Below are 57,055 nucleotides of genomic sequence, written 5' to 3'. Positions count from 1 at the left end.
ATGCCCCGTCGGTGACCAGGAAGGACAGGTGCTCGGGGGTGTGGCCGGGGGTGTGCAGGGCCCGGACCGTGATGTTTCCGATCGAGATGGCATCGCCGTCGTGCAGGCGTTCGGCGTCGAACCCGTACTGCCAGTCCGCTCCGCCTTCACCGGAAACGTAAATACTGGCGCCGGTGGCCGCGGCCAGTTCGCGGGTCCCGGAGAGGTAGTCGGCATGGATGTGCGTCTCGGCCACGGCCACAATCTTCATCCCGTTGGCCTTCGCCAGGTCGAGGTAAGCATCGATGTCGCGGCGGGCGTCAATCACCACGGCCTCGCCCTTGCGCTGGCAGCCGATGAAGTAGCCGGCCTGGGCCAGGTCCTCGTCATAGATCCGCTCGAGCAGCATATCGTCTCCTTCGTATCGCTCTTAGTACCCCGGGGGGTATTACTTTCGAGTACAACGATAATACCTACCGGGGTATGCACGCAAGTCGCGTTCCGTTGCTCGATATACCCAAGGGGGTATGTAGAATGGTGGGTGCCGCACGCAAAGCGGCGACGTACCGAGACGTGATGGAGGAATGTGTATGTGCCGGACGGCGACATGCCAGAAGTGTTCAAAGGCGACGTGGGCGGGCTGCGGCAACCATGTCGAGCAGGTGATGCGCAACGTTCCGCAGTCCCGCCGCTGCACCTGTGCCGCCGGGGCCGGCCGGCAGCCGGGCGCCGGGTTCGGCTGGCTCAGGAAGCTGTTCGGCCGTTAGGCCGCAGGCGCATGTAAGGTGACGCGCATGGAAACAACCGATCTGATCCTGCACCTCGCCGGCCCGGGGGCGCAGCCCTTTCCCGACCTTGCCGCAGCCCTGCGCGTCGCGGCCAACGCCCGGGCGGAACTGCCCGGCGTGCGCCTCGAAGTCGTCGTCCAGGGTCCGGTTGTCGCGCAGCTTGCCGGCGACGCGCACAATGCCGCAGAAGCTTCCGCCCTCGCGGCCGAAGACGGCGTGACAATAACCGCTTGCCGCAACAGCCTGCGCTCGGCAGGAATCGACGAAGCCTCCCTGGCGGCCGGAGTTGCCGTCGTTCCCGCAGCCGTCGCCCACCTCGCCCGGCGTCAGTTCAACGGTGCCGCCTACATCCGCATCTAGGCGGGAATTGCACCGGCCCCTGTCCGATCCCGCGGCACGGGAGCCGGTACGCGAAAAGCCCGGCAGGCCGGTGCCGTCCGGCCAGGGCAGCGGCGGCGGCATGAGCGGCGGCCGGTTCGGGGCGAAGCTTGTCCGTTAGCGCGGTGCCCGGGTGCCGAACGTTGTGCTGACGGTGTAGTTCTCGGCCAGTACATAGCTGCGCCGGAACTCCACCGGCACGCCGTTGGAGCAGCCCAGGCGTTCTATGAACAGCAGCGCCGCTCCGGACGGGCAGTTCAACGATGCTGAGAGCTCCGGGGTGGCTGCGACGGCAGTGAGTTTTTCTTCTCCGCCGTCGAGCCTGATCCCGCACCTGGTCTCGAGCTCCTCATACAAGGCGCTGTTGGAAAAATCCGCCGCCAGCAGGGGCCGGCACCGGCTCGCCTGCAGCCACACCTCGTCCACGGCCAGCGGAACGCCCTGGGCGCAGCGCCTGCGGGCCAGGCGGAACAGCGGCTCCCCGGCCGGCAGGCCCAGGCGGGCCGCGGCGGCCGGGTTCTGTTCAATCTCCTGGGCCAGGATGTCGCTGGAATGTTCCAGCCCGGCCTCCTGCAGGGTGGCGAAAAGGCTGTAGACCGGCCCGTAGGCCTGGCTCTTTCCGGCGATCACCGGCGGCAGGGCCACCGGTTTGCGCCCGCGCTCGGCACTGACCAGCCCGGCTTCACGCAGCGGGCGCAACGCGGCGCGGATGCTGCCGCGGCTGGCGTTGTACTCCCTGGCCAGGGAAAGCTCGCCGGGAAATCCGGCAGTGAATTCACCCTCCTGCAGCCGGCGGCGCAGATCCCGGCTGATCGATTCCCACAGCGGGACCCCGGCCCCGGCGGCACCGGATTCTCCCGCAGACGGTTTTACATGGTCCTGCCCGCTCACGTAGCCTCAATCATAATGTCTAGACATTTCGCGGCCCGGTGGGGCCGCAGCGAGGAGTACGCATGCCATCCCAGCGATCCGATCCGGCCGGCACTTCCCGCCGCCGTAACCTTACCGTGGCTGCCACCGTGCTGGGAGTAGCGGTCCTGGTGCTGTTTGTGGGCATCTTCGCCTTTCAAGGCGGCAAATCGCAGCAGGCCGCGCAGGCAGGCCAGGACACGGCGCAGAGCGGGGCGGTGCTGGATATGTCCCGCCGGATCGCTGATGATCCGGCCGCGCTCGGGGCCGTGGACGCGCCGGTGGTCATGGTCGAATATGCCGATTACCGCTGTCCCTTCTGCGGCCTCTTCGCCCGGGATGTCCTGCCCCCGCTGGTGGAGAAGTATGTCGACAGGGGCCGGCTGCGCATTGAATGGCGCGATCTTCCGGTCTTCGGCGAGCAGTCCATGGAAGCGGCCGTGGCCGGGCGCGCGGCCGGCGAGCAGGGCAGGTTCTGGGAGTTCAACAAGGCGGTCTTCGCGGTTGCCCCGGAGCGGGGCCACGCCGAGCTGGACCGGGAGAGGCTGATGGACATCGCCAAGGAAGCCGGCGTCCCCGACCTGAAGAAATTCGAGCAGGACCTGGACTCGCCGGACCTGCGCGAAGCCGTGGGGAAGGACGTGCGCGAAGCGGCATCGCTCGGTGCCTCCGGAACACCCACGTTCCTGGTCAACGAGACCCCGTTCGTCGGTGGCCAGCCCCTGGAAGCCTTCGAAAAGGCCATCGATGAGGCCCTGGCCGAGGCGTCCCGCTGATGGAAATAGGGTATGCCGGGGCGTTCCTGGGCGGGGTGCTGACGCTGCTCAGCCCCTGCTCGGCACTGCTGCTGCCGGCGTTCTTCGCCTATGCTTTCTCCACCAGGACCAGCCTCGTGGCCCGCACGGCGCTGTTCTATGCCGGGCTGGGCTCCACGCTTCTGCCGCTGGGTATCTTCGCCGGCGCAATGGGATCGCTGGTGACCGTGCACCGGAACCTTCTCGTCACGGGCGCGGCGGCGCTGGTCATCCTGCTCGGCGTGCTGCAGATCCTGGGCATCCGGATGCCGGCCCTGCTCCGGAACACAACACAGGCCGGTTCCTCCCGCCTGTCGGTATTCGTCCTCGGCGCGGTGTACGGCGTCGCGGGCGTCTGCACCGGCCCGATCCTGGGATCGGTCCTGACCGTAGCCGCCGTCGGCTCCAGCGCCGTGTACGGTGCCGTCCTGCTGGCCATCTACGCGCTCGGCATGGCCCTGCCGCTCTTCGTGCTCGCCCTGTTCTGGGACCGGATGGGAATCACCCGCCGCCGCTGGCTGCGGCCGCGCCCGGTGAGCATCGGCCGCTGGTCCAACTCCTGGATCATGGTGATCTCCGGAATCCTCTCGGTCGCGATAGGCATCCTGCTGCTGCTCACGGACGGTACCGCCGGCCTGGGCGGCGTACTCAGCGTCGGGGACCAGTTCCGGCTGGAAAGCTCCGTCAGCGCCGGGGCCGCAGGCATGTCCAACACGGTCTTCGCGCTGATCGCTCTGGCAGTGCTCGCCGCTGCCGCCGTGCTTTTCCTGAAGAACCAACGCAACACCAACCAAAGCCGCACTCCTGGCCCCGTTCCGGATCGTGTGCGGCCGAGCGATAAGGATTCCTGATGAGCGCAGACCGCGCCGCCGGACACCAACGGTTCCTCTCCGCCCTGGCGGCCTGGCCGCGACGGCGCTGGCTCGCGGCCGCCGCCGCGGCAGCCGGGGCCTGCCTGTTGATAGCGGTTCCGACCGATCTGATCGATACACCCTTGTTCAGCCGCGAGGTGCCGCCCACCTGGTGGTCCTTCCCCGTCCTGGCCGTCACCGCGGTCCTGGCCGGCCTCGTCACGGCAACCTACGTCTCCCGGATACCCTCACCCGCCGAAAGGAAAACACGCCTGGGCGCCGCCGGAACCATCATGGCCTTCTTCGCCGTCGGCTGCCCCGTCTGCAACAAACTGGTCCTGCTGGCGTTGGGAACCTCGGGAGCGATGCAGTACTTCGAACCCCTCCAGCCGCTGCTCGCCGCACTGTCGATCGGCCTGCTCGGCTGGGCGCTCTATAAGCGCACGACGTCCGAAGACCGCTGCGCAGTACCGGCCAAACCGTCCCACCCTGCCGTACCTGTCCCGCCGGGCGGGTCGCCGGTCCAGGACCCGCCCGTCAACACCACAGACCGCTTCCCGACAGCCGGCCCGTAACCGCACGCCCTCCTGCCGTCTGCCCCCGGGGTCCGGCTCGACCCTGCTAAGCCGCCTGCTCTGATACCGGCGTACGTTGCGTCGTCAGCCGTTGCCCGCCGGCCCGTCGGGTACGGCCAGGGCAAACGTGCTCTGCTTCCGGGTGGGAAACAGGGCCGTGCCGTTCGGGAGGACGGACACCGGAAGCCTGGCATCACCGGTGTCAAGGATGGCCCCGGACTCAACATCGATTCGGGCTGCCACGCCGTTGAGCAGGGCAAAAACCGCGCCGCCGCCGATCGAGGAGACGCGGGCCTCGTCAAAGGATTTCCGCCACAGCAGGCCGGCACCGGGCCTGAAGGCCCGGAGGACGCGGGACCCGTTCCGGGCCTCCGAGGTCAGCAGCACCGTGCCCGTTGCCTCATCCACGGCGGCCGCCGCGGCCGGCTCGCCCGGAACCTGCCCCAGTTCTTCTCCGGAGCGCAGACTGTACGCCACCGGCACTGGTTCCGCGTCCCCTGCGTCCCATTCCAGGACGACGATTCCCCCTGTCGAGGGGCCGTACGCGCCGGTAAAGCGGACCGCGGCTTCCGGATCTGCCCCTGCCGGCCGGCGCAGATCGGCGGACGACCACAGGATGTTGCCGGAACCGGTATCGAGGGCCGAAAATGATGTTTCGCTGCCGGCCAGGGCAGTGCCATGATGCTCATAGAGCGCCGTTCCGGTGCCGACCTCAACGACGGCACCGGTATCGGCATCAAGCAGGACACCCGGGGGCGGGTCGGCCGTGAGCGCCTTGGGGGTATCGGTGAAAATCAGCCCGGATCCAGCAGACGGACCGGGCACCCGGGTCGGCCCCCACAGCACCTCCGCATCATCCGCGGCGAACGCCGTCGCCACGACGACGCTTACCGGCCCCTGTCCGTCCGTCCTGGCATCGGAATCCAAAATGACGACGGCCGGCTCGCCGTTAACCTCGGTCACCACCGTGCCCACGCAGGACGGGTTCGTGTCCACCCGCCAAGCGGTCTTCGCGGCATTGAACCCGTAGAAGCTCAGGTCCGCCCTGCCGTTGCCGGGGAAAACAGAGCCAAGGAAAACCGTTCCGGCCTCCGCCTGGGCGCTGTCGACCGACACACCGGACACGGGACGGAACCCCGGAAAATACTGTGTGTCACCGGAGGGTGCGGAAGACCCCGCAAGCGGTCCGCCTGTTTCAACGCGTTCGGCGCCCGGGGAGCCCGGGACCAGGGTGCAGGAGCTCATACCCAACAGCGCTGCCAGGGAAAGGCCCAGAAATTTCAGCCGGTAATGTTTAGACATTTCGTGTGCCACGTTACCACGCAGACCCAGCCCGTTCCGCGGATAACCCGTCTGACTAATCAATAAGAGAGGAATCCCAAGAGGTGCATGGGCACGGCAACTTCATGCCGACGAGATTTCATATGCGCCGTTATCGGCGGTTCCGCCCTGCCTCAAGTGCCAGCTGCTGTGCCGGTTTCCGTCTTAGGTGTTGGAGAACTCTTCCTTGAGTGGAGTCAGCTTGAACGGCAGCAAGCCGTCGTCCTTTTCTTGGACCAATCCATAGAGCCGCTTCAGCTCCGCCTTATCCGGGATGACGCCCCAGACGACGCTCTCCTGAAATAGCTGCACCGTGTTGAAAGTGGGTATGCCAGCTCTCCTTGCGAGGGCTGCTGCATCTTGGTCATCGATCATTGCCACGACATCACGTCCTTGAGCGCGAAAAACACGAGCGTGGGCAACCAAGACCATTTCGCCGCGATTCTTACTGGATGACAGCATTTCTTGGGGGCAGTTGTTCATGACCCATGTCCAATGAAATTCGTACTCATCATCCTTGTTTCTCGGAGGTGTAGAGAGCGCGACGATGTGCTTGCCCCCTATGACTGTCAGGAGTTTCTTGTGGCAGGTCTTGAACCGGTCGTCCTTATCGGACTTGTGCTCCACCTCGTCGACGACCGCGTCGGGAATAAGGATGCTGTCGGTCATATTCTTGAGCGTCTTCAGGTATAGATCTGTAGTGTCTTTCCGTCCCATGAAGTTTAGGACGGGTCCAGCGTCAAGGATTACTAGCTCGCTATGATCAGATTCATTGGTTTGTTCGACGTTCACTGGCGGCGGCCAAATCTGGTCGGTGGCAGTTCGACGGGCTTTGGTGTGATGCCCACCTCGTCGAGTTCGTCCTTTAAGTCGGCGGGCCTAATTCCGCGAATTCTAGCGACTGCTTCCAAGCCAATTACGTTGTTCTCATAAGCCTTCATAGCCTCAGCCACGATTCGCATTGGAGCTTGGGGTGTCATGGCTTTTTTCTGCGAGGCCCGGTGCTCATCCGACCATCCGTAGCGAGCAGCTAATTTCCCAGCCGAGAGAGATTTCCATGCCTCTTTTTGACCTTGAGCCAGCCACCCTGCATTCTCGAGCTGAATGAGAACCATCATCGGAGAGGCTTCAAAGTACCTGACCAAGTAGGCCAGATCGCCTTCGGAGAGTTGTTGGCGGGCTCTTCCAAGCCCTTCCAAAAACTCCGTGACGCCCTGTTGGGGCACGAGCAGGTGGCGGGCGAACGAATCGGCCCGGATTTCTTCCGCACTTCGAACGCCGCACTGGATTACGCCATCTTCGGCGAAATCTTTCAATTCGAGATGACCCACCTCGTGAGCCAAGGTGGCACGTTGGCGTTCCATGGAAGTCGTACATGCCACTGAAATGATCCGCTGATTAGTCTCGGGATCCTGAAGAACCATGCCATCAAGGCCGTCGTCCATCTCTACGATGGCTACGTCAATGCCTAGCCTGCCCTCGATCAAATCACTGAGGTCGTTGATCGGTGCATTGCCGAGGTTGTAGTCTCGGCGAAAATCAGCGGCGGCCAGGGCAGCTTGTTCCTCATTAGTCAAAGCCATCTCCCACCTGAGTCTTACTGTGCCGTCTGAATCTGTTTGAGCGCCCGGCCGAGGTAGTTGTCCATTTCCAGAAGGTAAAGAAGATGGTCCCTGACCGGCTCAGGATTGGGGTTCTTCCCGTTCGCCGTTCGGGCGGCGAACCGCACACGATCTCGTAGCGGATGGCTTTCCATAAGACTCGATTCTGGGCAGCCTAAAGCCATGGCGATAGCCGAAAGCTCGTAGGGCTTTACCGGCCGCTCCCCAGCTTCGATACGCGTAATGGTGGATTGGGAGAGGTCAATTCTGGCCTCCAAGTCGCGCTGCGACATGTCGTTCTTTATGCGGTATTGCTTGATGCGGTCGCCTGTAGTCATTGCCATCAGACTTGTCTCCTTGAATTAACACTGCGTCTCTGAATCACAGGGAGAGTGGTTGATTCATCATAGCGCTTGCACTTCGTCTCGGCCAACCAGTAAGCAGTGGCCTTTAACTGCTCAAGGGGGACAGATCTATAGAACGATGCGCTTGCCCGACCTGTTGGTCCCTAAAGCGTGGGGCGGAAGATCAGTCGGGATCGCCTTTTTCTTTCGCCGCGCGCTGACGTATGCGCCGTTATCGGCGTTTGAAATCCCGCACCTGCCGTTGGGCCTGCGGTTGGGTTATCGGATGGCTTGTGGCTGTGAGCAGAAGCGCCGTCCGGCCCGGTCGGCGGCCTCATCGGGGTCAGCCGAGCCCGGCAGGTTCCTGGTGTCCGTCGTCGTCGGTGATTTGGCCGGTGACCGGTTTGCGGGACAGGTGGACGTCGCCGGCTTCCGGCCCACGGGCTGTTGCGGCGGCGACGGCATCGCGGTCATCGGCTTTCGTGTAGGCGTGGCGCAGATGGACCGGGTCGATGGGCTTGCCGAGGCGTTTTTCCTGCCGCCGCTTGGCCGCCAGGTTCAGTGCTTCCACGGCGATGGCGAACGCCATTGGGCCGTAGATGAGAGCCTTGTCGATCTTGACCTCGAACCCGTCGGCGATCAGGAACACCCCGATCAGTACCAGGAAGGCCAGGGCGAGCATCTTGACGGTGGGGTGCCGGTTGACGAAGGCGAAGATGTGCTTCGCGGAGAAGAGCATGATGGTGAAGGAGGACAGCACCGCGACGATGATGATCAGCAGGTTGTCCACCATCCCGACGGCGGTGATCACCGAGTCGAAGGAGAAGACCATGTCCAGGATGATGATCTGCCCCAGCACGGCGCCGAACGTGGCGGCCTTCGCGCCACCCAGGCCATGGGATTCGGTTCCCTCGAGCTTCTCGTGGATTTCCCGTACCGCTTTATAGACCAGGAACAAGCCGCCGAACAGCAGGATCAGATCTCGTCCGGAGAACCCCATTCCGAAGAGTTCGAAGAGATCCTCGGTGAGGGAAATGATCCAGGAGGCTGCGAACAACAGGACGACGCGCATCAGCATACCCGAGCGTCAACCCGAGGTTGCGGGCCTTGGCCTGCTGCTCCACCGGAAGTTTGCTCGCCAGGATCGAGATGAAGATGATGTTGTCCACGCCCAGGACGATCTCCAGGATGAACAGGGTCACAAACGCGATGGCCAGATCGGGTGTCAGCTCGAATGCCAGTTCCATCCGGCCAGCATAACCACTCTGCATGGCAAATTTGGTGGGTTTGGCGTTTTCGGGCCTAAGCCCGGGTCATCGACGGCCGGAGCAGTCCCGGGTGCTGACAACGGCACGATCCGTCGGTTAGGACGACGGTGTGGGTTCGGCTATGATTTTCCTATCAAGGGGAGTACTCCCGTCTGTGATCGGCCCGTCAATACGGATGCATTGAAGCGTCTCGGGTCGATTGGTTCCGGTGTCGACCGGGCGGAGGAGACCTTGGCGTATCTGTTCAACGCCTACCCTTTGGAGCACCTCTATGCAGGTCACACCTATGGTCTGGTTCATCACGATCGCCGTGACGATCCTGTTCTTCATCTACGAGTTTTTCGCCCACGTGCGAAAACCCCACGAGCCGTCCATCGCGGAGTCGGCGCGCTGGTCCGCGTTCTACATCGGACTGGCACTGCTGTTCGGGGTGGGGATCGGTACGGTGTCGGGATGGACGTTCGGCGGCGAGTATTTCGCCGGTTACCTCACCGAGAAGGCACTGTCGATCGACAACCTGTTCGTCTTCCTCATCGTGATGGCCGGATTCGCGGTACCGAAGAAGTACCAGCAGAAGGTGCTGATGATCGGGATCATCATCGCCCTGATCCTGCGCGGCGGGTTCATCGCCATCGGAGCGACCCTGATCGAGAACTTCTCCTGGGTTTTCTACATCTTCGGTGCCCTGCTGCTTGTCCTGGCCTACCGGCAGGCGTTCAGCAGCCACGAGGCCAATCCGGCTAACGGTAAGTTCATGACACTCGTGCGCCGGGTCCTGCCCGTCACCAATGAGTATCACCAGGACAAGCTCACCGTGCGGCAGGGCGGGAAGCGCTTCGTCACCCCGATGCTGCTCACAATCATCGCGATCGGCTTTGTGGACCTCATCTTCGCCGTCGACTCGATCCCCGCGATCTACGGCCTGACCAACGAGGCGTACATTGTCTTCACCGCCAACGCGTTCGCGCTGATGGGTCTGCGCCAGTTGTTCTTCCTCATCGGAGGACTGCTCGAACGTCTGGTCTACCTCGCCCAGGGACTGGCCGTCATCCTCGGCTTCATCGGCGTGAAACTCGTCTTCCACGCCCTGCACGTCAACGAGCTCCCCTTCATCAACGGCGGGGAACCGCTCCTCTGGGTACCCGAGATTCCCATCTGGTTCTCGCTGCTCTTCATCGGTGCAACCATCGTCGTCGCAACTGTTGCGAGCCTGCTCAAGACCCGCAGCGACGAGAAGAAGGACGACCGCGGACTGGTCCACGGCGAACCCGTGATCACCACCCACCCGCACGACCGGGATGAGAATCCCGGGGTCGATGAGAAGACGATGTCCACTGCAGACACGTCCAGGTAGTTATCCCATAGGCAGCTGTGAAAAGGGGAGCCCTAAGGCTCCCGCCGGGAAGTACACCGTGTCCGGGCCGGTTACGTCCTCGGACTCCCACCCCATCGAGGGCACGTTCGGATCCTCGGCCGGAGCGGCGGTCAGGGACCCCAACTGTCGCCCATCGGACGAACACCAGGTTCCGGAGCTGTGCAGGAGTCGAGGCCGTTGTGGCCGAAGCTGACAGTCGGGGAGGGCGGCTGAATGTTCGCGGGCTGTCCTAAGGCGCAGCTCCCTCAATGGTTTTGGCGAAAACTGGGGGAGCTGCACCTTTTCCGCGACCGCTGCCCCGGGAACTGGTCATGTGGAGTGTTGCTTGGCGTTTTGCCTTGGGCCGGCAGTTGAAAGCGGAACAGGGGTACCTGACCTCGGACAGTGCTTTCCGCCTCGGCCTGCTCTTTGCGTCGGTGGGACACGCAATGGCAAAATTATGTTGTCCACGGCAATCAGGCCGCGGACGTTTTCTGTCTTTTGATCTTTGAGAGGATCTGATGTCCACTCCCGGTGACAGTCCGGGGCATAGTCCATGCCCCCTGCTGATGCTCGAATGTGCTCCGAGAACCGCGGCAGGGGGTGTTTCTAAATGGAATTAGTCTCGATCCTGGGTGGTCTGCTGCTGATCGCCGGCTGCGGTTTGTTCGTCGCGGCCGAGTTTTCCCTGATTACGGTGAACCGCAACGCGGTCAGGGATGCCGCCGACGCCGGCGACAAGAAGTCCGTCGGCGTTTTGAAGGCGATGAACACGCTGTCCACCCAGCTCTCGGGTGCCCAGTTGGGTATCACGTTGACGAACCTGGGTATCGGCTTCCTGGCTGAGCCTGCGATCGCAGCCCTGGTGCTGGGGCCTTTGATGGATGCCGGTCTTGCCGAGGGTGCTGCCCGGTCCGTGTCCGTCATTATCGCGTTGGTTTTGGCGACCGTGCTGACCATGGTCTTTGGCGAGCTCGTGCCGAAGAATCTGGCGATCGCGAAGCCGCTGGCCACCGCGCGCGCCGTGTCCGGCTTTCAGCGTGGATTCAGCGCTGCGACCAAGCCGCTGCTGGTGTTCTTCAACGGAACGGCCAATAAGCTGGTCCGGGCGATAGGCATCGAGCCGCAGGAGGAACTTGCCTCGGCCCGCTCCGCGGAGGAACTGACCGTCCTTGTGCGGCACTCTGCCCGCCAGGGAGTACTGCCCGAGGAGACAGCCGAACTGGTCCGCCGGTCATTTGCGTTCGGTGCCCGCCGCGGCCACGACGCGATGACACCGCGGACGAGGATCGTGGCCGTCGCCCCGGATCAGAGCGTCCAGGAGATGCTGGACATCGCAGCGGCCACCGGCCACTCCCGCTTCCCGGTGATGGAGCCCGGTTCCCACCATGTGCGCGGGATCGTGCACATCCGTCGCGGTCTTGCCGTCCCTTTCGGCTATCGCGGCGACCTCGCGGTCGGCGAAATCATGGACGGGCCAACGCTCATCCCGGACACCGTGGAACTTGATGACCTGATGGACACGCTGCGGGCCGGCGGCTTGCAGATGGCGGTCCTGATCGACGAAACCGGTGACGTCGCCGGGCTGATCACGCTGGAGGACTTGGTTGAGGAACTTGTCGGCGAAGTCACGGACGAACACGACCCCGACGACGACACGAGCGAGCGGCTGCCCTTCGGGGTGTGGCGGCTCGACGGCGCCCTGCGCCCGGATGAGGCCACCGGAATCCTGGGCCACACCATTCCCGAGGGCACCGAGTACGACACGCTCGCCGGCCTGTTCACGCTTCATCTGGGCCGGATCGCCGAGACCGGAGACACCGTCGAGCTGGTGACCGAAGGCTCGCACGGCCACCCTCCGGCCAGGATCGGGCTGTGCGTGGAGGAGATGGACGGGGCCCGGATCGCGAAGATCCTCGCCACCACCGAACCCACAGCCATCGAGGGAGAGGAGCGCTAAATGGACGCTACCGGAATCATCCTGACCATCGTCCTGCTCGTGGCGAACTTCTTCTTCGTCGGAGCCGAGTTCTCCCTGATCGCCGCACGGCGCAGCATTGTCGAGCCCCGGGCCGAACAAGGCGGCCGGGCCGCCAAAATGACCTTGTGGGCCATAGAGAACGTTTCGCTCATGATGGCCGGCGCGCAGTTGGGCATCACCGTCTGTTCCCTGGCCCTGGGCTATGTCACCAAACCGATGGTCGTCCACGCCCTGGAGGGTCCCTTCACTACCTGGGGGGTCCCGGCAGGGCTGATCGACCCGATCGCCTACGCCATCGCCTTGAGCGTGGTGACGTTCCTGCACGTGGTGCTCGGCGAGATGGTGCCGAAAAACATTGCGCTGGCCGGGCCCGAGCGGATGGCTTTCATCCTGGGACCGGTCCTGGTCGTCGTGGTGCGGATGCTGCAGCCGTTGCTGTGGTGCATGAACGCCATCGGCAACGGCATCCTGCGGCTGTTCAACGTCGAGCCCAAGAACGAAGTCGCCAGCACGTTCACCCGTGACGAGGTCGCCGGGCTGGTCGAGGAATCACGTGAAGGCGGGCTCCTCGACAAGCAGGACGAACGGCTCCTGCTCGGCGCGCTGACCTTCGAAGAACGCTCGGTCGAGAGCATCGTGATCCCGCTGAGCAAGGTCACCACCCTGCCCGCAGGGTGCACCCCGGAGCAGATTGAACAGGTTGCTGCCAACGGTTTCTCCCGGTTCCCTGTCCAGGCACCCTCCGGCGCCTTGGACGGCTACGTGCACGTCAAAGACCTGCTCGGACTGGACGCCGCGGACAGGAACAAGCCGCTGCCGGCCAGACTGGTCCGTGACCTGCCGCGGGTGAACCTGAACGACGCGCTGCGGTCCTCGCTGCACCGCATGCAGCGTGAAGGGGCGCACCTGGCACTGGCCATCGACGAAACAGGACACCCGTACGGCATCGTGACCCTCGAAGACATGCTCGAAGAACTCGTTGGCCAGATCCGCGACGATAGCCGAAGCACCAGCCGCACCTAAAGCCACAGCAGCAGGCTGCCATGGCCGAAGTACCGGAGCCAGCACCGCGGCCGCACCTGAAGCGGCCGCGGTGTAACCGTGATGCAGGCCCGGCGGTTGTGGCCGGACCGGTTCCGGAAACCGGCTAAACCCGATCCCTGCGGATCTTTCCGACCCCGATCCAGCCAGGCGGCGACATGTGCGCCGTTATCGGAGCTTGCCGGTGGCCTGACTCTTGAAGAAGCCCGGCATGTTCCTCCGGTTCCACGGGATTACGTGTCCTCGCATTGGGTTTCGACACGGCCGCGGCTTCGGCGGCCGCGTGGAAGCCGGACTTTTAGGTGCGCGGCATGGCCGGTGCCGGGAGGTAGACCTTGCCGCCGGATTCCAGGAATTCGACGGACTTGGCGTTCATGCCCGCGATGGCTTCCTGCTCGCTGGCGCTGCCAAACTGGTCGCGGATGTCCTGGGAGATCCTCATGGAACAGAACTTCGGCCCGCACATGGAGCAGAAATGGGCGGTCTTGGCCGGTTCGGCGGGCAGGGTTTCGTCGTGGAACGCTTCGGCTGTGACCGGGTCCAGGGACAGGGCGAACTGGTCACGCCACCGGAATTCGAAGCGTGCCTTGGACAGTGCGTCATCGCGCTCCCGGGCGCCGGGGTGCCCTTTGGCGAGGTCCGCGGCGTGGGCGGCGATCTTGTAGGTGATGACGCCGGTCTTGACGTCGTCTTTGTTGGGTAGGCCAAGGTGTTCCTTGGGAGTGACGTAGCAGAGCATCGCCGTGCCGTAGCGGGCGATTTCGGTGGCGCCGATGGCTGATGTGATGTGGTCGTAGCCGGGAGCGACGTCGGTGACCAGCGGGCCGAGGGTGTAGAAGGGAGCTCCGTTGCACAGTTCCTGTTGGCGTTCCACATTCTCGCGGACCTGGTGGAGCGGGATGTGGCCGGGGCCTTCCACCATGACCTGCACGTCGTACTGCCAGGCGCGCTTGGTCAGTTCGGCGAGGGTGTCCAGCTCCGCGAACTGGGCGGCGTCGTTGGCGTCGGCTACCGAACCGGGACGGAGTCCGTCGCCCAGGGAGAAGGCGACGTCGTAGCGGGCGAAGATTTCGCAGAGTTCGTCGAAGTGGGTGTAGAGGAAGTTCTCCCGGTGGTGCGCCAGGCACCAGCCGGCCATGATGGAGCCGCCGCGGGAGACGATGCCGGTGACCCGCTCGGCTGTCAGCGGTACGTAGCGCAGCAGCACTCCGGCGTGGATGGTCATGTAGTCAACGCCTTGCTCGCATTGTTCGATCACGGTGTCGCGGTAGATCTCCCAGGTCAGGGCGTTGGCCTCGCCGTTGACCTTCTCCAGCGCCTGGTAGATCGGGACGGTCCCGATGGGCACGGGGGAGTTGCGGATGATCCATTCCCGCGTGGTGTGGATGTCGTCGCCGGTGGATAGGTCCATCACCGTGTCGGCGCCCCACCGGGTCGCCCACTGCAGTTTGTCCACCTCCTCGGCGATCGAGCTGGTCACGGCCGAGTTGCCGATGTTCGCGTTGATTTTGACCAGGAAGGCCTTGCCGATGATCATCGGTTCGGACTCGGGGTGGTTGATGTTGGCCGGAATGATCGCCCGTCCCGCTGCGAGCTCCGAGCGGACAAGTTCGACGTCGCAGTTCTCGCGCAGGGCGACGAACCTCATCTCCTCGGTGATGATGCCGTGGCGTGCGTAGTGCATCTGGGTCACGGTCCGGCTGCCGGCGGCGCGGCGCGGCTTGGGTTTTGCACCTCGCCATTCGGCCGAAGCGGCTCCGCGGCGGGCCGCGGCGCGGCCGTCGTCGAGCAAGTCGCGGCCCCGCCCGCCGTAGCTTTCGGTATCGGCCCGTCCGGCAATCCAGCCTTCCCGGAGCGGCGGGAGGCCGACCACTGGATCGCTGCCGGGGCCGGTGGTGCGGTAGACCTGCAGGGACGGATTCGGCTGCCCGCCGGGGGAGTCGTCCAGCGCGATCGCGGTCACCGGAACCCGGATTTCCGGGTCCGCTCCCGAGACGTACTGAAGCGAGTGGGCAGGGTGGAACGAATCGTTCATGATTGATCTTCACTTCCTTCGCCGGCATTACCCGGACAGGTTCGACGGTCGCAGGCTGCATCAGCCTGATCTCAGCCCCTGCAACAGGGCTCCCGTGTGGATACACACGAGGATAGCAGCGGCAGGCCTACCGACAGAAACAAGGCCCGTGCCTAGGCCGTGGGAGACCGCACCGAGACCGCTGCTTCTGTCCGGGCGGCTGCCTGATTCCGGACGGTCACGTCGGGACAACAGTGCGCGCCTGAACCGGCTCTTGAACGGCTGCCGGGCGGCATGCCGGGGTTGTGATGATTCCCCCCAGACGTCCGTACAGCGGCGCTGCATGCTTTCATGGGCGCTGAGGATCTGCGTAATGATTAAGCGGGGACAACTATTCGCACTATTTAGGAGTCCATCCGGCATGGCGCAGCAGATCAAGATCGTTCTGGTATCGGACTTGGATGGCGGGCCGGCCGACGAAACCGTGCAATTCGGACTTAACGGCATTAACTACGAAATCGACCTGTCAACCGATGAGGCCGCCGCCGTACGCAACGTGTTGCACCAGTACATCAGCGCCGGGCGCAAGGCCACTGCGGCTGCTTCCAGACAGCGCACTTCCCGTTCCGCGCCGGCAGCAAACGGGCGGGATGAGGCCCGGAAGATCCGTGAAGGGGCGAAAGGTAAGGGCTTTCAGGTTCCCGGGCGGGGCCGGATATCAGCCGAAATCGTCGACGCCTACCAAAGGGCCGTGGCCTGAGCCTGGATGACTGCTCTTGCAGGTCATCCAGGATTTCCACCGGCCTATGAATCCAAGCAGACGGAGAGCCCGCGGACATCAGTACACCGGTTACCTATCCCGAACAGTGCGGGGCGAAGCCGACAGACGACGTCAGCGATGACTTCCTCCAAGGCCCGATGGCGACCGTACCGGGTTCTCTTCGAAACTGGTTTCGGGCGGGGGAGCAATTGCCGGAGTCATGACACGCAGCTGCCTTGGCGCCACTTCCTAGGCCGACTTATGCGCCGTTATCGGCGTTCACGAAATATCGCGGACCCGGAGCCTAACACCACACCCGACAGCGTTCCGGCCGGAGGCGTGCCCCGCGCCGATCCGGTGCTGCGGAGGCCGACGCGTCAGCGGTGATGGTGCCCGTCGTTGGCCTACTGCGCCTGTCGTGTGATGAAGCCGAGCGACTCACTTGCGGCGCGCGCTGCCTGCGCTACAACTGGTCCAAGCCGTTCGGCGTCGGCAGGGCCTATCCGCTGGGTGGGGAAGCCAAGTCCGAGCGCGCCGGCGAGCTGGCCGGCATGGTCGAAGACGGGCGCGCTGATGGAACCGACGTCGCTGTGACGCTCGCCGAAGGCTGCGGCGAAACCCAGCTTCCGGGTCTGCGCGACCTGAAGGTCCAGTTTCTCGAGACTGTCCGGCGTAGCGGGGGTGAACTTGGCGAGCACGGAGCCGGCGATGGCGTTTCGCGCGTCCGGGTCGTAGGCGAGGAAGATTTTCCCGGCGGCGCCGGCGTGGATGGGCATGACCTGCCCGACCATGAACGGCCGCATGACAACGTGGCGGGTTTCGGCGACCGCCACGATGGTGCGGTAGACGCCGTCGCGGATGTAGAAGGAGGCGCTTTCGCCGGTCTCGTCGCGCAGCTTCTGCAGGATGGGCTTGACCAAACGTACGACGTCGAGGCCTAGCGTTCCGGGGGTGGCCCAGCGTACCAGCCCGATTCCGATCCGGTACCGGTCGCCGTCGCGGTCCAGGAATCCCTCGTGGAGCATACTCTGCACCAGGCGCTGGCAGGTACTTGAAGGCAGCCCGGTCTTCCGGATGATCTCCTGCAGAGTTGGTTCGGGGGATTCGATAGAGAAGCAGTCGAGGATCTGCGTCACTTTGTGGAGGACCAGGATCGGAGATGATCCGGCGTTACTCTCCGTTGCCAATCCCTTGTCCTTGCCTCTGGTGTCCGCTGTCTGCTGCCTCGCCATCTTATCGCTCCTTCGTTTGCAGACCGCCGGTGGGAACGGCCTGCCCCCCCCCCCTCGCTGAATGTGATCCAGTTGACATTCTACGGCAGTAACCCGCATGATGGGTTGCGATCCCGCGAAGTGGGTTTTTGAGAGTCCTAGCACTGTGGAGAAATTCGTGAGTACCCCTGACATCACCTGTGAAACCGTTCCCGCGCCGAAGCAGGCCGGCCTGTCCCGCATCGGCCTGATCGTTCCCAGCTCGAACACCACAATGGAGACCGAACTGCCGGAGCTGTTCCGCCGCCAGTCCGAGGCCACCGGGCAGAAGTACACCTTCCATTCGGCCCGTGCGGGCATGAAGAACGTCAACAAGGAAGAGCTGCTGGCCATGGTGGGCAAGGCCGCCGGCTGTGCCGCGGCAGTGTCCGATGCCGACGTCGATGCAATCGCCTATGCCTGTCTGGTGGCCGTGATGGCCCAGGGGCCCAACGCGCATGTCGGTTCCGAGGAAACAATCGCCAAGGCTGCCGAGGACAACGGCCACCCCGCCGCCGTTACCAGTAGCGCCGGTGCTTTGGTCCGGACGCTGCAGGAGATGGGCGCCCGGAAGGTTGCCATGGTCACCCCGTACATGAAGCCGCTGACCCAGATGGTCCGTGAGTACATCGAGGGAGCGGGTATTGAGGTCCTCGACGCCGTCAGCCTCGAAGTCGCCGATAACCTCGCTGTCGGTTGCCTGGACCCGCAGAACCTGCCGGAGATCGCCCGCAACCTCAAGCGCGAAGGCGCGGACGCCATCGTCCTCTCGGCCTGTGTGCAGATGCCGTCGCTTCCTGCCGTCCAGGCCGTCGAGGACGAGCTGGGTCTGCCGGTCATTACCGCTGCCACGGCAACCGCCTATGAGATCCTGAAGGCACTGGGCCACGAGCCTTCGATCAGCGGCGCCGGCAGCCTGCTGTCCGGCGTCCCCCTCAAGCTGCCTGCGCGAGTCTAAAGGATACCGCCATGTCACTGTCGCTCATCGCCTTCGCCGTACTTATCGCGGCGTTCGCCATCGGCTCCTTCACCCGGTTGAATGCTGGCCTCATCGCCATCGTGGCTGCCTTCGGCGTCGGCACCATCGTGGCCGGGCTGTCAATCAAGGACGTGATCGCGCAGTTCCCCTCCGGGCTGTTCTTCATCCTGGTCGGGGCGACCCTGCTCTTCGCGATCGTGCGAATCAACGGCACGATTGACTTGCTGGCCTACTGGGCCGAACTGCTCGCAGGCAACCGCCGGTTCCTGGTTCCGGTGCTGATGTTCCTGCTCACCGCCGCCCTGGCTTCAGCCGGCGCGTTCACCCCGGCCGCCATCGCCATTGTCGCCCCGGTGGGCCTGGCTCTGGGGAGCCGGTTCGGCATCAGCACGCTGTCCATGGGCCTGGTCATCGTCCAAGGCGCCAACGCGGGCGCTTTCTCGCCGGTCAACCCGTTCGGCGTGCTGGCCAATGTCATGCTCGATGAGGCCGGGGCCTCCGGGGACTCGCTCAAGCTCTACGTGTACTGCTTCCTCTTCAATGTAGTGCTGGCGGTCTTCGCCTACCTGCTGATCGAAAGCATCATGAAGAAGCGGGCCGCCCGCAGCGAGGCGTCGGGCGGCGTCTCCGCCGGCCCTGCCTACGGGACGGGTGTTGGCGGGACCACGCCAGCCGGCCGCGGCACAGCGGTCCTGACTGTCCCCGCACCGGCGGCGGTCGCGACTGACGGCGGCAAGGTGCGGCCCCAGAAGGTCGCTGCCACCCCGATCCGTGTCCTCACCCTGGTCGGCATCGGCGCCCTGCTGGTCCTGACTACCGTCTTCGCCCTCGATGTCGGCGTCGCCTCGCTGGTCGTCGCCCTCGCCCTGATCGCCTGTAACTCCGGCGTGCAGAAGCCGGCCGTCGAGAGCATGCCGTGGTCGGCCATCATCCTCGTCACCGGTATCGTCACCTACGTCGGCATGCTCGAGGAAATGGGTGCCTTGGCGGAGCTGCAGGCCGGTATTGCCGGACTGGGCAACAGTTCCCTCGCCGCGCTCGTCACCAGCTACGTCGTCGGCATCGTTTCGGCCTTCGCCTCCACCACGGGAACCCTCGGCGTGGTCGGCCCGATCGTCACGCCGATCGCCATGGACCCGCTGTTGACCCCGATCGGCGTGGTCACAGCGATCGCGATCAGCTCCTCTGTGGTCGATGTGAGCCCGATGTCCACCAGCGGCGCCCTGCTGATGGCCAGCGCCGAGCCCAAGGACGAGCGGATGTTCTTCCGCGCACTGCTGCTCTGGGCGATCGCGATGATCTTCGTCGTGCCGCTGCTCGTCTGGTTCGTCTTCGTCCAACTCGGTATCGGCTAAGCCAAAGCGACGAGAGCAAGTACGACAACGGTGGGCCGATCCCGGCGCACCGTTGTCGGACGCGCCCTATTCGGCAGAACCGGGACGGAAGTGCCCGGGCCACTCGGACTTGCGGATCCGCTTGATCTCCCGGACTTCGCCCAGCGCACCCCACTCGTCCAGCCCGAGCCTAGACAGCGGCTCCAACTGGTCGATCCGCGGGTGCGTCCCGTCCAGCACCTCCGACGTCACCGTCGCATGCATGACCTTGCCGAAAACCAGCGTGCAGTCACCCATCGGCAGCAGCTGGTGGAGCTTGCACTCCAGAGCCACCGGGGACTGGAGCACCCGCGGCGGTTTCACCGTTAGGCTCGGCTCCCGCATCACACCGGCCGCATCGAACTCGCTGACCTCCGGATCGAAATTCGTGCCCGTCGCATTCACTTCGGCCATCAAGCTGACCGATGCCAGGTTGACCACGAACTCGCCCGTCGCCCGAATGTTGCGCAACGAGTCCTTCTCGCCCACGGAGGTGAACTGGACGATCGGTGGATTCACCGACGCCACCGTGAAGAACGAATGCGGCGCCAGGTTGTCCACGCCCTCGGCCGAGGTGCTGGAGACCCAAGCGATGGGCCGGGGGACAACCACCGCCGTCAGCAGACGGTAGAAATCGCGGGAAGACAGTTTTTCAGGGCTAAAGTCCGTTCGCATTGTTCCACCATAACCATCCGGCCCATCCCCAACGCCCGGACCATGGATCCCACTACGCTTCGGCGTTGATGGGCCGGGCGAACAGCCTGGGGATACGGAGTGCCAAGGGCAGGGCAGGGTCGTAGTTGGTGTTCCCCCGCCGCCCTATCGTGGCGGCGACTCCGCCCGCGAGACCGCATACCAGCAGGAGCCGCTGTTGGTCATCGATCCGCCGTACGTGGCGCAGGAGGGCGCGGATCCCGCCGGCTGGATCGCCGGCGGCGTTTCCACACGGTAGCCGTGGACACGACGAAGGGGCCGCAGGGGTGCGGCCCCTTCGTTGGCAGTCCGCCGGGTTAGGCGAAGCTCTGGACTAGGCGAAGTCCGCCGTCGCGGGGTCGGCGCCAATGCGTCCTGCTGTACCCTGATCCAGCGCGTCGATCGCCTCGATGTCCTCGGGCTCCAAGGCCACATTGAGGGCCTCCCAGTTCTCCACGATCCGCGATTCGGTCACGGACTTCGGGATGACCACGTTGCCCACGGCGAGGTGCCAGGCGATAACCACCTGGGCCGGGGTGACGTCGCGCTTCGTGGCGATGTCCTTCAGTACGGGGTCCTCGAGCAGGCCTTGGCCCTGGCCCAGCGGCGACCAGGACTCATGCAGGATGCCCTTGTCGGCTTCGAAGGCCCGTAGTTCGGCTTGGTTGAAGTACGGATGGGTCTCCACCTGGTTGATGGCCGGAACCACGCCGGTCGCCTCGATGATTTCCTGCAGCGCCCCGACAGTGAAGTTGGATACGCCGATACTCTTGACCCGGCCCTGCTTCTGCAGCTCGACCAGGGCCTTCCAGGTATCGACGTACTTGCCCTGCTTCGGCTGGAGCCAGTGGATGAGGTAGAGGTCGAGGGTTTCCAGACCGAGCCGCTCCATCGAGTCTTCGAAGGCCTTCAGGGTGCTCTCGTAGCCTTGGTCGGAGTTCCACAGCTTGGTGGTGATGAACAGGTCCTCTCGGTCCAGGCCGGACGCGGCGATGGCCCGTCCCACGCCTGCTTCGTTGCCGTAGATCTTCGCGGTATCGATGTGGCGGTAGCCGGCCTCGAAAGCCTTGCCGACAACAACTTCCGCGACGTCGTCTTCCACCTGCCACACGCCGTAGCCGAGCTGCGGGATAGTGAGGCCGTCGTTAAGGGCCAGTTCGGGGGACACGGTCTTCACGTTTTGCGATGTACTCATGAGGTCAGCAACCTGCTGTGCCGCTGAAATATTTCATAGACGGATTTTCGGATGGAACGGACGGGACTGGATCGGGGGCCACCCGGTCGCCAACGGAACGGCTCGGCGGGACCGGGTTGAGGAACGACGGGTCTTGCTCCGCCGCGAGAACCCGATTGCGGCGGCCACCTCCTCCGGCGCGAGCGGATCTTGAGTGTGGACGCGGGTTGGGCCCTGCCCTGATTTATGCCCTTTCAGTGTTCAAGACGGGGTAGAAGTCTGCAATTCGTCCGAGGGAGCAATGAGCAATCTGATGAACGACAAATCGGGAGTCACCTGCACGCCAGTTCTGGCCAAGGCGCTGCAGCAGGAACCTTAGCGCTTTGACGCTGCGCCGGACTTCCTGCACGGCAATCATGTCAAAGCGGCGGATGACTTCCGCGATGCACACTACCGAATGCCAGTCTCTTTTCGGTGAGTCCTTCGGCCCGGCCTGCCATATCTCTGTCAAGTCGCCGAATGCTCTGATGTTCTACGTCGCGACTGTTCGGGCCGGGATCACCTGATTCAAGGCAGTGTTAAGCCTCGCCAAATTCTGGATAACACCTTCAGGGGCAGCTGTAGTCATGGTTCCATCGAATCACCCCCAGCGGGTGGCCAGGGAGTCGCCGGAAGGGGGAATGCGCAGGTGACGTATGCGCCGTTATCGGAGTTTAGGGCAGCAGGCATCATCGGGTGTCACTTCAGTGCTTCCTGATGACGGCGCTAGGGCAGGTGGTCCATGGCGTCGCAGGAGCTGGCGCCTGGATGTAAGCGGTGGACGTCCATGGCCAGGCGGGCGATGAGGGAGGTCAGCGTGTCTACATCGGGCACATTGAGGCCGGACAGGAGGTCAGCTTCTGCGGCCGCGGCCCGTTCCTCGTAAAGGCAGGGACTTCCTGGCCGCTGTCGGCCCGAGCACTTTTCCCAAGCCGACCGTGTATCCGGGGAAGCATCGTGGCAGCAAAGTCCCGCTGCCCACAACCGGGGACAATCCTCATGGGTTACCCACCGCTACCGTTGGCGGGGAGCCACCCCAACGGCTCCCAAAAATCTTCAGCCGTGGATAACCCGGATTGACCCCCAGCTGTAGACAGACAACGGCGCGGGCCTGTTCTTCTGTGAGCGGTGACCGTTCGATTCGTTTAAAGAAGTCCCTGCATGCGCGCAGCTCGTTCCGGAACTGCTGTTCATTACGCGTTCTGGCGTAGCTGTTGAGGTCGCTCTTTCATAATTCGATTGCTTCCAGCACCGCTTTGTACTGGGCGGCGGTGTGATCGCGCAGCAACGGTTCTTCCAGCAGTTCGGCGAACTTTGGCCCCGGTTCATTTAGCCAGCAGCAGACGGCCTTTGGGGCGCGAGGACGGCATCCGGATGGGACTTGAAGACTAGGTGCGGGTTGGGACTCTGGACAAGCTCTAGATCACCCGGAGGTCTTCTTTTTGTCACCTACCCACGGTCGCAGTTGTTATGCCGGTAAGGGGTTAATATCTCATCGCCATCGCGCGGTGCAAAGTTCGATTTTCGATGAAAAATAACTGTACCCGAAAATAACCGTTGACGCACCACATGAGGAATGACACGTGGAGGCTAAGTGACGCCAAGCTCTCAATTATCCCAATGCAGCTTTCGTTCCACGTTGCCGAAACCGATTCCCTTTTCTCCAGACTCTTGACAGGGAACGGGCCTGCGGCTTTAATTTTCGTAAAAGCATAACGAATTTCGTTTAGCGAAATCTCTAGTTGGTTTATTCAACTTCCATCTACCATCGGGATCGTTCCGTACGATCTGAAGGAGGTAAACCTTGACAAGCAGCGCAGTACGTACGTTCATATGGCCTACCAGTGATGCCGCCGTCGTACAGCTGCCTTTCCCCGAGCGGCACCCGTGCCATGTTCACGACAGGCCAGTATTTGCGCGTCCATTTCGACGACTTCGACTCCCCCCGGAATTACTCGATTGCCAACACACCGCACAAGAATGACGGAGTCCCAGCTTCACCCCTGTGGTAGGTCCTCCATACACGTCCTGCCTGGGCGCTTCAGGGCGCGAGCTCGGGGCTAAACTCCCTTATGGCCTTATGGCCTTATGGCAAAGTTGCCGTCAACGCCAAATCCCGCGTGGCCGCCATACTGCTGGCTACAGGAGCGGCATCGCCCCGATCAGCAATGGCCCAGGACTAGATCCGCAAAGGGCTGGATCGCCCAAAGTATCTGTGTTGGGGGCAGGGGGCGCGGACTTCTATTTTGACGAACTGCCTTCGCCCGGCTGGCTTACCCTAGGAAAGCTTCTACAGCGCTGCATTCGCGCTTGGCGGCAGCATACCCGCTGAGATGTGGTCCCGAGGCGTGATCCCCTAGTCCAAGACTGAACTCTCAACGTCTGGGCTTTCAAAAACTTTCATAGAAAGTGAGTGATGATGAACAAACACATCCTGCCGGGTCTCGCGACCTTGTCGATTATCGCCCTAACCGTCACCGCATGCGGCACGGCTGATCCGACAGCTGATGCTGCCGGAACGGGTGAAGCTACCCAGAAGGTATCGGTCGGCGTGACACCGATCGCCATTAACGCCCCCATCTTCCTCGGGAAGGAAAAAGGCTTCTTTGACGAAGTGGGCATAGATCTGAATATCCAGACCAGTGTTGGTGGAGCAGCCGCCATCCCGGCAGTGGTCAGTGGCAGTTATCATTTCGCCGACAGCAATCCCATCTCCCTGATGATCGCCCGAGAAAAAGGACTTGACATCAAGTTCGTAACTGCGGACGGGGCACCAACTAAGATCAGCGGCACAGACACCAGCGGAGTTGTTGTGCCATCGGATTCACCCATTCAGTCTGCCGCAGATCTGGCCGGCAAAACCGTAGCTGTGAATACCCTGGCCAATATAGGCGACACGACCATCCGCCACCTCGTGGAAGAAGACGGCGGGGACCAAACCGCCATCAAATTCGTCGAGGTGGCCTTCCCGGATGCTGAAGCTGCAATCTCCAACAAGCAGGTAGATGCCGCTTGGGTTGTTGAACCGTTCCTGACCAAGGCAGTAAAAAACGGTGCCAGGGTGGTGTCCTACAATTTCGTGGACTTCGACCCGAATCTGGCCATAGATGGTTACTTTGCAACAGGGGACATGATCAGAAATGAACCGGAACTAGTAGAAAAGTTCCAGAGCGCGATTAACAAGTCGATGGAATACGCCGAAGCCAACCCCGAGGAAGTACGTGACATCGTCGGCACCTACACCGCCATCGACGCGGAACTGCGCGAAGAAATGATCCTCAACAGCTTCCCGACGACTTTTGATCGGGACTCCATGCAGAAGCTCGGCGAGGCTGCTCTCAAGTACGGCACGCTGACCCAAGCGCCAGACCTGGACGAACTCCTGCCCTGACAAGCCAGACGGCTCATGAGAGGAATGCTTACATGAAACAACAGACTGCCAAGTTGGCAGCAGTTCAGGCTTCACCCGTATGGCTAAACAGGGACGCTACGGTTCAAAAAGCGTGCGACTTCATCGCTGAAGCTGGCGCCGCGGGGGCGGACGTGATCGGCTTTCCCGAGAACTTTATCCCCGGTCATCCTTCCTGGTACTACTTCCACCCCGCCAGCTCGGAAAAGAGCGTGAGCATGGCGGTCAAGCTATTCCGTGAATCCGTGGAGATCTCCGGTGGGACCATCGACGCACTCTCACAGGCCGCGCGCCGGGCGCGCATTAACGTGATCATGGGCCTGACCGAGCGGATTCCCGACACTACCGGGACGCTGTACAACACACAGCTCTTCATTGACTCTGCAGGGGAAGTAGCAGGTAAACACCAGAAATTGGTGGCAACGGCCAGTGAACGGCTTGTCCACGCCTCAGGACTGGCGGAGACACAGCGGACTTTCGATTCCGAACTAGGCGTTATCAGCGCCCTAATATGCGGAGAAAACTCCAATCCACTCGCCGTGGCCATGGTTGCCTCGGCCTATCCCAAGGTGCACGTGGCCAGCTGGCCGAACAATTTCTCCCCTCGTTCAGCAGGCATGCCGGAGAACAGTCTGCTTGCCAGTAGGAACATCGCATACTCTTGCGGCACATTTGTCATCAGTGCCTGCACCGTCAACTCGGAGGCCATGATAGCCGATCTCGCAGCCACCGAGGCCGATGAAGCCTTCATGCGCGATCCAACCAAGACCGGCGGTAGCTGCATTATTAACCCGGCAGGCCAGATCATTGCCGGGCCACTGCCCGGCAACGAGGAAGGCATTCTTTATGCGGATGCTGACTTTGACGCCTGCATCCGCGCACGACTTCTCCACGACTTTGCGGGGCATTACAACCGCCCCGACGTGTACCAACTGGTAGTCAACCACAGCCAGCCAAAGCTCGTATCCATCGTAGGTGCGGAGTGGAGCGGATCCGAATCCGCCGGCCCGGAAGTGCCACCGATGGCGCTTTTCCTCCCGGAAGGAGGACGGAATGACTCTCTCGAAATCACCTGAACGGAACGTTGATGGTAGGACGGGATCACCGGTGTGACCCCTTGAACGGACTGCCCCCTCCATAGTGTCTCTCCTGAGATCTGTCTACCGGCTCCGTCACCTCATGAAGGTATCTCAGCCGAACGGACATGACTTCATACGGAGTTCCCGGAACGGTTCGCCTCGCTTCACGCGGGCCAGGACATTCATCAGCAGCTTCGTGGACTGGTACAACCATCACTCCGGGATCGGCTTTCACACTCCCGCCAATGTCCACTACGGCCATGCTGCCGACGTTGCCCGGGAACGCTCGGCAACCCACAGCCCCGCCGAGCGGGTCGAGATCCTCTCGACGTTGAACGCACCGGAGTTCGTGGATCTTGCATCCATGCAGGTCTATACGAAGCTGCTGGACCGGGGGATCTATCTGGGATCGCTGTCGACCTTTTACCGGGTGCTGGAAGGGAACCAGCAGATCAAGGAACGCCGGCGGCTGGCCACGCATCCACCCCGGCGGTTCCGGAACTGATGGCGACGAACAAGGCGAGGTTTATACCTGGGACACCTTCGAATCCGGATGCCCGTCCTGCGGGGTGATCGCCACGCGGCGCCACCCCCGGCGCAAGCAGCGGATCCGCGATATTCCCATCGCCGGCCCGGTAGAAGTGATCTGGTCCAAGCGCCGATTCTTCTGCGACGAGCCCGAATGCTCGCGGCAGACCTTCGTTGAGTCGACCGCGGAGGTCCCGCGCCGGGCACGCTCGACCCGCCGGCTGCAGGACGCGCTGGTCTCCGCCGTGATCGGCTCGGCACGGGCCGCCACCGAAACAGCGGCGGCGTTCGGAGTCTCGTGGTGGCTGGTCCAGCGCGCCCTGAACAATTCCATGACCGAACTGCCGGATGTGAACAACCTGCAGCCGAAGAGACTGGGAATCGATGAACACCGCTTCCGGTCCGTGCGCTACTTCAGGGACCCTGAGACCAATGCTTGGAAGCGCTACGAACCGTGGATGACGACGATCGTGGATCTGGACAGCGGGCAGGTTCTCGGCGTCGTCGACGGTCGGGACAGCAGGGGCGTCGGCGACGGCTCTTCGCCGCCCGCTGGACTGGCGGCTCGGCGTGGAGGTCGTGGCCATCGACCCGTCAGCGGCGTTCCGCAAGGCTCTGCGGATGTGGCTGCCCCGCGCCGCGGTCTCGGTCGACGCGTTCCATATGGTCCTTCTCGGGAACAACATGCTGACCGAAGTCCGCCAGCGGCTTCCCCAGGAAACCAAGGGCCGGCGCGGCCGTTCCGGCGACCCGGTCTGGGCCAACCGGCTGCTGCTGCTCCGCGCCTCCGAGAGCCTTTCGGACCGTGCACGGAACCGTCTGCAGACAGTCTTCGACGTCGATGATCCCACCGGAAAGCTGAAAGCAGCCTGGGACGTGAAGGAACAGCTGCGCGCACTGCTACGGACAGGTTCACTGGCCGCCGCCGCCGCTGCCAAGGACACGCGCCAGCGCCTGGTGGAACGCGCCGGACAGCCGGAAACCAACCGGCTCTGGCGCACCGTCTGCCGCTGGTGGCAGGAGATCGAAGTCCTCATCGTCACCGGCGCAACAACGAGCAAAGTAGAAGCCAACAATACGGCGATCAAACAAATCAAAAGAACCGGCCGCGGGTTCGTAAATAGCGCCAATTACACCGCGCGTATTATGCTCATATGCGCCGCCAGAACGGCGGCCTGATCGTGCATCGCAGCAGTGGAATTCACCACGAAACGCGGAGAGCCGCCAAACCTCAAGCTTCTGCGACGGGGTGACACGACCTCCGGGGGAGTCGGCCCACCAGCACGCGGTCCGGTACTGCTCATAGGATTATCTTCGCGTACGGCGCTCAAAAATGGACTGGACATGATTATTGGATTCCTGACCCTCGCCCCACGCGATCAAGCGGACTTGCTGTGACCCCTTGGTACCGTTCCAGCTTGACACTGTAGGGGACCCGTGCTGATCCATAGTCCCGCCAGGAACTGAAAGGGCAGATTATTATGACAATAACCGGCTGGAAAGTGGATGTCGCATCGATACCCACGCCGACACGCACCACGTCGCTGTCATCAGCGAACTCGGACAGAAACAAGGGTTGGCTGCACGTGTCCAGTTCCTGGCGGAGAAGATTGCTGACGCCGACGAACGTCTGATCACCGTCGTCGACGAAGTCGCACCAGAGCTCGTGCCTGCCAAAGCCGTCGGTCCCGTCACCGCTGCCCAACTCCTTGCCACAGCCGGTGAGAACACCGACCGGATCAAGTCCAAAGCAGCATTCGCAGCTCTGTGCGACAGATCGTCCTTGAATTATTCCTGGATGAACCGTCCTTTGATGCAGACATTCTGCACGTTCCATTTCAGTAGTCCCTCCAATTTTATGAGGTCCCACTGTCCTAAATCTCTAGGCTCCCCGCGACGCACGGTGCCAGACCACGCGGGTGCTGGACGCTTTGGTTGTGCGTTGCTCTATGAGACGGCCACTCCGGTACCGGTCCGGACGGCGGCGGCGGGGCGGTGGCCCTGCTTGGCGAGTTGGATTTGTTCGTAGACGTGGTGCCGCAGTTCGGTGAAGCGCGGCAGCGAACGGGTGTTGAGCTGGTCGCGCTCGTCCGGCAGATCAATGGCCAGGTCTTCCTGGATGACCGTCGGCGAGCTGGAGAGGATGATCACGCGTTCGCCGAGGTAGACGGACTCGTCGATGTCGTGGGTGACGAACAGGACGGTGACGCCGAGTTTGCGCCAGACGGTGCGGATCAGGTCTTCCAGGTCCGCCCGGGTCTGCGCGTCCACGGCGGCGAACGGTTCGTCCATGAGCAGCACTTCGGGCTGGTACGCCACGGCGCGGGCGATCGCCACGCGCTGCTGCATGCCACCGGAGAGCTGCCAGGGGTAGGACTGCGGCACGTGGGACAGCCCGACGGCCTCCAGCGCGTCATCGACGAGCTTGTCCCGCTCGGCCCGCGGCACGCCCTGGTTCTTCAGCGGCAGCTCGACGTTTTCGCGCACCCGCATCCAAGGAAAGAGGGAGCGGCCGTATTCCTGGAACACGACGGCCATCTTCTTCGGCGGCCCGGAGACGCGTGTGCCGTTCAGCAGCACTTCGCCCTCGGTCGGTGCCATCAGCCCGGAGATGCACTTGAGCAGGGTTGTCTTGCCGGAGCCGGACGGGCCGACCAGGCAGGCCAGCTCGCCGGCCTTCAGGTCGAAAGTCAGGTTCCGCACGGCCTCGATATCGCCGCCGTCGGTCTTGTAAACCTTCTTCAGGTTGCGGACCGAGAGCATGGCCTCGTTCCCGGGCAAAGTCTTGCCTGCCGGGGCGGGCGTGGTTCCGGGTGTTGTTTCAGACTGCATTTTCTACCTCTCGCAGGCCGTGGTACCAGCGCAGCACACGCCGCTCGGTCCACTGGAAGATGAATGACAAGGCGACGCCGATCAGGCCCAGGACCACAATGCCGGACCACATTTGCGGAATCGCGAAGGACCGCTGGAACTGCACGATCGTGAAGCCGAGGCCCGAGGACGAGGCGAACATTTCGGAAATGACCATCAGGATCAAGCCGATGGACAGGCACTGGCGGATACCGGCCATGATCTGCGGCCCGGCCGAGGGAAGCACCAGGTACTTGATCCGTGCCCAGCCGTGGATGCCGTAGGTGTGCGCCGAGTCGGAGAGCACGCCGTCGATGGCGCGGACACCTTCGATGGTGTTCAGCAGCACCGGCCACACGCAGCCGGAAATGATCACCGCGACCTTCATACCGTCCGTGATGCCCATCAGCAGCATTAGCACCGGGACCAGGACCGGCGGCGGAATGGCGCGGAAGAATTCGAGCACCGGCTCCGTCAGGTCCCGAAGCCACTTGATCGAACCGATCAGCAGGCCCGCGACAATGCCGATGATGATCGCCGAGACAACCCCGACGACCAGCCGCCCGATACTGGGCAGCACGTCAGAGACGATCCGCTCCCCGAACCATGTCTCGGCGAACGCCTCGGCCAGCAGGGCCGGGGTCGGCACGAAGAAATTCGTCTCCCCCAGCGTCGAGGCCCACCAGATTGCAACCAGGATCAGAGGCAGTGCCAGCACGTATCCGAGAGTCTTCAAGAACCTCATACGATCACCTCCGAACGGATCGAGGAATGCCAGGACAGGGTCTTGCGCTCAATGAAACGCATGACCAGATTAATGACGACGCCGATCAGGCCGGTCGCGAGTACCAGCGCGTACATACCAGAGATCGCGCCGCCGGCCTGGGCCAAGGCGATCTCGCGGCCCAGTCCCGGCGAACCGATGACCAGTTCGGCGGTGATCGCCAGGATCAGCGCTACGGAGGCGGCAAGGCGGATGCCGGTCATCAGGTAGGGCAGCGCAGTCGGGAACACCACGTGGCGGACCCGGGCCATGGTGCCCAGGCCGTAGGACTTGGCGGTCTGCATCGCGACGTTGTCCACGTCGGCGACCCCGTAGAGCACCTGGATGAAGACCTGCCAGAACGACGCGTAGACCACCAGCATCAGGGTTGATTCGATCTTCACGCCGAACAGCAGCACGGCCAGCGGGATCAGCGCCACTGAAGGGATCGGGCGGAGGAACTCCACGGTCGAGTTGGTGAACTTCCGCAGGAACATCGACGAACCGATGATGAAGCCCAGCACCACGGCCAGCACGATCGCCATCACCAGGCCGATCGCCCAGGCCAGCATGGTTTCGCCGACCGCGACCCAGAATGCCGCCAAACCGAAATCGGTGATCAGCGCCGCGATGACCTCACTGGCCGGCGGCAGGAACCGCGGCTCAACCAGGCCGACGCGTGGGATCAGTTCCCACAGCAGCAGGAACCCAACAATGCCCGCCAGCCCGAGCAACTGCTTCACCGGCAGCTTCCTCGCCGGCTGCTTTCTCCCCCGCGGGATAGGCGCAGCACTATTGGTTGTTACGGCCCCTTGTGTCATGGCAGCAGCTCATCCAGGCTTAGGCTTTGACTCGAGTAATTGCTCGGCGAAATGCGTACTTTTGTCGTCTTACGCCGGCTGCAGACTGAATGGCGTTGCGTTATTCTGCCGTGCCTTTTCGGGACTAGTGCCGAAGATTTCCTAGGACCAGGAAGAGCGCCGGCGCAGGTGGGCGAAACGGAAAGTCGGAAACTTGCCACGTGCGCGTCTGTGGCACCGTGATAGCCGTTCATTTTTGGCTGCTCCTTTGAGATTCGAGAATATTTTCACCTGGCATCTGACCGAGCTGTTCAATTGCTTCAGCGCGTATCAATGGGAAAAACGAGCTGTTCAGTTCTGGCATTCATTCAACTCACCGCGTGGCTGGTCCAGCCCTAGGTCATGGATGGGGGCTGCGGGCCTGGCCAGCTCAGTAATACCAGTCAGGTGCCGATCCACACCGCCAGGAGGTACGGCTCATGCGGGGACGAAAGCATCGCAGTGGAAATCACCAATGTCCAGGCCAGCATCGACGAATAAGTCGCGCGCATCGGACACCATCTTGTTACTGCCGCACGCGTATACGGAGCATTTATTGTGGCCTTTGAGGTGCTTTAGGGCGGCAGACTGAACCCAACCTGTCTCTCCTGCCCAGCTTTCTGGGGGTTGGGAGAGTACGGGCGTATAAGTGAACCAGTCGAGTTTCTCGTTCCACGACTTCACTAGATCAGACATATATAGATCAGGCTCATGTCGGCCGCCCCAGAAGAAATGGACCGGTCGTTTAATGTTCAGGTGGATGAGATTCTCCATAATTGACTTCACAGGAGCGAATCCGGTCCCGGTAGCCAGCATGATCAAAGGCTCGGGGGAGTCCAAGGTCAGTTGTACGTCGCCGAACGGCACCTCAACCAGGATTTTTTCATTTGGAGAGGCGTTTGCCAGGAAAGCATCTGAGAAGAGTCCTCCTTCATACTTACGTACGTGAAGTACTGCTTCAGCGTTTTTATGAGGGGGATTTGCCATTGAGTAGCTTCGCGTTTGTCCGTCAAAAACGATGTTCAGGTATTGGCCAGCATTGAAAATCGCCCTTACGCCGATGGGAAATCGCAACACGAGTTCGGCGATGTCGTTGCTTAGCCAGTTGATCTTCTTTATTTTCGCGTCCAGCTTTTTCCTGGATGTCGGGTCGTACTTAGTCCAGTCCGTTGGTCGAACAGTGACATCAGTCAGAGGTTTCGCCTGACAGAAGTAGACCGAGTCGGCTGGAGCTTTGATGTTGATTGACCGGTCTTGGACCTCACCTTTGATCAGAGTTCCCAGGCAGGTCGAGCAAACGCCTTTACGACAGGAGTAGGGGATCGAGTACCCGCTTTTTTCAGCGGCCTCAAGAATCGTGTCACTCTCTTCACTGTCAATAACTATGTCAGTAGCATCAATATGCACGGCCCTGGTCATGATCGTCCTTCTTCCCCACTCAATTTATGGATGCCACAAGCTTGAGTGCTTTTACGATTGGTGCGATGTCAGCGATTCCCTGTCCGGCGATATCGAAGGCTGCACCGTGCCCCACACTGGAAAACACGATCTCCTGGCCGATACACAGGGCGCTCGATTCTCGACCTCCCAGAAGCTTGATCGGTCCGTGTCCCTGATCGTGAAACATCGCCACGAAGCCGTCATATGATGCCCTGTCGGCCAGTAAAACGTCACAGCCGGTGGGCCCCACTACAGCCAGGCCTTCCTGTGCCAGCTTCTCGACGACCGGCGCGACGATGCGTGCATCTTCGTCTCCGAACAGTCCGCCCTCACCGGCATGTGGATTAATTCCGAAGACCCCTATTCTGGGCCTTTCGATTCCTAGCTTCTTCAAAGTAGCGTCTGTCGCTCGAATAGCCACTTCTACTGACCTCGGATTGAGAAGTTGTAACGCCTCGGAGACGCTGCAGTGCAGCGTTACATGCGTGATCCTCAGGTCGTCAATTATCAACATCAGGAACACCGGCAAATGGTCCCCGGATGATGCGCTCAGCAGTGAGGGATAGCCTGAGAAGACGATGCCGGCGGAATTAATTGCCGTTTCGGAATGGGGCGCAGCGACGATCGCTGAGCCGAAACCGTGTCTCAGCGACTTAACCGCAATCTTCACGTATTCGACGGTAGCCCGTCCCGCGGCTGCGCAAACCCTTCCCGGCTTGAACTCAGCCGGCGGCATCGAGTCAACGGGCAGGAGATCGATAGTGTTCATGATCGGTTCCGCTGTCCCGATTGTTTCCCTGACCGACAAGCCGAAACGGGAGGCGTAATAGGCCACCACGAAAGGGTCACCAACCACCACGGGAGGCTCTGAACCTTGTGCCTGCATTTCAGCGGCGGCTCTCACCGCCAGTTCCGGCCCTATCCCATTCGGATCCCCGATAGGCAGCAGAGTCCTTGCTCGGCTCATATCGGGAAGGCGATTAGCGTGTCAATCGTATTGCTATCACACACGACAAGCCGCTGAGCAAACATCGGCTGTTCATCGGCGTACTCGATCAGATCAACATACTTTCCCGTCGCAAAAAGCTCCGTCTGAGCTCCATTTGTTACGCGAATAACTGTGAACGGAGTCTCCGTGTGAATACCGCCGGATTCCGAAAGACGCCTAACCTGCGGAATTCCCAAGATGTGCCGATACGAGTGGCTCTCATAGATATTAGCTTCGCGCAAGGCTGAAACCCTGTCGGCTAACATAGCGCGTGAGTCTGCCCAGATGACCCCTGCCTCCATATGGGCGGCATAATTTTCCGCGTTAGTTACCATATAGTTGCACTTCTCCAAGAAGTACGCGGGCCACTCTTCGAGCCTATCCTCGTCGATGCAGTTAGCGTAGCTCGCCTGTAACTGCATGATTCCGAATATCTTGTCTTTGTCGACATCGCTGATGGACGCGATCATTTCAGTTTTCCTCGCTCTTTTCCCAGTCGTCGAGACCCATCTGGTTTCTATATTTCATCCAGAAGGCCCTGATTGAGGCTTCGGTAATGCGGACGTCACTTGAGCTAGTGCCGGAGCCACCCATCTCGACAACGGCAGACTGATCCGGAGCACCCGCGATTCCCCGCTGCACGAAGCCGCCGACGCAACCGTCTTCCATGGAGACGTAACCGCCCGGCCCTACAAGATTGGACTGCTTCATTCTGATTTTCCGCTGTGCCGCCGTATCAGAATCGAAACCGAGATATGTCCAGTTCAAATTCGTCCTCTCGACACTGACTGGTAGCACTTGGCGAACAGCGATCGAATTCTGGATCTGCTGGAGGACGAAACCTGGGTAGACGGACAGGATCTGAAGGGTTATGTCGTCATCGAATTCCTTGAAACCCTCCAGGATCGTCTCATCGGCCAACCGGTATTCACTGTCCGATCTGATTTGCTGATCCGCATAGATCGTGTCCGCACTCGAGGAGCGGTCAATCTCGGAGTAGCTCACATGGCATCCGCCATCTTCAGACACGATGATTCCCCCGCGCTGGGACAACCTGTTGAGCTCAAAAGTTGTGAAGAAGAGGTGAAGAATCGAGGCGTGGTAGGAGTCCTTGACATTCTCCATGTAGAGCTTCCAGTTGTTGGGGATTGCCTGCGTAAAGCGACCCAGGATAACCGGATTCCTGTCGTTCAAAACCCGCTTTATTCTGCCCGCAACTTCATCGCCGAGGTAATCTTCCAGGTCGGGTGTGTCTTCGGAAAACGTTCCAAACACCAGGCCGGCGATAGTTTCGATTCGAAGCTTACGAGGTCCGTGGGCTTCCAGGCAGAAATTCGCGGGCATTCCGCCCTCTCCCCGGACTCCGTCCTTGAACGCAACGCCAGTCAGGTCGCCCTGCAGGTTGTACGTCCAAGCGTGGTAAACGCAGGTGAAGTCTTTTGCCTCACCACGCTTGTCAAGGGCAAGAAGGGCCCCACGGTGTGCGCATCGGTTTTCGAAGGCGTAAAGCTCCCCGTCCCGGTCTCGGGTAACGATGACGGGGGTGTTGCCAACAAACGTCGAGCAGTAGCTGCCTGGCGTGGACAGTTCAGACTCCAGGCACAGATAGTTCCAGTTCGGGCCGCGGAAGATCTTTTCCTGTTCGAGGTCGTAGACATCGGTTCTTTGGAAGATCCAATAAGGAACCCGCGTCAGCGTGTCCTCCCAAGCGGGGAGTTCTTGAGGCAATGCTTCAGTGCTCATCTTCCACCTCTGCTAGATGATGGTCCATCTGATAGAATATTTCGGTAATCGAAAACAGATATCGTATCTCGAAATAATCTATGCGTGGAGGATCAAAGTGTCAAGAGGTGCAGGGGACAACTACGATGGAAAGCCGAACGAGGCTATGGCGGGGCTGGCCAAAGGGCTTGCAATTCTGGAGGGTTTCGACAAGTCCCGGCCCAGGATGACAATTTCCCAGGCTGCCGAGTTCGCAGGCGTGTCTCCGGCAGCGGCCCGGCGTTGTCTGCTGACCCTTTTGGATGCCGGTTACGTCTCCCACGATGGAAAATACTTCCAACCCACTCCCCGAATGGTTCGCCTGGGCAGAGCGTATCTGGGCACGTCGCCGTTGGCATTGCACGCTCAGACGTATCTTGACCAAGCGCGGGATGTACTTGATGAGGCGGTCTCCCTTGCAGTTTGGGATGAGGGGCAGTGCCTTTTCGTGGCACGGGCAGGCGCCTCACAAATCGTGTCCACAGATATCGCTGTTGGTGTGCGTCTACCTGCCCATGCTTCCGCAACTGGACGTGCGCTGCTATCTGCACTGGAAGAAGAAGAGATCAGGAGTTTTTTTCAGCGTTATCCGCCCGTTCAATTAACTCCTTCTACAATTACTGATGTGGACGCGCTAACCCACATTGTCCAGCGTGCTGGAGAGCTGGGCTATGCCACCAGCGCCGAGGAGTTGGAACTGGGCATGCACTCCCTGGCCGTCCCCGTTGCGGATTCACGGGGTGCTTGCGTTGCGACCATAAGCGTTAGCGCGTTCACCGGTCGGATCCGTATCGAAGAGCTCGTGGACAAGGCGCTGCCCATACTAACGGTGGCGGCGGAAGGACTTGGTAAGACTCTATAAACCCCGGGCAATCAACGGTACGAGCGCAGCACATCACTGCTGCGTCACAGGCAACGGGAGTGGAAGTCTGTTGTCACATTTTGTCGGCGGTAGACATTTCGTGTGTATCTATGGGGCTAGCCGGCGTCTAAGCGCAGCTCGAGTGCGGCTGCGGCGGCCAGCAGCTGTCGCTCGTAACCTGGCTTACCCACGAGCTGAACTCCGCACGGCATGTGTGCCCCGTCTACCACGACGGGAACGCTGATTGCGGGGAAATCCAATAAACTCCACGGTACGGTCATAGATTTGAGCGCCTCTCGTGTGCTCGTCCAACCATTCTCGCCTTGCAGCTCCCGCTGTCCGATTAGGGGAGCCTCGATGGGAACTGTCGGCATTACCAAGAGATCTATTGATGACAGTTTGGCTAAGACCTGGTCACGAAGCCGATCACGAGTTTGCAGCGCCAAGACATATTCCCAGCCAGAAACTTCGGAAGCCGCACGTAGCTGTCGGAGTATCTCAGGGTCGAATAGATCTGGGGCGCTCTCGACGCGGTCCTGGTGGAGAGCATAGGCTTCGGCTGACTGGATAGCTTGATGGTGCCGTCCACATTCATCAACTTCAGGAATCGGGACCTCGGCTGTCACCGCACCGGAGTCAGCCAAAGCACTTACTGCTATTTGAAGTGCTTCAATCTGATGATTTGAGACGCGCTCTGTTAGTTCACATTTAACCTCGCCAACGAGCAGATGAGGAGATTGCCCAGGTCTCTCGGGAACGCGAGGTGGCAGCCACGGACCGGTAATTCCTGTATGGTCTGGGCGGGAAACCATCGCCCGCCAAAGAAGGGCGGTATCTGTGACGGATCCTGCCACCGGGCCGACCACGTCTAGCGTTCGCGAGAGTGGAAAGACGCCCTCAGGACTAACCGTGCCTGAGGTCGGCCGCATTCCAACGACTCCACAGAGCGAGGCCGGAATACGTACTGAGCCCGCAGTATCGGTGCCAATCGCTATCGGAAGCAGCCCCGCGGCGACGGCAGCTGCAGAACCACTACTTGAACCGCCTGTGACTCGGGAGATGTCGTTCGGGTTCAGGGCTGGACCAGTAACGGCATTGTCCCCAGTCGGCCCGTAGGCGAACTCGTGAACATGTGTTTTTCCAATGATTACTGCTCCTGCGCTGCGCAACGAAGTAACGACAGCGGCATCGGTATTGGGGACGTGCCCCGCGAAGTGCTTTGATCCCATGCCAGTCGTCAGGCCCGCGGTGGAAATGATGTCTTTGACCCCTACCGGAATGCCGTGCAAAGGCCCACGATCGCAACCGGAGGAAAGCTCCTCATCGGCTTGTTCTGCAGCTCGCCTTGCGCCCTTCTCATCTAATGTAACGAAACAATTTATCCGTGGACCGAATTCGCGAGCGGCGCTAAGTGCTCGCTCTGTAAGTTCTCCGCAGGTCACCTTGCCCCGCCGAAGGCTGTCGGCGAGGTCGGTGACACTTACTCCCTGAAATGGACCAACGTCTCTAAGCAACCCGGCGTTTTTCATTCTTCTCCCTGATGTCCAGAAGCATTCGATTATTAGGAGGGGGCCCGAGGTTTCGGGCGGATCCTGACGCAGCGAGCTACTCAAAAAGGTCGGGTCGCGAATCTTTTCATCACCCCGACATGCGGGCCGCATATGACCGTTGAGTACCAGGACTTCGCGGGGGCGCGGCATCTGTAGAATACGTAGCTGCGAGCAGCCCGCGGTCGAATACGAACCTCCACTGGTCCGCGACCGGAACCATTCAAGAGCTGATCATCGAAGCGCCGGTTTCAAGAGGCCGAGGAGGGTCCCTTGAGCGAGGCCTAGCCCGGCTGTTGCCGATGTTCGTGGCATTTGCCGCTCATTCGCAGTCCACGTACTGGAGGCCACTCTCCTGTGTTTACACAGCGAAATCGTCTCGGCGAACGGAAAAGAGGCATGGAAGGGAATCCTGCTCCCATGTTGGGTCGGCGTCACTCTTGAATAAGCGTGGAGACGTCCAATTTGTTTTGCAAAGTGCCGTACTTAAAGGCGGCGTCGGCGAGTTTCTGCAGAATTTCTACGCTAAACTCCGTGGGATACTTATTCAGCGTCATTTCTGCTCGTAGCCCCGCATCGATCTTGGTATAGGTCCCGACAATTTCCCTGACGGCATCTGGATTCGAACTAGCAAATTCATGCGATTTATGCATGGCCCGAGTAAAACGCGCAACAATATCCGGATTCTCTTCTGCAAATTTGGATGTTGTGAAATACGCTTCAATAGGCGTAGCGGGATCGAAGTCGGCATAGTTATAAGTGACAGCTCGGCTGCCGCTCTTCAGTGCTGACGTAAGAAAGGGTTCTGCCACCCAGGCAGCGTCAACGTTGCCGCTCTCCAGGGCGGCCTCAGCTTCAGGGAATGGGACTTCCACGAAGTCGATGGTTGATGGATCGCCCCCGTTTTCTTCGACAACGGCGCTGATTGTGGTGTCACCGATATTGCTCAGTGTATTCACCGAAATTGTTTTTCCTGATAGATCTGCCGGGGTGGAAATAGGCGATTCTTCCGGCACGATGACGGCAGTCGCGTCTTTACTCGGATCTCCGCTGCTGGCCGAACCCGGTGCTACGATTTCTAGGTCCAAGCCTTGGTCTGCTGCAACCAGAAGAGAAACGATATTGCTGTCAGCAAAATCAAAGTTTCCCGATACTACTGCCGGCACGGCTGCTGCTCCACCTACTGTGTTCTGGATTTCCAGTTCCAGACCCTCTTCCTCAAAAAAACCCTCTTGCTGCCCTAAGTAAATGGGCGCGTTGCTGGCAATCGGAATTACACCGACGGTTATTTTGTCCGACCCGCTCCCGCTAGAAACAGGCTCTGCTCCGGATTCAGCCCCACAGGCGGTCAGCAGTGTAATTGCTCCTGCAACGGAAAGCACACGTAATGGTCGGATTTTCATGGATACATAACTCCTCAAGTGTTATGGGCCACGAATTCGCTATTTTCGCTTATCGAAAATGTTGGTTCAAATTCGAAACCCTGTTTGGATGTTATCTGCGTCTCATAAGTTCGTCAATCGTTCGCGATGACTCATAAAACCCTCACGTCAAGGCTCCTTTCACTGGCGAAGACATCCGTGTACCCGGGGGGATTCGTCGTGCGGGGTCAGAGGCCCGGATTCTGGGGCGTTGTGTTTGCTGTGTGAGCCGGGGAGGGATGTCTCAGGCGCAGATGACGCGGATGTTGTAGTCGCTGGTGTCCAGCATTTTGCGGGTGTCGAGGGGTTCCTCCTTGATCCAAAGGACCCCCGCTTCGGGAGCAACCTTTTCCACCCGGCCGTGGTACCGGATCCGATCGGGTCCGATGGCTTCGATCCGGGCCCCGCGGCGGAGGCCTGAGACGTCATCAAGGCGGGCAGAGGCGGGTGGGCGTTCGACAGGGGAAGTTTCCGATGTCATGGGTTCCTTACTTTTCGGCATTGGGGGTAACTCTTTTCATGGTTGCTCGGAAAAGGTGGTTTGGAGGTTGCGCGGGTGCCGCCTGTTCAGAGTGCACGTCCGGTGTCTGGGGGAGTAGCGCGAAGTGGCCGCAGACGCTGCCGGGCCAGGGGTGGCATTGCGCTAGTTGACCTGGACACGCGGCCAAACGCTGGTCCGCCCAGGAACATCACACACCCGGCCGGATGGCCAAGGAGCGTGCAAAGGACGAACAGAGGAACTCACAACATTCGTGGCGTACGAAGTCCTCTCCCCGCCCAAGGCGGGGCCGGCTGTCAACCTTGGCACCCTACCCCATACACTTTTTTCTCCTGCAACACTCGGCCCCGGGGCGTAATGCATCTGGGTGACGGTCCGGCCTTTGGCGGGAGCGCATCGGGAAGACGCGATCCAGGCCGCAAGGGAAGCGCTCGGGTGCTGCCTCTGCCTGGCATCGCTCAAGCGGCGCCTTCAATCCCGGTACGCGGGAGCCGTGTACAGCTGGACGTGGACCCATGCAGCTGTACACGGCTCCTTGCCGTGGTGCCTAGTGCTCGTGGCCCGGCAGGGCGGAGATCCAGAGCCACCGGGCAGCGGCTCGGCCGGGATTGCGGTAGGAGTGCGGGGTGCCGGGGTCGATCAGGGCTGATTCGCCGGCATGGAGTTGGTGCACCACTTGGCCGGACTGCAGTTCCAAATGGCCCTCCAGCACCAACAGGCATTCCTCTTCGCCGGAGTGGGCGTAGGGTGCCACGCGTGATCCCTCGCCCGGTTCGAGCACTGCCTCGATAACTTGGAGGGTTTTGGCATCAGGCGGGGTGACGAACCTGTCGCGGTAGAGACCGGAAGGGTGGTCGACCAGGACCTGCCGGAGCGGTTTCCGGGGTTCCGGTTCCCCGCTTTCCTCTGCCAGGAGTGCGGACATCGGAACGTTGAGGGCGCCGGCGATGCGCATGAGCGAGGAGAACGACAGGTTCGCCTTCCGGCGCTCCGCCTGGGAAAGGAATCCTTCGGAGAGCCCGGTCTTTTCGGCCATGTCCTGCAGGGTCATGTCCAAAGACCGCCGGATCCGGCGGATCCGCGGGCCGGGGGAGATAGAGGCGGCGTCGGGGGATTCTTCCCGCGTCTCCGTTTCGTTCTCCCGCATGTCCGGTTCCCGTCCTTCTGGCAGAGCCGATGTTTCCAATGGTGCCTGCAGCCGATCCTTGGCCGACAACTGAGACTATCAGGGCTTATTTCACGTGGTCTCCCTGAACCGCTCGACCGCCACCGCGGCAATCAGGACGGCACCGATCACGAGTTCCTGGACGTAGCTGGAAACATGCAGCAGGTTCATGCCGTTGCTGAGCACGCCCAGGAAAACCACACCGAGGACCACCCGCCATAAGACGCCTTCGCCGCCGAAGAGCGAGGTGCCGCCGAGGACGGCTGCCGCGATGGAAAGCATGACGTAACTGGCACCGAGCGATGCTTCGCCGGAGCCGACGCGGGCTGTGAGCAGGATACCGGCGAGAGCAGCGAGCATCGAGCACATGACGAAGGCCAGGATGATGGTGCGCTTAACGTTGACGCCGGCGACCAGGGCGGCCGCGCGGTTGCCGCCGACGGCGTACATGTTGCGTCCCGCGTGCATCCGTGACATGAAGACACCGACGCCAATGGACAGGGTGATGCCGACGAGGACTGGCACCGGGATTCCGAGGACGGAGGAAGTAGCCAGGGCATCGGTGAAGGTCAGTGGCACCCCGACGATCGGGGCGCCCTTGGAGATGATCAGGGCCAATCCGGTCAGCACCGAGGTGGAGCCGAGCGTGGCCATGAATGAGGGGACTTTCAGGTAGGCCACTATGAGGCCGTTCAGCAGGCCGACAGCGCCGCCGACGACGAGGCCGACGGCGATGCCGACCAGCACTGAGCCGGGACCGTCCGCCGTCGCGGCGGTGGCCATGGCTACGATCACACTGGTCAGGGCGACGGTGGCGCCGACGGACAGATCCAATTGTGCGTTGATCAGGACGATCATCTGGCCCATGGCGATGAGCAGCAGGAAGACGGATTGGCGGGCGATGTTCATCAGGTTCGCGCCGTCGAGGAACCGTGGCTCCATAATGGTGAAACCCAAAAACATCAGGATGAGCAGGCAGGGCAGCAGCCCCACGGTCAGCAGGAACTGAACGTTGCTCTGCCGCGGTGCAGATGCCCGTTCAGGGCGGATGATGGTGGTCAATGTTTCTCCTTGATGGAAAACAGATAGGGATAGGTCACGCCGCGGCGTGGGCGAAGAAGGCATGTGCGATGGCTTCTTCGGTGATCTCGGCTCCGGTCAGGTGGGCCGAGACGCTTCCTTCGTGCATGACATAGACACGGTCGCTGATGCCGATGATTTCAGTGAGGTCGGACGAGATGACCAGCACCCCGTGGCCGGCTTCGGCGTAGTTGTCGATCAACCGGTAGACGTCGGCCTTGGCCCCGACATCAATTCCGACGGTCGGCTCATCGAAGATATGGACCTTGGCTGCGTGGAGCTGCCCCCTGGCCAGGACCGCCTTCTGCTGGTTGCCGCCGGAGAAGGCGCCGGCTTTGCGGTTCAGCAGCATCGGACGGAGGTCGAGTGCTTCGCCGATGCTGGTGGCCCGGCGCGACTCTTCGGCCCTTCTGAGGAAGCCAAACCGCCTGAGACCTGCGGCCTGGTGCGAGCCCATGGTCATTGCCTCCAGCAGCGGCCGGCCCATGACCAGGCCTTCGGTGCGCCGGTCGGATGGGTAGTAGACCAGGCCCTGCGCCAGCATGCCGGCCGGAACCGGCGTAACCACCTGCCGGCCGTCCAGCACGATCTGCCCGCCCAGGACCTTGTCCAGGCCGAAGCAGGCACGGCCGATCTCGGACTTTCCGGATCCGAGCAGGCCAGCGATACCGACGACTTCCCCGGCCCGTAGCGTTAGCGAAACCTGGCGGAGCGTGGCGGTCGTCAGCTCATGCAGGCTCAGCAGCTCCGACCCGGGACTGCGCATCGAATGCTGGTACAACGACGACGCGGGCCGGCCGATCATGCGCTCGACCACCACGGATTCCTCTAAGGGCGCCTGCAGCGTCTCGATGAACTGACCGTCCCGGAGGACGGTGACCCGATCGGCGATCGCCATCACCTCGTGCATGCGGTGCGTGATGTACAGGATTGCCACTCCGCGTCCGGCCAGGTCCTTGACGATCTGCAGCAGCCGCCGGCTCTCCTGCTCGCCCAACGACGCCGTTGGTTCGTCAAGAATGAGCAGCTTGGCGTCTCCCATCAGCGCCCGGGAGATCTCGATCAGTTGCTGCGAGGAGCGGGGCAAAGTACCGGCCCTGGCGTCCAGGGGCAGATAAGCGCCCAAGGCCGCCAGGCTCTCCCGTGCCTGCCGCAGCATCTGCTTTCGGCTGATGAACCCGGTTCGGCCCGGAATGGCGCCCAGACAGATGTTCTCCGCCACCGAGAGCTGCGGCACAACATTCAGCTCTTGGAAGACGGTGCGGATCCCGGCGTCTTCGGCATCCTGCGGCCTGGCGAAATCGATTTCCGTGCCGTTGAGCCGGATGGTTCCGGCGGACTGCTTCTGGGCTCCTGCCAGGATCTTGATCAGGGTCGATTTTCCGGCCCCGTTTTCGCCCATGAGGGCATGGATTTCACCGGGGCGTATGTCGAATGAGACACCGCTGAGCGCCGTGACGCCGGGAAACGTTTTGCTGACGTTGCTGATGTCGATCAACGCATTCATGACCGGACCCCGCTTTCATATACCGGGGCACCGTCCACATAGGTGCGGTGCACCCGGATGCTTGTCAGTTCGTCCCCGGACGCCGTCCTGGGGTCCCTGTCCAGAACGGTGATGTCGGCCGCCTTGCCTGTCTCCAGGGAACCGGTCAGATGGTCGATGCCCAGCACCCTGGCTGCCTCGATGGTGTGCAGCCGCAGCGCCTGGGCTACGGAGATCGCTTCCTCCGGTTCAATGTGGTGTCCCCAGTAGCTGCGGCGCGATACGGCGGACGCGATGGTCTGCAGCGGGTTGGTAGCCCCCTGCTCGCCGCCGAGGGTGATGTCCGAGCTGAATACCGGGGTAACGCCTTCGTTCAGCACGGTGTTCACGGGTAGCCGGCCGGCCGTGCCGGTGTCGGGGAACAGCATCGGCAGGTAGTCGCCGATGAAGTTGTGCAGGAACCCGGGCTGCATCACGGGGATGACGTTGGCAGCGCGCCAGATGGCGATGTCTGCGGCGTCGGCCAGGACGTTGCCCAGGTGCTCGATCCGGATGGGCGCGTATTCGTGGGGTTTGCCCAGGGCCAGGATCGCTTCAAGTGCTTCACGCTGTGCCCTGGTCCCGTTCGTATGAATGGCAACCTGGACATTCTTCAGCCGGGCCGTTCCGATGGCGTCCATCAGGGCCGGCCTCGACAGGTTCAGCTTGCCGCGGTACCCGCGGTGCGGGCTGTGGTCGCGGGTGTATTCGGACAGGCTTGCGGCGTTCCGCGCCGAGTAGCCTCCGTCGGCAAACACTTTAACGCCGCGGGCCCATACTTTGTCCGGACCGCTGCGGGATGTGTAGTCGGCGACCCAGTGGCAGGCATCGGCCACGGGTAGATATGACGGTGCCATGGCGTAGAACGCGATACGGCCTGCGATGTCGCCGTTGCTGACGGCTTCATCCAGGATCTCGATGTCGCGGCCGGTTTCGGCCATTTCACCGATGGTGGTCACGCCGTTGGCCAGGAAATCGGTGCGGAAAGTGTCCGCATAGAACCGGGACAGTTCGCCGCGGCTGCTGGCCGGGATGGGCAGCAGACCGTCGATTTCCGCGACGACACCGGTGGGCCGGCCGCGGTCGTCCAGATGCACGACCGGGCTGCCCCAGAGGCCCTCGCTGCCGTTCATGTACTGCTCGACCTGGGCGATCTCGAGGGCGGCACTGTTGAGCACCGAGACGTGTCCGCCGCAGTGCAGCACGATCGGTGTGGCCCGGCTGACCGAGTCCAGTTCCTCTCTGGTGGGCAGGCGGTGCTCCGCCAGTTTCTGGTCGAAGAACAGGTTGCCATAGCCGATCAGCCAGTCGCCGACGGTCCGCCCTGCCTTCAGGCCGGTGGCCAGGGCGTCCAGGACGTCGGCAATGGTCTTGCAGGCGGGCACCCGGCAGTCGATGCCACGGTGGGTGCCTGCGGCGTACTGCGAGAAGTGGACGTGTGGATCTATGAAACCGGGCATGATGGCCCGCTGGCCCATGTCGTGTACGGGCACTCCGTCGCGGCGCAACTGTTCCGCGTAGGAATTGTCTCCGGTCCCCGCGATCCGGCCGTTTTCCACGTAAACCACCGTCGTTCCCGGGGCCGCCGTCATGGTGATGACGTTGCCTTGGAGGGCAAACGTTGCGCTCATTTGCTGCTTCCTTTCACATCGAACACCGGGTCCCAGCCCTCCGGAGCGAAACTTCCGGTGGCGTCAAATGACTCGATGTTCTGGTATCCGTCCTCGCGGGGACCGCAGATGACCAGCGGTTCGGGGGCGTACCGTTCAATGTCAGGGTTCAACGGGATGTCCTGAAGGACGCGGACGGCCAGGTCCACCGACATTTTCCCGATCCGGCTCGATTGCTCCGACGGGGCGCAATTCGCCCGGCCCTTGTCGATCAGCTCCACCGACTGCGGTGTGACATATGTGCCGTAGAGGCGCACGTCGCCGGTTTTTCCCTGTTCCGCCAACACGGTTGCGGCTACTTCCATGGTGATTGCGGTGCCCACGATCGCATCGATCTCCGGATTGGCGGACAAGACATCTTCTACCAGCTTGAGCTGGACCTCCTTGCCGGTGTCGCCATACTTGATGTCCGCTACAGCGATGCCGGAGTCCTTCGTGGCGGCTTCGAAGCCCAGCCTGGTCCGTTCGGTCCATCCCGCTCCGGCGGGACCCGGGAGGAGGGCGACCTTCATTGGCTCATCGAGCGTGGCCATATGGTCGCCGATGAGCTTGCCCATGTCGTAGTAGTCCTGAAGGACCCGGGCGTCCACCTCGGTGGATGAGACGCCGTTGCCGACGTCGATGACCTTGATTCCCTGCCGCTTCGCGGCGGCGATCGCCGGATTCAGCGACTCGTTGCTGACGGCGCTGAGCAGGATGGCGTCTGCGCCCGAGCTGATGCAGTCTTCCACCTGGGTCACCTGGTCGGCGAGGTTCTCATAGCCTCCTGCGTCCGTCGTCGTGAGGGAGACGTCCAGTTGCTGTGCCTGGTTGACCTGCCCGTAGTTCATGCCGATCCACGTCTGGTCCTTCAGATGCGGCAACACCGAACAGATACGCCAGTCCTCGTCCACGCTGTTCCTGTCCAGGGACTCATACGAGCCGGGGGCGTTCGGGCCCATGCAGCCGGCAGCTTCAATGTCAGGGGCATCGCAGTCCGTCAGCAGAGCGGGCACTTTCCACGACGCACCGGTTACCGGCTCAGCCGCGATTTCCACCGGTGCGCATCCGGCAACCAGCAACATCCCTGCTGCCGGCGCCAGAGCCACGAGTTTACGCATCCGGCCGTTCATGCCAGCAGTTCTTGGGCGAGCCGGTCAACATCGGGGCGGACCGGGCGGATCTCGCCGGAAGGAAAGCTCTCGGCGGCGAAGTTGATGGTGGCCTGCACGCGGCGCGATCCGGTGAACTTTTTCACCAAGGCGGAACGGACGTTGAGCAAATCCTTCGGCCAGGCCGTACCGATCTTTCCGTAGATGCGGGAGTACTGCTGGACTCCGTCGCTCATTTCCCGCTGGGCACTTTCCCATGACTTCAGGGCGAACTCGGGGTTGCTGCTGTTGGTCACCGCGATGGCCAGTGCCACGGCGTTGGTCATCGCAACGCACGCAGCCTGTCCCAGGTTGGGTGACATGGCGTGGGCCGCGTCTCCCACGATGGCAGCGCGTCCGTTGTACCACTTATCGACATGCACGTCGTGGAACGGAGCCCAGCGGCCCTCAGTGTTGGCGGGAATGCGCTCCAGCTGCGACCTGAACTCCGGGAAGCTTTCGATCCAGGAAGCCGGGTGGAACGGCTGCTGATTCCGGCCTTCATGGTCGTTGGCGGGACAGCAGAGGAAGATGTACGTCTCGTCCGGCGAGCAGGGAATGATGCCGATGCGGCGCCCGCCGTTCCACTGCTCAATGGTTTGGTTGACCGGGTCATCGCCGGTACGGGGAATCAGGTGCCGTCCGCCGCCGTCGCGCAGGTCGACCAGCTTTTTCCGCAGCCCGAGCGAATCGCGGACCTTGGAGAAGACACCGTCTGCGCCAATGACCAGGTCGGCGCGGTTTTCCGTGCCGTCGGCCAGAGTCAGTGTCCCGCTGGGGGAGGCTTTGACAACCGGGGAGTCGGTGATGAGTTCGGCGCCGTTACGGCGGGCAGCGTTGACCAGGCTTTGATGGAGGTGGCGGCGTCCTACGGTGTAGAGGCGGTGGTTGCGCAGCCACTCTTCCTGCAAGGTGCGCCCGTCATGGTCCCGAAGGAACGGAACCTCGACCTTCTCGGCCCTGCCGGCGACTTCATCGTATGCGCCCACGGACTCCAAGGCGCGCAGCCCGTTTTCCCACAGGTAAATTCCGGCCCCGATCTCGCGGAGCTCGGATCCCTTCTCATGGACCCGGACCGAGGCTCCTGCTTTAGCGAAGGCAGCGGCAGCCGTCAGGCCCGCCAGGCCTGCTCCGGCAATTTCGATGTGCATCTCTGGATTCTCCTACTAGCGATCGGTGCGACGTAAATCACGTCGTATTGATGCTAGTGGCACAAATCATAGATGTGCAACAACTTTCTTAGATGACATCAAAGTTTCTTGAATATCTTTGCTTTTGTTAGAGAGCCCCGGTGTCTATGCAAATCAAGCGCAGACTCCTTGGGCAGGGCGACAACAAATACCGGCGTAGCCGACGTGCCGCCCGGTGAGGGACGCGAGCTGCGAGCCGACGGAGATTGACAAGGCATCGAGCGTCTCTTGGGCATGGGCATCGATCCACCAGCCCGAAGCTTCCGCTATCCGGATTGGGTAGACCAGGTGCCCGTCGCGCCATGTAGCGGGTAGGCGGCCCGGCTGCATGTGCCTCAGTCACTGCCAGTCCCCGTCGATGTCACGCATGATCTGCTCGGGTGTCTCGCCGAATAATGCGGTCAGCTTCCCGATGTGCCCTTGGTGCTCGCTGGTCATTCGTGCCCAGGCCAGACACTCCCGGAATGCCGTTTCCCGGTTTGAAGCAATGTAAAGGGTCCGGCCCGGGGTGTCCCAGCGGCTCCAGTGTGCGCGGTTGCCGTCGGCCCGCTCCGGGGGAGCGGTCGGGCCGTAGGCAGGATTGGCGATGCGTATCCCGGAGACCGGACCGGCAACGAGCCCGAGACCGGTATTGCGGCAGATGCGCCTCATCCAGCGAAGGACTCGTCGGTCATCGCCTGGACAGCGGCGCGGACTTCCTTGAACCGGTCTTCCATCAGCGCTTCGACGAAGCTACATAAACATCAGGTCATGTGAGCGACCGGTCGTATGCGGCTTTGCCACGGAAATCAATCGGGCAGGACATGACGGGGACCGGCGGCATTTCGTCATTCGGGCCTGCCGGAGCCCATCCTGCCGGCTTTCATCACAATGACAGGCGATCTGGGTAACGTGGCAGTGCCAGCATTTTTGACCCGAAGGAGGACACGGTGACCAACCCCGCGATCGAGACGTACTGGGAAGACGATGAGTGGAAGAACCGCCGGCAGGGCGAGGACGAACCTTTCGCCGTCGCTAAAACAAAGGAAGCCGCCGTTGAGCTCGGGCGTGACGCAGCCCGGATCGAACAGGTTGAGCACATCATCAAGAACCAGAACGGGCAGATCGGTGAGCGCAACAGTTACGGCAGGGACCCGCGGAACATTCCCGGCTAGCAAAGGCCCCGACAGACGTCCGAGGGCAGCCACCGGCTGGTTCTGTCTTATCTGGCCGGCACGTTGGGGTCGGACAGCGGGGTATCCGGGCGGCGGGAAACCTGGGCGAGGCTATCCGGATCGGCGCCGCCCTGATGCGAGGTCCGGTGGAGTGGCAGAACGGCACCGGATCTCGACACTATGGCCGGGCTGGCCGGCGGGCAGGGCGAAGCACTCGTCTTGAGGCATTTTTGAGCCAATCCCGGTGCAGCCGGGACCGCTGAACGGCGGCTTTCGGGCAGATGCCGGAGACGGGTTTCCCGAAGTGGAGTGCGCCCTTCCGCACCCTCCAAGAAGTTGGTTGTCCCTCTTAGCCGCCTATCCTATGTATTGAGGCGTGCGGGTGATTGAGGGGCCCGGTAAGCCGGCGCACGTAGGCGAGGGCTGCTGCGAGGCTGGTGTCGACAACCACGGAAACCATCACCATCGGGGCCAATCCGCTCGTATCCCCGCTCATGACGATCAGCAGCATCGCGGCGATGATGCTTGATCCCATCAGCACGCAGAAGACCAGTGCCGGTACGGTCAGGAACAACCCCGTCCGGTTCCCGCGCAGGGCGAGAATCCCGATGGTGATCATGCCTGGCAGGACCACGGACAGGTCGATGACGTGGATGGGGTTCACGATCAGCCCAGCTGCTTGCTGGCTCGGTGGGGCCTGCCCGGAAACGGTGGCTGGAATCGGTTCGCTCAACCACAGCAGGGCGAAGAGCGCGCCGGTGCCGATCAGGACCCACGCGGCGAACACCCGGACTGCGCCGCGTGGATATGCCGCCGGACGTGCGCGGGTAGGGAGCGCAGCGATCAGGGTGTAGAAGACAAGCCCGAGAATTGCAACGTACACGAGGAACAGGCGGCCGAAGTGCACGGCAAAGGAATACACGATGTAGGCATGCAACACATAGAACAACGTGCCGGCCCAGAGCTGCACCGCTTTAAGGGAACCGGCGCGCATCCTGACCGCCCCCACGATGAGAGCAACGACCGCCACAAGGTTGCCGAGGTCTTGCCCCTGGGCCTGCAGGACCCAGTTCCCGGTTTCCTCCTTGTACGGCCAAGAAGCCAGCAGGCCGAGCACTGCACTGCCAAGGGACGCGACGACAAGCGCCGTTCCACGTCGTTGCACGACTGCCTGGAGGCTGGACTGGCCTGTATCCATACAGCAAGCCTATCGGGCACGCCCATCTAATCCCCTTGCCAAGGACGAACTTCATGCTTCAGAGGATCGCCGCGGTAGCGATCAGCGAGGTCGTAGAGTTCTTGCGATCGGCCGAATCCGGCTGTTATCGGCATTGCATAGCAGAGTCAGCGCTGGAGCCCGTGATTGTGCCTTTATCCACTATGCCTTGGCAGGTGGGTTCGTCAGGACACTCATCGGAAAGGACCTGTCTTCTTCGGTCGGCAGTATCAGTCTCAACAGCCAGAGTTTTACGTCGGGGTGAGCCGGTGGACGTTATTCGCCATACTCATCGCTGTAGCGGCCCGATCGGCGACCTGGCCAGCGCAGCCAGCACTGACGCGAGTACTGGGGGCGTTCGGAACTCCACAAGTCATTCCCGGACGCTTCCAGCTCAGGATCTTAATCCGGTTGGATAGGCGGTCATTCCCGGGCCCGTTGTGCTTGTCATTATAGATTTGTAGAGACAGAAGCCGAATAGAGGGCGATCAAAACGGCCCCGGTAACCAAACCCGCGAGATGGAGCTTGCGGGTTTGGGAAAATGATTCCCTGGCTGCACGAGGATGCCGAACCGCGAAGGTTGCTCCGGCCATAACGAGAATAAGCCCTGCAATCATCAGCATAAACATGCCGGCTCCCCTCGTGGGCACAGAGCTGGTACAAGGTTTCCGTGACGTCTCGACCATTTTCCGGGCTGCCAGAGCCCGCGTCCGTCCGTGGCCCGCAGCCGCTGCGGTGGGCCCCTCATACCGGAACAGTGGAAGGTTTTATGCGAGCCGGGCATAGGCGATGGCTCCGATTGCCAGAACACCCAGAACGGTGACGGCAATGTTGCCTGCTGTCCGTTGTTTCCGCCGGTTAAAACGGGGCCGAAGCCGTTGTCTGCGGTATACGTGGCGTGCCTTGGTCATTTTCAGTTCCCCAACTGTGTTTCGTGTCCCGGGAAGCGCCGAATTGCCGGCCGTCCCTGCTTGGAGGTCCACCGGACGGTGGACCCGGTTGTGGTATAGCCGCCGTCCTGACCGCGGATTGGGTCTGTCCGGGCCTGTTCATCTGCCCGGGTGACGGAGCAGGCCGGCAGGCCGGTCAGAGTGCCGGGCGCGTGCCGGCGGGCTTTGGGGAAAGCTTTGCCTGGTCACGCACCCGGCGGTTTCCGTTCCCGTTGCAATAACCAGGTCCGGACCGGCGCGTGTTCACACCAGTGGATGACGGTGTGCAAAGGGGGCATGCGCGCCGGGGCCGCAGCCGCTTCCTGTTGACGGGAGGAAGCGGGGCCGACTACTGGATCCTACTAACTGTCAACCCTGATGTGAATATTCATGGGGTGAAGTTATCAATACGTGATCATGAGCGGCTGCCCGGCGGGAGTGTGCTGAATCTTCGCAGAGGCCATCAGGGACTTCGGCCGGGCATCGTGGGGAAAAGGCAGTAGCGCCGGGATTATCGTTCGTCTCCATGGCCAGGCCCATGCCGGTGATGGTCGCTGCAACATCTTCAAGGGCGGTCTGCATGAAGGACAGCGAGACCAGGTTCTCAGCCACCTGCTTCGGGGTTTTGCTAATGCCGGCCTGCTGCAGTGCGTAGCGCTGGACCGCTGCCGTCAGCGTTCCAATCATGACGTGAATCTCCTCTTGCAGCGCAGCCGGCCCGGCAGGGCCGCCGGTCCGGCGGGGGTCAGCCAGCGCCGGGAAACGAGTGGTCTCCGCTGGCGGTGGAACAGAACTTTCCCTGTGCATGTCTTCTCCAATTTCTGGATGATCCATCTTGTGTATTTTCGGTGGCCGATGCCGTGGAGGGCAGTACGCCGGTCTGGCATCGAAACACCTCAGGCGGCTGCAAGTACGGTGGCGAGCGGATTGCCGGTATCCAGATCCGCTCCCGTATGTCGGGTCTGGTCCAGCGATGGCCCGCCGGCACGAGCCGGGGTGGCGCAATAAGAGTTACATTCGCCGTGTGGTACCTCGAAGCCGGTGCACTTCTTGTGACACCGAAATGACTCATTAGCGTCTGTTTATAAGGCTGCTGTCAACCCGGGAGAACCGCCGGAGGGACAGGAACCGGACAGGAACGGACGGTGTAGCTTCCGCGGACGGGGTGGCAGGAACGAACAGCCGTCCGGGCAACGGGGTAGCCTGCCTTGAAAGACCCGCGCGGTTCGGGGACAGGATGCGGTGGGGTTTGTCGGCATTGTCCGCGGGGGATAGGTCACGCCGGAGGAGCCGGAACAGCTCTGGCCTGTTACCCGGAAAGAAACGGATTCAGACCCTGGCAGCACGTGCCGGGTTGATGGCATTTCCGCATGGTGTCCGGCCAGCGCACAGGAATACAACATGAAGCCGGCTGTATTGGTACAGATTTGGGAGAGGACCGAACTATGGGAGGAACCGGGAGTGCTGGCGCGGCACCCTCGCTGGCCCGTAAACCCAGGCACCGCAAAGATCCGAAAGGGGGGCAACTGTTCAGCCTGGCCCCTCTCAGATGGATGGCAGCCTTTACCGCCGTCATTGCCATTGCTGCAACAGGGGCACTGCTGGGTGCCGAGCCAGCAGTGCCCCTCACCGACACGCAAACCCATTCCGGTGCTGCCCGGAACGCCGGTGAATCCACGCCTGCGCTTACGCCGGCACAGCACCCGCCGACCGATGCCCTGGACCCTGCGGAGGATGCAGTGCAAGGCGGAGCAGGAAACAAGCAGGATTCCTCCCCGTCCGGGATACCGGAGATCGAACCCGGGTCTTCAATTCAACCGGTAGTGACGGTCATTTTGTTTATCCTCGCGGGCACCATATCGCTGCTTGTGATGGGCAGCAGCAGGATGAACCCCTAGCCCCGGAGCGGGCAGCCATCACTGCCGGTCCACGGTTTCGGCAGGAACTGCGGGGCGGGGTGGTGCCTGGCTTTGCCATAGACTCCATTTTGGTTCCGGCTCCGACCGGTGGCAGCCTGCCCCGCTGGCACGGTCGGCCGGAACCGCTTCGTTTCCGCCCTGGGACGCAGCCGGGCTTCGTCGACGAACCTTGGACACCCTGGTGAACAGGGCGGGCGTCGGTCCGGCCGACCTGGACAGGGACGGCGGTCTTGTGCTGATGAACCGCCGGCAGCAAAACCACCTGTTGGCCGGCGTTTCGGGGAACCTTGACTTCTGCGGGCACCGGCTGGTGGTTTTCGGCACGGACCGTACCACTCCGTCCCGCCGCCGCACGTCCGGTGCACCGCGCTGCAGCGGGGTGCGTCAGCCGCTGGCCACGCGGGTACCCAACCTTCCCGGGGTGAACACGCTGTACCAGCCGCGTTTTATGGAGTATGTCCGCGGTCGCTGGAGAGGTGGTTTCCCGCTCGTTGCTTACGGCATCGCCGGTCACCGGTCACGCCGGCATCCAGGCGGCGGCATAAGTCGGGAACAGTTTCGATCCGGCAGTTCCCGAGCGGCCGTCGGTGCCTGAATAACCGGCGGGCGGTTTCGGCGGAGCGCATCTCCTTCAGGAATCGGTTTTATCTACGGGGTGAGCCCCGCCGTCCGGATCGGGCGAGGAATCCTCGTCGGGCTTCAGCCCAATGCTGAAAAGGATCGGAAGCTGGCTTGTGAGTTTGACTGAATATTACAAGCAAGCGGGAGAGCAGTAGGGGCCTTTAGGGCAGGGCAGTGTCCCTGTCGCAGGCCTGCCCTCCTCGACAGGTCCGGGCCGTTCAGGGGCGGAATAGTGGCGTGTTTTATCCGCCGGTCTATGGAATCGCCGCTCTGGCAGGAGCGCGGGATGCCGGATGTGTGAACACGCGCCCCATCGCGATTATGAAGTACCACGGTTAAAGGATTGATGACTTAAGCGTGCCTGTTACTGCTTGGGGGTTGACAAGCACTACATTCCATAGTGGCGGGTTGATCTGCCGGCCCAGCGGTGGCCGGCATGCCCGGCATCGCTCGGTCTGCTTGCCGTGCCCCTGAGCGATGCGGCAGGAGCGCGACCCCGGTCACATCCTGGTCCCCGAAATCGGGTCAGTGGCCGGCCGGCGCTCCTGCCGGCCCACACTTTGCGTCCACGGGCCGGGCGGTGACCGGCAGGACAGGCACGGAGACATTACCTGAACGTGGAGAATGTCGGCCATCCGAATAAATAGTTGGGGAACTGAAATGAAATATGTTCGACGCTGGCGCCGCAGGTGGCGCCGTATGGAGCTCCGGAAACAGAGGGCTGTCGCAACGGGATAGTTGCCGTCCTTGCTGCTGCCACACTGTGCGCCGTCGCGTACGCAGCCTTGCATTAGACCGCCGATCCGGCATCCGTATCTGTACGTGATGCCTTACGCCAGAACCCGAAAGGACAGCGGCTGAAGTCCGCATCCGATCTCAGCCGCCGCCGTTATGAACGTTCCGCGACGCCAAAGGAGGAAAGCATTGCCTGCCGATTCATATTGTCGTTGCCGTTACCTCATTACGGCTTCCGCCGGTGAAGTTTTCGAGCAGCTTGAGAAGGCAGAGCAAGACCTGATGGTCCTCGCCCGGGAACGGGGGACTGCCGGAATTCTGGCAACCCGCTGGGGACCCGGGCTTTTCACCCTCGAGCTCTCGGAGAACGTTCCCTATGGCGAGACCTGGGAAACCAGGCACACCGAACGGCCGCACCAGGACGGGGTTTTGCCGGGAATGAAGGAAGATCCTGCCGGCACGGATACATCAACCCCTTTAACCGTATGCTCTGTCACGGGCGCTACCGATTTGCTGATTGAACCCTCGGAAACTCAGCAGCCTGATGCCGTCTCGAACGCACATACTGCGAGGGGACATGGCGCATGCTTTTTTTGCTGAAGGGGCAGTGGGCCGGGCAATCATTCCGGACTTTGGGCATCGACATGAAACTGCCCGCAGGCGATCATGCGGGTTCGAGGAAGCACGCCCCGGCAACCGGGCAGACAGAAGGTTCTTCCGGGCGCGCAATACCTGCCGGCAGCGGCCCGCATCCGGTCACGAAAGCCATTGCCCCCGCCGTGATCTGCGTCAACGAGATCACTATAGCGACCCTGCTCGGCGTGCCTGCTGGAAAGGCCATGCCCCGCATAGTGGGTCGGGTGTGGCCGCCTGCCGACGGCAGCCGCAACAGCAGGTTGAGCAACCGCGGGAACACTACACCGCGGAGGCCATGTGCCGGCCGGCGGTACGGTAACCGCATGCCTGCCGCGGGTTCGAAGGCCAGTGCCGCGGCGTACTGCCTGAGTTCTGTGGAACTATATCGTGGCTGACCTCCACAACCAGTCCACCGCGAGACTGTTATCGACCGCGGCGCGCCTGACCGAATACAGATTCAATGAAGAACTCAATGATCTCGGGCTCTCCCATACTGTGCTGACGGTGCTGGCTGAACTGTACCGCTTCGGTCCGGCGAGCCAGAATGACCTGGCCCGGAATCTACGCATTCAGCCCCAGACACTAGGAGCGACCCTGCGGCGGATGGAATCCAACGGTCTACTCCTAAGAAATCCGCGCGCCAACGACCGGCGGGTCATGGATGTTCTCCTCAGCCCTGGCGGTGCCCGGCTGCTGCACAAAGCCAGAGAAGCTGAAAACCGCCTCACAAACGAGATTTTGCCCGATCAGCACAGGCTGAGAATCTCGCTCCTGGAACTGATCGACAGCCTCAGCGTCAAACGCTGGCCCGGACAGAAAGCTCCAGCGGCCGGCCGTGGAACAGCAGCCAACCCATAGCGGAAAAGATGATACCGCTATTCCGTCCACCAGCATCAGAATCATTGCGTCCAGTCATTTCGGGATCACGCGGTCGGCATCAACGCGTTGAACATGATGTCGTATTCGGGGGGAACCGCTGGCGGGGACGCCCGCGGCTGACCATCATCGAGTCCGCGCCCGTCACGCGATCCGGGCCTATTACCTGAAAAAGAGAAAGCAGACTACCCATGGGAAGACTATCGAAGCCGACCATCCGCGACGTCGCGAACATGGCCGGTGTATCGCCGGCGACAGTGTCATATGTGCTGGCCGGGCGCAGCGGCGGTTCGACTACCCGGATCAGCGAACCTACCAAGGAACGAGTTCTCCTCGCAGCCAAAGAGCTCGGCTACGTGGCCAGCATTGCGGCGCGCGGGATGCGGCGCGGCAAGACCGACACGGTAGCGGTGGCCATCGAGAACATGGATGCGCCGTGGGACCGGGCGCTAGCGCAGACCGCGAACCGCATGCTGCCCGCGCACGGCTACCGGGTGGTCATCCTGCTGGGTCAGGAGGCATGGCGGAATTTCATGCTTTCCGGTGGGGCGGACGGCGCCATTTTGGGGTTCAGTACCAAAACCGAGGACGAGAAACGCACCATTCTGGACCTCGCCAAGCGCGGGGTGGCCCAGGTCGTCGTTTCGCAGTTCATGGAACCGGAGGGCTTCGATGTCCTGTCAGTGGATCCCCGCGCCGGGCATTGCCGACGCCGCGGCGTATCTGGCGGGCCGGCACAAACGGATCGCGGTGATCCATGACGCAATCTCTTCCCCGGGGAAGCCCGGAACCATGCTTGACCTTTTCCGTGCCGGTCTGGAACAGACCGGCACGACGCTGGACGAGACACTAGTCCGCGCCTCGGCCGGGTCCTGGCGGAGGGCCTGCCACGAGGCGCTGGAGCTGGCTCGCACTGCCGGACCCGCCCACAGCATTCTTTGCAACGGCCGATCTGGAGGCACGGTGCGTCTCGGGTGCCGCGATGCTCAAGGGCATCGCCGTGCCGGAGCATTTGGAAATCATCGCGGTGGAGAACCCGCAGCTTGGACAGAACACGGAACTCCCCGCTGGCGACCGTCGTCCCGGGCCCCACAGAACATCTGGCGGTGGACCTGCTGCTCGCAAGGCTGAAGGGCGAGGCACCCGAAGCCGGTCTCCGGATCCCGGTTACCGTGGACCCTGCATCATCGCCGCGGCGTTCATGAAGCCCTCCAGTCCCCGATATCGGCGGGGTGTAGCGGATGTTTCGGCAACCTGCAGCCGTTGACGTCCTCCGAACGCTTCGCCTCCGTCCGCGACGCGTCAACCGCCGGCTCACTCATCCCTACGCGGGATAAGATGCCGGTCATCTGATCGAACAGTTCTCCGGCGGCGGCAGCATCGCGACCCACTTCAACGGGTAAGAGCAGCCGGCCGGCAGGGCTTTTGCCAGCTGCTGGGGGTAAATCAGCGCGTTGTTCCGCTGATTCCGCACAGGGAAACCCATTTGCTAAGCATGCTGCCTATTGTGGAAGGAAGCCTGACTTTTACCAATTGGCCGACGCCCCGGTTGCTCTCGACCGCCGCGCGGTTGGCCGATCATGCCTGGGACGAACAGCTGGCATCGCTGCGCTCTGCTTCGTCGACCGTAGTGGCCGTAATCTTCTTTTGCGCTCTCGTCGTACTCATGGAATCCAACCTTTCCCTCTTCCTCGGGCCGGCTCACCCGGCAGGGTATGGCATAAGCCGATTATCTTGACCCCGGTGCCCACCCTAAT

Annotated in this window: 49 protein-coding genes, 3 pseudogenes and 1 riboswitch (1 of these 53 cut by a window edge); of the genes and pseudogenes, 22 read left to right on the top strand and 30 right to left on the bottom strand. The window is 62.0% G+C overall.

All coding sequences use genetic code 11. The features are described from left to right. On the bottom strand, window positions 1–388 hold the 5' portion of the coding sequence (locus AC20117_RS22280) for an MBL fold metallo-hydrolase (protein ID WP_074703587.1). 1,022 nt of this gene lie to the left of the window's left edge; 388 of the gene's 1,410 nt are visible here — the first part of the coding sequence; the start codon lies at window positions 386–388; its stop codon lies off the left edge, out of view. A 385-nt stretch (window positions 389–773) separates the two neighbouring features. Here AC20117_RS22280 and AC20117_RS22275 point away from each other — a divergent pair, with 385 nt between their 5' ends. Further along, entirely contained in the window at window positions 774–1,127 is a 354-nt protein-coding gene (locus AC20117_RS22275) for a DsrE family protein (RefSeq protein ID WP_074703586.1), read from the top strand. A gap of 135 nt (window positions 1,128–1,262) precedes the next feature. Here the strand turns inward: AC20117_RS22275 and AC20117_RS24160 are convergent, their stop codons facing one another. Beyond that, entirely contained in the window at window positions 1,263–2,036 is a 774-nt protein-coding gene (locus AC20117_RS24160) for a GntR family transcriptional regulator (RefSeq protein ID WP_261341275.1), read from the bottom strand. A 62-nt stretch (window positions 2,037–2,098) separates the two neighbouring features. Between AC20117_RS24160 and AC20117_RS22265 the strand changes: the two genes are divergently transcribed. Genes AC20117_RS22265 through AC20117_RS22255 form a run of 3 tightly spaced genes read left to right on the top strand, consistent with a single transcriptional unit; the run spans window position 2,099 to window position 4,274 of the window. Beyond that, window positions 2,099–2,830: a DsbA family protein gene (locus AC20117_RS22265; RefSeq protein WP_074703585.1), complete on the top strand. Its 732-nt coding sequence runs from the start codon at window positions 2,099–2,101 to the stop codon at window positions 2,828–2,830. Continuing rightward, complete coding sequence (locus AC20117_RS22260) at window positions 2,830–3,699, top strand: cytochrome c biogenesis CcdA family protein (protein WP_074703584.1); 870 nt, start codon at window positions 2,830–2,832, stop codon at window positions 3,697–3,699. The genes AC20117_RS22265 and AC20117_RS22260 overlap by 1 nt, the downstream gene beginning before the upstream one ends. Continuing rightward, the gene (locus AC20117_RS22255; protein ID WP_074703583.1) at window positions 3,699–4,274 is read left to right on the top strand and encodes a hypothetical protein; all 576 of its coding nucleotides are present in this window, start codon (window positions 3,699–3,701) and stop codon (window positions 4,272–4,274) included. Before AC20117_RS22260 ends, AC20117_RS22255 begins: the two co-directional genes overlap by 1 nt. Window positions 4,275–4,358: 84 nt before the next feature. Here AC20117_RS22255 and AC20117_RS22250 read toward each other — a convergent pair whose 3' ends face one another. The 5 genes and pseudogenes from AC20117_RS22250 to AC20117_RS22230 form a co-directional block, all read right to left on the bottom strand. Then, window positions 4,359–5,390 carry a hypothetical protein gene (locus AC20117_RS22250; protein WP_158300509.1) on the bottom strand — a complete coding sequence of 344 codons (1,032 nt, stop codon included), beginning with the start codon at window positions 5,388–5,390 and terminating at the stop codon, window positions 4,359–4,361. Between the two features lie 369 nt (window positions 5,391–5,759). After that, the gene (locus AC20117_RS22245; protein ID WP_139186851.1) at window positions 5,760–6,263 is read right to left on the bottom strand and encodes a PIN domain-containing protein; all 504 of its coding nucleotides are present in this window, start codon (window positions 6,261–6,263) and stop codon (window positions 5,760–5,762) included. A 119-nt stretch (window positions 6,264–6,382) separates the two neighbouring features. Next, entirely contained in the window at window positions 6,383–7,171 is a 789-nt protein-coding gene (locus AC20117_RS22240; protein ID WP_158300508.1) for an ImmA/IrrE family metallo-endopeptidase, read from the bottom strand. A gap of 20 nt (window positions 7,172–7,191) precedes the next feature. Further along, window positions 7,192–7,539, bottom strand: a complete 348-nt coding sequence (locus AC20117_RS22235) for a helix-turn-helix domain-containing protein (protein ID WP_074703579.1) — start codon at window positions 7,537–7,539, stop codon at window positions 7,192–7,194. A gap of 343 nt (window positions 7,540–7,882) precedes the next feature. Beyond that, window positions 7,883–8,786, bottom strand: a pseudogene (locus tag AC20117_RS22230) (TerC family protein). Between the two features lie 292 nt (window positions 8,787–9,078). Here AC20117_RS22230 and AC20117_RS22225 point away from each other — a divergent pair. The 3 genes from AC20117_RS22225 to AC20117_RS22210 all read left to right on the top strand — a co-directional run bounded on the left by AC20117_RS22225 (window position 9,079) and on the right by AC20117_RS22210 (window position 13,165). Beyond that, the gene (locus tag AC20117_RS22225; protein WP_074703578.1) at window positions 9,079–10,161 is read left to right on the top strand and encodes a TerC family protein; all 1,083 of its coding nucleotides are present in this window, start codon (window positions 9,079–9,081) and stop codon (window positions 10,159–10,161) included. Window positions 10,162–10,774: 613 nt separating this feature from the next. Next, complete coding sequence (locus AC20117_RS22215; protein WP_074703577.1) at window positions 10,775–12,121, top strand: hemolysin family protein; 1,347 nt, start codon at window positions 10,775–10,777, stop codon at window positions 12,119–12,121. Beyond that, the gene (locus AC20117_RS22210) at window positions 12,122–13,165 is read left to right on the top strand and encodes a hemolysin family protein (RefSeq protein WP_074703576.1); all 1,044 of its coding nucleotides are present in this window, start codon (window positions 12,122–12,124) and stop codon (window positions 13,163–13,165) included. It abuts the gene before it with no gap. A gap of 316 nt (window positions 13,166–13,481) precedes the next feature. Here the strand turns inward: AC20117_RS22210 and thiC are convergent, their stop codons facing one another. Beyond that, window positions 13,482–15,218, bottom strand: coding sequence for a phosphomethylpyrimidine synthase ThiC (thiC, locus tag AC20117_RS22205; RefSeq protein ID WP_074703575.1), 1,737 nt, complete (start codon window positions 15,216–15,218; stop codon window positions 13,482–13,484). Beyond that, window positions 15,215–15,324: riboswitch (TPP riboswitch) on the bottom strand. It overlaps the preceding gene by 4 nt. Window positions 15,325–15,618: 294 nt before the next feature. Here thiC and AC20117_RS22200 point away from each other — a divergent pair. Beyond that, entirely contained in the window at window positions 15,619–15,957 is a 339-nt protein-coding gene (locus tag AC20117_RS22200) for a histone-like nucleoid-structuring protein Lsr2 (protein WP_074703574.1), read from the top strand. A 404-nt stretch (window positions 15,958–16,361) separates the two neighbouring features. On the opposite strand, the gene AC20117_RS22195 is transcribed toward AC20117_RS22200, so the two are convergent. After that, window positions 16,362–17,189, bottom strand: coding sequence for an IclR family transcriptional regulator (locus AC20117_RS22195; protein ID WP_101632772.1), 828 nt, complete (start codon window positions 17,187–17,189; stop codon window positions 16,362–16,364). 157 nt (window positions 17,190–17,346) lie between these two features. Here AC20117_RS22195 and AC20117_RS22190 point away from each other — a divergent pair, with 157 nt between their 5' ends. Together AC20117_RS22190 and AC20117_RS22185 are read left to right on the top strand one after the other, a co-directional pair. After that, window positions 17,347–18,165, top strand: coding sequence for a maleate cis-trans isomerase family protein (locus AC20117_RS22190; RefSeq protein WP_074703573.1), 819 nt, complete (start codon window positions 17,347–17,349; stop codon window positions 18,163–18,165). Window positions 18,166–18,176: 11 nt separating this feature from the next. Continuing rightward, the gene (locus AC20117_RS22185) at window positions 18,177–19,541 is read left to right on the top strand and encodes an SLC13 family permease (protein ID WP_074703572.1); all 1,365 of its coding nucleotides are present in this window, start codon (window positions 18,177–18,179) and stop codon (window positions 19,539–19,541) included. A 66-nt stretch (window positions 19,542–19,607) separates the two neighbouring features. On the opposite strand, the gene AC20117_RS22180 is transcribed toward AC20117_RS22185, so the two are convergent. Further along, a complete protein-coding gene (locus tag AC20117_RS22180) occupies window positions 19,608–20,234 on the bottom strand; it encodes a flavin reductase family protein (RefSeq protein WP_074703571.1) in 627 nt (208 codons plus the stop codon). Window positions 20,235–20,586: 352 nt separating this feature from the next. Further along, window positions 20,587–21,447 carry an aldo/keto reductase gene (locus AC20117_RS22175; RefSeq protein ID WP_074703570.1) on the bottom strand — a complete coding sequence of 287 codons (861 nt, stop codon included), beginning with the start codon at window positions 21,445–21,447 and terminating at the stop codon, window positions 20,587–20,589. Window positions 21,448–23,881: 2,434 nt separating this feature from the next. Here AC20117_RS22175 and AC20117_RS22165 point away from each other — a divergent pair. The 4 genes and pseudogenes from AC20117_RS22165 to AC20117_RS24425 all read left to right on the top strand — a co-directional run. Continuing rightward, window positions 23,882–24,856 carry an ABC transporter substrate-binding protein gene (locus AC20117_RS22165; protein WP_335644997.1) on the top strand — a complete coding sequence of 325 codons (975 nt, stop codon included), beginning with the start codon at window positions 23,882–23,884 and terminating at the stop codon, window positions 24,854–24,856. Between the two features lie 32 nt (window positions 24,857–24,888). After that, window positions 24,889–25,950, top strand: coding sequence for a carbon-nitrogen hydrolase family protein (locus AC20117_RS22160; protein ID WP_074703568.1), 1,062 nt, complete (start codon window positions 24,889–24,891; stop codon window positions 25,948–25,950). Between the two features lie 103 nt (window positions 25,951–26,053). After that, a complete protein-coding gene (locus tag AC20117_RS24400) occupies window positions 26,054–26,458 on the top strand; it encodes a hypothetical protein (protein ID WP_418202266.1) in 405 nt (134 codons plus the stop codon). A 34-nt stretch (window positions 26,459–26,492) separates the two neighbouring features. After that, window positions 26,493–27,660 (top strand): annotated as a pseudogene (locus AC20117_RS24425) (ISL3 family transposase); the annotation flags it as partial. Between the two features lie 768 nt (window positions 27,661–28,428). Here the strand turns inward: AC20117_RS24425 and AC20117_RS22140 are convergent. The 7 genes from AC20117_RS22140 to AC20117_RS22110 all read right to left on the bottom strand — a co-directional run bounded on the left by AC20117_RS22140 (window position 28,429) and on the right by AC20117_RS22110 (window position 35,104). Beyond that, window positions 28,429–29,313, bottom strand: coding sequence for an ABC transporter ATP-binding protein (locus tag AC20117_RS22140; protein WP_074703565.1), 885 nt, complete (start codon window positions 29,311–29,313; stop codon window positions 28,429–28,431). After that, window positions 29,303–30,076, bottom strand: coding sequence for an ABC transporter permease (locus AC20117_RS22135; RefSeq protein WP_074703564.1), 774 nt, complete (start codon window positions 30,074–30,076; stop codon window positions 29,303–29,305). Before AC20117_RS22135 ends, AC20117_RS22140 begins: the two co-directional genes overlap by 11 nt. Further along, window positions 30,073–30,915: an ABC transporter permease gene (locus AC20117_RS22130; protein ID WP_074703563.1), complete on the bottom strand. Its 843-nt coding sequence runs from the start codon at window positions 30,913–30,915 to the stop codon at window positions 30,073–30,075. Before AC20117_RS22130 ends, AC20117_RS22135 begins: the two co-directional genes overlap by 4 nt. A 456-nt stretch (window positions 30,916–31,371) precedes the next feature. Next, complete coding sequence (locus AC20117_RS22125) at window positions 31,372–32,352, bottom strand: 2Fe-2S iron-sulfur cluster-binding protein (RefSeq protein WP_074703562.1); 981 nt, start codon at window positions 32,350–32,352, stop codon at window positions 31,372–31,374. Between the two features lie 19 nt (window positions 32,353–32,371). Next, window positions 32,372–33,340: a PdxA family dehydrogenase gene (locus AC20117_RS22120; protein WP_074703561.1), complete on the bottom strand. Its 969-nt coding sequence runs from the start codon at window positions 33,338–33,340 to the stop codon at window positions 32,372–32,374. After that, entirely contained in the window at window positions 33,337–33,831 is a 495-nt protein-coding gene (locus AC20117_RS22115; RefSeq protein WP_074703560.1) for an aromatic-ring-hydroxylating dioxygenase subunit beta, read from the bottom strand. The genes AC20117_RS22120 and AC20117_RS22115 overlap by 4 nt, the downstream gene beginning before the upstream one ends. Window position 33,832: 1 nt before the next feature. Beyond that, window positions 33,833–35,104 (bottom strand): aromatic ring-hydroxylating dioxygenase subunit alpha, encoded by a 1,272-nt coding sequence (locus AC20117_RS22110; protein WP_074703559.1) that lies wholly within the window; start codon window positions 35,102–35,104, stop codon window positions 33,833–33,835. Between the two features lie 16 nt (window positions 35,105–35,120). Here AC20117_RS22110 and AC20117_RS22105 point away from each other — a divergent pair, with 16 nt between their 5' ends. Then, complete coding sequence (locus AC20117_RS22105) at window positions 35,121–35,984, top strand: IclR family transcriptional regulator domain-containing protein (protein ID WP_236777675.1); 864 nt, start codon at window positions 35,121–35,123, stop codon at window positions 35,982–35,984. Window positions 35,985–36,100: 116 nt separating this feature from the next. Here the strand turns inward: AC20117_RS22105 and AC20117_RS22100 are convergent, their stop codons facing one another. The 10 genes from AC20117_RS22100 to AC20117_RS22055 all read right to left on the bottom strand — a co-directional run bounded on the left by AC20117_RS22100 (window position 36,101) and on the right by AC20117_RS22055 (window position 47,862). Then, complete coding sequence (locus AC20117_RS22100) at window positions 36,101–37,513, bottom strand: amidase (RefSeq protein ID WP_074703557.1); 1,413 nt, start codon at window positions 37,511–37,513, stop codon at window positions 36,101–36,103. A 452-nt stretch (window positions 37,514–37,965) separates the two neighbouring features. Further along, on the bottom strand, window positions 37,966–38,934 hold the full coding sequence (locus AC20117_RS22095; RefSeq protein ID WP_074703556.1) for an ABC transporter substrate-binding protein: 969 nt from the start codon (window positions 38,932–38,934) through the stop codon (window positions 37,966–37,968). A 262-nt stretch (window positions 38,935–39,196) separates the two neighbouring features. Beyond that, on the bottom strand, window positions 39,197–39,433 hold the full coding sequence (locus AC20117_RS22090; RefSeq protein ID WP_074703555.1) for a hypothetical protein: 237 nt from the start codon (window positions 39,431–39,433) through the stop codon (window positions 39,197–39,199). Between the two features lie 565 nt (window positions 39,434–39,998). After that, the gene (locus AC20117_RS22085) at window positions 39,999–40,598 is read right to left on the bottom strand and encodes a type II toxin-antitoxin system RelB family anti-toxin (protein ID WP_074703554.1); all 600 of its coding nucleotides are present in this window, start codon (window positions 40,596–40,598) and stop codon (window positions 39,999–40,001) included. A gap of 90 nt (window positions 40,599–40,688) precedes the next feature. After that, the gene (locus AC20117_RS22080; RefSeq protein ID WP_083340047.1) at window positions 40,689–41,678 is read right to left on the bottom strand and encodes an ABC transporter permease; all 990 of its coding nucleotides are present in this window, start codon (window positions 41,676–41,678) and stop codon (window positions 40,689–40,691) included. Window positions 41,679–41,712: 34 nt separating this feature from the next. After that, on the bottom strand, window positions 41,713–43,203 hold the full coding sequence (locus AC20117_RS22075; protein WP_074703553.1) for a sugar ABC transporter ATP-binding protein: 1,491 nt from the start codon (window positions 43,201–43,203) through the stop codon (window positions 41,713–41,715). After that, a complete protein-coding gene (locus AC20117_RS22070; protein WP_074703552.1) occupies window positions 43,200–44,852 on the bottom strand; it encodes an amidohydrolase in 1,653 nt (550 codons plus the stop codon). Before AC20117_RS22070 ends, AC20117_RS22075 begins: the two co-directional genes overlap by 4 nt. Continuing rightward, window positions 44,849–45,991 carry a TMAO reductase system periplasmic protein TorT gene (torT, locus tag AC20117_RS22065; RefSeq protein ID WP_236777659.1) on the bottom strand — a complete coding sequence of 381 codons (1,143 nt, stop codon included), beginning with the start codon at window positions 45,989–45,991 and terminating at the stop codon, window positions 44,849–44,851. The genes AC20117_RS22070 and torT overlap by 4 nt, the downstream gene beginning before the upstream one ends. A gap of 8 nt (window positions 45,992–45,999) precedes the next feature. Next, window positions 46,000–47,172: an FAD-dependent monooxygenase gene (locus tag AC20117_RS22060; protein ID WP_074703550.1), complete on the bottom strand. Its 1,173-nt coding sequence runs from the start codon at window positions 47,170–47,172 to the stop codon at window positions 46,000–46,002. 378 nt (window positions 47,173–47,550) lie between these two features. After that, window positions 47,551–47,862, bottom strand: coding sequence for an RES family NAD+ phosphorylase (locus AC20117_RS22055; protein ID WP_074703549.1), 312 nt, complete (start codon window positions 47,860–47,862; stop codon window positions 47,551–47,553). Between the two features lie 278 nt (window positions 47,863–48,140). Between AC20117_RS22055 and AC20117_RS22050 the strand changes: the two genes are divergently transcribed. Further along, window positions 48,141–48,365, top strand: a complete 225-nt coding sequence (locus AC20117_RS22050) for a DUF2188 domain-containing protein (RefSeq protein ID WP_074703548.1) — start codon at window positions 48,141–48,143, stop codon at window positions 48,363–48,365. Window positions 48,366–48,714: 349 nt separating this feature from the next. Here the strand turns inward: AC20117_RS22050 and AC20117_RS22045 are convergent, their stop codons facing one another. After that, a complete protein-coding gene (locus AC20117_RS22045; RefSeq protein WP_139186850.1) occupies window positions 48,715–49,563 on the bottom strand; it encodes a hypothetical protein in 849 nt (282 codons plus the stop codon). Window positions 49,564–50,880: 1,317 nt separating this feature from the next. After that, complete coding sequence (locus AC20117_RS22040) at window positions 50,881–51,198, bottom strand: hypothetical protein (RefSeq protein WP_074703546.1); 318 nt, start codon at window positions 51,196–51,198, stop codon at window positions 50,881–50,883. An 866-nt stretch (window positions 51,199–52,064) separates the two neighbouring features. Here AC20117_RS22040 and AC20117_RS22035 point away from each other — a divergent pair. The 6 genes and pseudogenes from AC20117_RS22035 to AC20117_RS24005 all read left to right on the top strand — a co-directional run bounded on the left by AC20117_RS22035 (window position 52,065) and on the right by AC20117_RS24005 (window position 56,503). Then, window positions 52,065–52,409 carry a hypothetical protein gene (locus AC20117_RS22035; RefSeq protein WP_074703545.1) on the top strand — a complete coding sequence of 115 codons (345 nt, stop codon included), beginning with the start codon at window positions 52,065–52,067 and terminating at the stop codon, window positions 52,407–52,409. Between the two features lie 1,566 nt (window positions 52,410–53,975). Beyond that, on the top strand, window positions 53,976–54,386 hold the full coding sequence (locus AC20117_RS22025) for a hypothetical protein (RefSeq protein ID WP_101632771.1): 411 nt from the start codon (window positions 53,976–53,978) through the stop codon (window positions 54,384–54,386). Window positions 54,387–54,809: 423 nt separating this feature from the next. Next, window positions 54,810–55,280: a MarR family winged helix-turn-helix transcriptional regulator gene (locus AC20117_RS22020; RefSeq protein WP_074703543.1), complete on the top strand. Its 471-nt coding sequence runs from the start codon at window positions 54,810–54,812 to the stop codon at window positions 55,278–55,280. Window positions 55,281–55,489: 209 nt separating this feature from the next. Continuing rightward, on the top strand, window positions 55,490–56,059 hold the full coding sequence (locus tag AC20117_RS24015) for a LacI family DNA-binding transcriptional regulator (RefSeq protein WP_236777673.1): 570 nt from the start codon (window positions 55,490–55,492) through the stop codon (window positions 56,057–56,059). A 152-nt stretch (window positions 56,060–56,211) separates the two neighbouring features. Further along, window positions 56,212–56,292: pseudogene (locus AC20117_RS24420) on the top strand (hypothetical protein); the annotation flags it as partial. Window positions 56,293–56,341: 49 nt separating this feature from the next. Then, window positions 56,342–56,503 (top strand): hypothetical protein, encoded by a 162-nt coding sequence (locus tag AC20117_RS24005; RefSeq protein WP_236777671.1) that lies wholly within the window; start codon window positions 56,342–56,344, stop codon window positions 56,501–56,503. Window positions 56,504–57,055: the final 552 nt, after the last annotated feature.

This window comes from Arthrobacter crystallopoietes (assembly GCF_002849715.1).
In the GTDB taxonomy this organism is placed as follows: Bacteria; Actinomycetota; Actinomycetes; order Actinomycetales; family Micrococcaceae; genus Crystallibacter; species Crystallibacter crystallopoietes.
This window is presented reverse-complemented; position numbering and strand designations above follow the sequence as displayed.

What these genes read in the sequence shown, in the direction of transcription:
- AC20117_RS22120 (WP_074703561.1), bottom strand. Translation starts at nt 33,340, where the DNA reads ATGAGCCGAGCAAGGACTCTGCTGCCTATCGGGGATCCGAATGGGATA.
- AC20117_RS22090 (WP_074703555.1), bottom strand. Translation starts at nt 39,433, where the DNA reads ATGACATCGGAAACTTCCCCTGTCGAACGCCCACCCGCCTCTGCCCGC.
- torT (WP_236777659.1), bottom strand. Translation starts at nt 45,991, where the DNA reads ATGCGTAAACTCGTGGCTCTGGCGCCGGCAGCAGGGATGTTGCTGGTT.
- AC20117_RS22140 (WP_074703565.1), bottom strand. Translation starts at nt 29,313, where the DNA reads ATGCAGTCTGAAACAACACCCGGAACCACGCCCGCCCCGGCAGGCAAG.
- AC20117_RS22125 (WP_074703562.1), bottom strand. Translation starts at nt 32,352, where the DNA reads ATGACCAGGGCCGTGCATATTGATGCTACTGACATAGTTATTGACAGT.
- AC20117_RS22095 (WP_074703556.1), bottom strand. Translation starts at nt 38,934, where the DNA reads ATGAAAATCCGACCATTACGTGTGCTTTCCGTTGCAGGAGCAATTACA.
- AC20117_RS22175 (WP_074703570.1), bottom strand. Translation starts at nt 21,447, where the DNA reads ATGAGTACATCGCAAAACGTGAAGACCGTGTCCCCCGAACTGGCCCTT.
- AC20117_RS22195 (WP_101632772.1), bottom strand. Translation starts at nt 17,189, where the DNA reads ATGGCGAGGCAGCAGACAGCGGACACCAGAGGCAAGGACAAGGGATTG.
- AC20117_RS22085 (WP_074703554.1), bottom strand. Translation starts at nt 40,598, where the DNA reads ATGCGGGAGAACGAAACGGAGACGCGGGAAGAATCCCCCGACGCCGCC.
- AC20117_RS22160 (WP_074703568.1), top strand. Translation starts at nt 24,889, where the DNA reads ATGAAACAACAGACTGCCAAGTTGGCAGCAGTTCAGGCTTCACCCGTA.
- AC20117_RS22275 (WP_074703586.1), top strand. Translation starts at nt 774, where the DNA reads ATGGAAACAACCGATCTGATCCTGCACCTCGCCGGCCCGGGGGCGCAG.
- AC20117_RS22210 (WP_074703576.1), top strand. Translation starts at nt 12,122, where the DNA reads ATGGACGCTACCGGAATCATCCTGACCATCGTCCTGCTCGTGGCGAAC.
- AC20117_RS22185 (WP_074703572.1), top strand. Translation starts at nt 18,177, where the DNA reads ATGTCACTGTCGCTCATCGCCTTCGCCGTACTTATCGCGGCGTTCGCC.
- AC20117_RS22060 (WP_074703550.1), bottom strand. Translation starts at nt 47,172, where the DNA reads ATGCACATCGAAATTGCCGGAGCAGGCCTGGCGGGCCTGACGGCTGCC.
- AC20117_RS24400 (WP_418202266.1), top strand. Translation starts at nt 26,054, where the DNA reads ATGAAGGTATCTCAGCCGAACGGACATGACTTCATACGGAGTTCCCGG.
- AC20117_RS22245 (WP_139186851.1), bottom strand. Translation starts at nt 6,263, where the DNA reads ATGACCGACAGCATCCTTATTCCCGACGCGGTCGTCGACGAGGTGGAG.
- AC20117_RS22100 (WP_074703557.1), bottom strand. Translation starts at nt 37,513, where the DNA reads ATGAAAAACGCCGGGTTGCTTAGAGACGTTGGTCCATTTCAGGGAGTA.
- AC20117_RS22255 (WP_074703583.1), top strand. Translation starts at nt 3,699, where the DNA reads ATGAGCGCAGACCGCGCCGCCGGACACCAACGGTTCCTCTCCGCCCTG.
- AC20117_RS22040 (WP_074703546.1), bottom strand. Translation starts at nt 51,198, where the DNA reads ATGATTGGAACGCTGACGGCAGCGGTCCAGCGCTACGCACTGCAGCAG.
- AC20117_RS22260 (WP_074703584.1), top strand. Translation starts at nt 2,830, where the DNA reads ATGGAAATAGGGTATGCCGGGGCGTTCCTGGGCGGGGTGCTGACGCTG.
- AC20117_RS22235 (WP_074703579.1), bottom strand. Translation starts at nt 7,539, where the DNA reads ATGGCAATGACTACAGGCGACCGCATCAAGCAATACCGCATAAAGAAC.
- AC20117_RS22165 (WP_335644997.1), top strand. Translation starts at nt 23,882, where the DNA reads ATGATGAACAAACACATCCTGCCGGGTCTCGCGACCTTGTCGATTATC.
- AC20117_RS22200 (WP_074703574.1), top strand. Translation starts at nt 15,619, where the DNA reads ATGGCGCAGCAGATCAAGATCGTTCTGGTATCGGACTTGGATGGCGGG.
- AC20117_RS22115 (WP_074703560.1), bottom strand. Translation starts at nt 33,831, where the DNA reads ATGATCGCGTCCATCAGCGATGTCGACAAAGACAAGATATTCGGAATC.
- AC20117_RS22110 (WP_074703559.1), bottom strand. Translation starts at nt 35,104, where the DNA reads ATGAGCACTGAAGCATTGCCTCAAGAACTCCCCGCTTGGGAGGACACG.
- AC20117_RS22180 (WP_074703571.1), bottom strand. Translation starts at nt 20,234, where the DNA reads ATGCGAACGGACTTTAGCCCTGAAAAACTGTCTTCCCGCGATTTCTAC.
- AC20117_RS22055 (WP_074703549.1), bottom strand. Translation starts at nt 47,862, where the DNA reads ATGAGGCGCATCTGCCGCAATACCGGTCTCGGGCTCGTTGCCGGTCCG.
- AC20117_RS22070 (WP_074703552.1), bottom strand. Translation starts at nt 44,852, where the DNA reads ATGAGCGCAACGTTTGCCCTCCAAGGCAACGTCATCACCATGACGGCG.
- AC20117_RS22105 (WP_236777675.1), top strand. Translation starts at nt 35,121, where the DNA reads ATGATGGTCCATCTGATAGAATATTTCGGTAATCGAAAACAGATATCG.
- AC20117_RS22135 (WP_074703564.1), bottom strand. Translation starts at nt 30,076, where the DNA reads ATGAGGTTCTTGAAGACTCTCGGATACGTGCTGGCACTGCCTCTGATC.
- thiC (WP_074703575.1), bottom strand. Translation starts at nt 15,218, where the DNA reads ATGAACGATTCGTTCCACCCTGCCCACTCGCTTCAGTACGTCTCGGGA.
- AC20117_RS22035 (WP_074703545.1), top strand. Translation starts at nt 52,065, where the DNA reads ATGGCAGCCTTTACCGCCGTCATTGCCATTGCTGCAACAGGGGCACTG.
- AC20117_RS22075 (WP_074703553.1), bottom strand. Translation starts at nt 43,203, where the DNA reads ATGAATGCGTTGATCGACATCAGCAACGTCAGCAAAACGTTTCCCGGC.
- AC20117_RS24015 (WP_236777673.1), top strand. Translation starts at nt 55,490, where the DNA reads ATGGGAAGACTATCGAAGCCGACCATCCGCGACGTCGCGAACATGGCC.
- AC20117_RS22265 (WP_074703585.1), top strand. Translation starts at nt 2,099, where the DNA reads ATGCCATCCCAGCGATCCGATCCGGCCGGCACTTCCCGCCGCCGTAAC.
- AC20117_RS22225 (WP_074703578.1), top strand. Translation starts at nt 9,079, where the DNA reads ATGCAGGTCACACCTATGGTCTGGTTCATCACGATCGCCGTGACGATC.
- AC20117_RS22130 (WP_074703563.1), bottom strand. Translation starts at nt 30,915, where the DNA reads ATGACACAAGGGGCCGTAACAACCAATAGTGCTGCGCCTATCCCGCGG.
- AC20117_RS22045 (WP_139186850.1), bottom strand. Translation starts at nt 49,563, where the DNA reads ATGGATACAGGCCAGTCCAGCCTCCAGGCAGTCGTGCAACGACGTGGA.
- AC20117_RS22215 (WP_074703577.1), top strand. Translation starts at nt 10,775, where the DNA reads ATGGAATTAGTCTCGATCCTGGGTGGTCTGCTGCTGATCGCCGGCTGC.